Here is a 55,155-nt window from a genome sequence, read left to right as displayed (position 1 = left end):
GCGCAGCGCGATCGAATTGGGTTTGGCCACCACCGCCAGATCGCGATCGGCCTTCGCCAGCGCGTCGACCGGCGTGCGGCTGCCGGCGAAATCGGTGCGGGTGCTGGCGTGGATGCGGCTGCCGTTGGCATGGGCGCCGGCCCCGGCGAGCGTCGTCCACACCTGTCCGCGTGCCGGGGCGTGGAGGACGCCCAGCACCGGCTGGCCATCCTCGACCAGCGCGATCGACACCGCCCAGCCGTCGCGCCCGCGGATATAGTCGCGCGTGCCGTCGATCGGGTCGACGATCCACACCCGGCGGCGCATCAGCCGGTCGGCATCGTCGGCGGTTTCCTCCGACAGCCAGCCGGCATCCGGCAGCAGCGCCGACAGCCGCTCGCGCAGCAGCCGGTCGACGGCGAGGTCGACCTCGCACACCGGATTGCCCGGCGCCTTTTCCCATGTCGCGAAGTCGCCGCGAAACCGGGCGTGCGCCAGCGCCGCCGCTTCGCCTGCGATGGCGACGACGCGCCCGAGAAGCGCGGCGTCAGCCACCCGCGACCGTCATCGCCGCGACTCGCAGCGTCGGCACGTTCACCCCCTGGCGGAATTCGAGGTCGCCCGCCGCCGCGAGGCTGCCGAGCATGTCGCGCAGGTTCGACGCGATGGTGATCCCCGACACCGGACGGGTGATCTCGCCATTCTCGATCAGGAAGCCGGACGCGCCCCGGCTGTAGTCGCCGGTGACGCCGTTCACCCCCTGCCCGATCAGTTCGGTGACGAGCACGCCATAGTCGATGTCGGCAATCAGCGCGTCGCGGCTGCCGCTGCCGCCCGCCAGATGGATGTTGCCGGTGGTGACGCCGGGCGGGCCGCCCAATCCGCGCGAGGCATGGCCGGTCGGCTCCAGCCCCAGTTGCCGCGCCGACGCGCTGTCGAGCAGCCATGTCTCCAGCACGCCGTGATCGACCAGCGCCATCGGCGACACCGCCAGCCCCTCGCCATCGAACGGGCGCGAGCGCAGGCCGTGGGGCAGGTGCGGATCGTCGAGGATCGACAGCGCGGTCGGCAGGATCGCTTTCCCAAGACAGTCGCGCAGGAAGCTGGTGCCGCGCGCAATCGACGGGCCGCCGATCGCGCCGAGGATATGGCCGATCAGGCTGGCGCCGACGCGCGGGTCGAACACCACCGGCACCACGCCGCTGGTCATCGCCACCGGGTTCAGCCGGGCGACGGCGCGCGTTCCCGCACGGGTGCCGACATCGTCGGCGGCTTCGAGCATCCGGCGGTGGCGCGTGGCGTGATGGGCGTGATCGCGCTGCATCCCCTCGCCGCTCCCGGCGACGACGCTGGCGGAGATGCCGTGGCTGGTGACGGCATAGCCGTGGGCGAAGCCGTGACTGGTCGCCAGTGCCACGACCGCACGGCTGACGCTGGCCGATCCGCCTTCGGAATTGGTGACGCCGGGAACGGCGCGCGCGGCATCCTCGACCGCCTGCGCCGCTTCGCGCAACGCTTGCGGCGAGACGTCGCCACCATCGTCGAGGTCGAGCAGCGGCGGCGCGCCGTGCAGCAGCCGTTCGGCAGGCGCAAGGCCGGCCCATGGGTCCTCGGGCGCGGCCCGCGCCATCGCCACCAGCCGCTGCGCCAGCGCATCGAGGCCGGCATCGGACAGGTCGGAGGTCGAGACGCTTGCCGAGCGCCGGCCGACGAAGGCGCGCAGGCCCAGTTCCGATCCCTCTGAGCGCTCGACATCCTCCAGCGCGCCCAAGCGGACCGACACCGCCAGCGCGGTATCGGCGATCAGGATCGCATCGGCGGCGTCGGCGCCGTGCGCGCGGGCGCGGAGGGTGGCGGCATGGGCACGGTCGGCGGCGATGGCGGGAGTCAGCATGGCAGCGACATGGGAAGCGTTCGCGCCGAGGGCAACGCTCACGCCGCCTGTCCGACGACAAGAAGGCCGAGGAACAGCAGCAATCCGGCGTCGCGATTGCTGCGGAAGCGGGCCAGCGTGTTCGCGCCATCGTCGGGCGTGAGCGTCGCGACCTGCCACAACAGGTGCAGCGCGGTGGGCAGCAGCGCGGCTAGCGCGAGGGGCGTCGGGAACACCCGCCACACCGCCGCTGCCCAGCAGACGATCGCGACCCCGTACAGCAACGTCACCCCGCCGCGCACCCGCCCGCCCATCGCGCGGGCCGACGAGCGGACACCGACCATCGCGTCATCCTCGATGTCCTGACAGGCATAGATGGTGTCATAGCCGATCACCCACGCGATCGACCCGGCATAGAGCAGCGCCAGCGTGGCCCAGTCGCCCACCGCCATCTGCGCCCATGCGACCGGTGCCGCCCAGGAGAACACCATGCCGAGCCACGCCTGCGGCCACCACGTGATCCGCTTCATGAACGGATAGGCGGCGACCAGCGCCAGACTGCCGAGCGCGACGATGGCGGCGGTGAGGTTCAGTTGCAGCAGCACGACGAGGCCGATGAGGCTGAGGATCACCAGCCACACCCACGCCGCCTTCACCGACACCGCGCCGCTGGCCAGCGGTCGCCGGGCGGTGCGCGCCACCTGCCGGTCGAGATCGCGGTCGATGATGTCGTTGTAGACACAACCCGCACCACGCATCGCGATCGACCCGAGCAGGAACCACAGCAGCATGTCCCAGCGCTCGGTGGCGCGGCCCGACAGCGCGATCGCCCATGCGCCGGGCCAGAACAGCAGCCACCAGCCGATCGGCCGGTCGAACCGCGCGAGCAACGCGAACGGGCGGGCGGCGGGCGGCAGGACGGCGATTAGTCCGCGATGTTCGGTATCGGCGACATGGGTGGCGGCAGGATCGGTCATCGTCCCCTGCTGCCATGGGTGGCCGGTTTGCTCCCCTCCCTGACAAGAGTTTCGGGTCGGTCATGCCCCCGGCATGACCTGAACAGTGCGGGGCACTGTTCACCCGAAACTGGGTTGGGGGTGGGTCGGTCTGGGGCGGGTGCTGCCGTTCCCTCGCGGGCCTACCCACCCCCGGCCCCTCCCTTGTCAGGGAGGGGAGAAAGAGCGCTACCGCACCGGCAAGGCGATCAGGCCCGGCGCGTCGGCGATGAAGCGGTCGAGCACGCCGTCGGCGATCTTGATCGTCCCATCGAAACGGGTCGCGCCGGGGATGGTGCGGACCGCCGCCGCCTCGGCCGCCAGCCGTCTGGCGTCGGCGAAATAGCGGGTCGCGGCCGGATTGCCCGCATCGGCGGCGGCGAGGCCGGCGGCGGTCAGGTGCAGCGCGCGGCCCCATGTGCCCATCGCGTCGAGCCACGGCGCGGCCTGCGTGGCGAACGCCGGATCGGCGACGCCCGCGCGGATGATGTCGGGCGCATCGGCGATCGCATCGGCGCGTTGCGTCAGTTCGGCGATGACAGCCGCCCGCGCGGGCGCGTCGCCATCCGCGATCGTGTCGCGCACCCGGTCGAGCAGCGCCTTCAGCTTCGGCGCCTGTTCCTGCCATGGCTGGCTGCCGAAGGTGGGCGCGATGTGCTGCGTGTCGAAGAAGGTCAGCAGCGCTTGCGCCGCCCGGGCGTCGCCGCCGGCCAGTTCGCGCGCGGCGGCGGTCCATGTCCGCTCGGCATCATAGCCGGTGTCGTTCCACGCGAAGGCGGCGATGCCGGTCACGGCGACGCGGCTCGGCGCTTCCTGATTCATCGGGTTCGACAGGATGCCGGCCAGTTCGCCCGACAGCCCGGCCTCGCGCTTGACGTACGGCGCCATCAACAGCCGCCCGGTGGTCTGGGCATAATCGTTGACCGGATAATTATCCCACAGCAGCGTCTTGCGGCCGAACGCCTTGGTCGCGGCCTTCGCATCGGGGATCGAGATCGCCGGGGGGACGACGTCGGTGCCGGTCCATTGCACGACGATGCGCGGGTCGAGCGCGGTGCGGAGCGCCGCCTTGTACGGCGTTTCCTTCGCGTCGTAATATTCGGTCGGCACCATGATGAGCGGCGGGGCGGCGGGATCGCGCGCCACCAGATGCGCCTGCACCGCGTTCAGCAACTGCCCCTGCGCCTTGCCCGCCGCCGCCGCGCCCGAGGGGCCGAACGACTTGGTATCGCGCTCGCAGTTCCATTTCTGATATTCGATGTCGTCGAGCGCGACATAGAAGCTGCGGATGCCCTGCCCGCGCAATGCGTCGAACTTGCGCTCCAGTGCCGCCTGATCGGCGGGGTCGGAAAAGCAGATCGTGGGGCCGGGCGAGATCGCGTAGACGAAATCGACATGGTTCGCCCGCGCCCGCCGCGCCAGCGATCCGAGTTCGGCCAGCGTCGCCGCCGGATAGGCCTCACGCCACTTGTCGCGCGCGAAGGGATCGTCCTTCGGGCTGTAGACATAGGTGTTGGCCTTGACCGTCGCGAGGAAGTCGAGGTGGCGTTCGCGGTCCTGCGTGGTCCATGGCTTGCCGTAGAAGCCCTCGATCGTGCCGCGGATCGGCATGGCGGGATAATCGCGGATCGTGAGCGCGGGGAACGACGCCCGCCGCACGAGCTGGCGCAGCGTCTGGAGCCCATGGAACAGGCCGTCGCCATCGGTGCCGGCCAGCGTGACGACGCCGTCGCGCGCGACGGTCAGGACATAGCCTTCGCGGTGGGCGTCGGCGGCGGTGCCGCTGCGGGCCAGCGCGGCGCGGACCGGCGCGGCTTCGGCGGTGCCCAGCACGATATGCGGGCGATCGACGGTGGCCGGCAGGCGCGACGCGGTGGTGATCGTCCCGACCCCGGCATCGCCCAGCATCGCCCGGACGAGCGCGACGATCGCCGGATCGGTGCCCGGCGCGACCAGCACCACCGAGTCGCCCAGCGTCACCGCGCCGCCGCTCAGCGTCGTCGATACCGGCGCGGGGGTGAGCGCGGGCAGCGTCGGGAGTTGCGCGAAGGCCGGGGCGGCGGTGGCCAGCAGGGCGGCCAGCGGCAGGGTCCAGCGTCGCGTCATTCCGATCCTCCGGTATCAGATTGGTATTATTGGTGCTGCGTAAGGCCTTGTCGCCGGCGCTGCAAGTCACGGTGTTGGCGCAACCGGCGGCGATACCCTACAGCGTCGCCCCATGGACCTCGACCAACTGCTCGGCCATTATTTCGGCGATCACGATCCCGATACCGCCCCCGCCGATGTGCAGGCGCGCGCGAAGGAGCGAATCGCGATCGACTTCGGCATCGAACGTGATCCCGCGCGCCGCTTCGCGCTGTGGACGCTGATGGATGCGCTGGACTTCGCGCCGGTGCCGGCGGAGGCGTTCGACAAGCAGCCGGCGTTGCGCGCGGCGGCGGAACGCTATCTCGACGCCGCCTATCGCATCGAGCGTTATGGGGAGCCGGGCTGATGCCATGGGTGCTGCTGACGATCGCCGGGTTGCTGGAGATCGTCTGGGCGTACTGGATGAAGCGGTCGGACGGGTTCAGCAAGCTCTGGCCGACGATCGTGACCTTTGCGGCGATGTTCGCGAGTTTCGGCCTGCTGGCGCTGGCGATGAAGCGATTACCGCTCGGCACCAGCTATATGGTGTGGACCGGGATCGGCGCGCTGGGCGCGTTCGTGGTGGGGATCGTGCTGCTGGGCGAAAGTGTGACGCCGCTGCGGCTGGCGGCGGCGGGGTTGTTGCTTGGCGGGTTGGTGTTGATGAAGGTGGCGTCGTAGAAAAACCTCGTCATTCCCCCGCAGGCGGGAATCCATAGACGCAACGCTTGCGGCTCCATCGCCGACGTCAGTGTGTATGGATTCCCGCCTGCGCGGGAATGACGAAGCTGGAACTGCGCCCTATACCCCCGCCCATGCCCGCCACCCCTGCCTGGCCGCCCGATTCGACGCCGCGGCTGTTCGTCGCGACGCCGCTCGCCCCCGATGTCCGCGTGACGCTCGACGGGCCGCAGGCGCATTATCTGTTGTCGGTGATGCGGGTGAAGGACGGCGATCCCGTCCGCCTGTTCGACGATGCCAGCGGCGAATGGCTGGCGCGGGCCGAAGCGGTGCGCAAGCGCGACCTGACCCTTGCCGTCACCGAACGCCTGCGCGAGCGCGAGGCGGTGCCCGACCTGTGGCTGTGCATCGCCCCGACCAAGAAGGGGCGGATCGACTGGACGATCGAAAAGGCGTGCGAGCTGGGCGTCGATCACATCCTGCCCGTCGTCACCCGGCGGACGGTGGTCGACCGGCTGAACCTCGACCGGTTGCGCGCGCATGCTGTCGAGGCGGCGGAGCAGTGCGGGCGCACCGCGCTGCCCGCACTCGCCGAGCCGGTGAAACTGGCGCACCTGCTGCGCGACTGGCCGGAGGGGCGGACGCTGTTCTTCGCCGACGAGACCGGCGGCGTCCCCGCCACGGCGGCGATGCGCGACCATGCCGGGCCGGGCGCGATCCTGATCGGCCCCGAAGGCGGGTTCGACGCGGAGGAACGCGCCGCGATCCGCGCGCACCCACAGGCGGTCGGCATCGCGCTCGGCCCGCGCATCCTGCGCGCCGAGACGGCGGCGGCGGCGGCGGTCGCGCTGTGGATGGCAGCGGCGGGCGATTGGTAGCCGCGCTATATCGCGATCAACCACAGCCCCCTAGCGCGTCCCGACCGGCGCGCGTATGGGCGCGACCATGAGCACGAAGACCGTTTCGGACACCCACGCAGCGGTCATCGAGGACCGCGCCCAACTGATCGACTATTTCGCGGGCGGCGAGAAGCCGGCGGAACGGTGGCGGATCGGCACCGAACATGAGAAGTTCGTCTATCGCACCGCCGATTATGCCGCACCTTCGTATGACGAACCGGGCGGCATCCGCGACCTGCTGGCCGGGCTCGAACGCTTCGGCTGGCGGCCGGTGGAGGAGAATGGCAACGTCATCGCGCTGACCGGTGCGGACGGATCGGTCAGCCTCGAGCCCGCCGGACAGTTCGAGCTGTCGGGCGCGCCGCTCGAAACGCTGCACCAGACCTGCGCCGAAACCGGGCGGCATCTGCAACAGGTCAAGGCGGTCGGCGACGAGCTGGGCCTGGGCTTCCTCGGGCTTGGCATGTGGCCCGACAAGCGGCGCGACCAACTGCCGATCATGCCCAAGGGCCGCTATGGCATCATGCTCAACCATATGCCGCGCGTCGGCAGCATGGGGCTGGACATGATGCTGCGCACCTGCACGATCCAGGTGAACCTCGATTATGCCAGCGAAGCCGACATGGCGAAGAAGTTCCGCGTCGGCCTCGCGCTGCAACCGCTCGCGACCGCGCTGTTCGCCAATTCGTCGTTTACCGAAGGGCTGCCGAACGGGCAGTTGTCGTATCGCTCGCACATCTGGTCGGACACCGATCCGGCGCGCACCGGCATGTTGCCGTTCGTGTTCGAGGACGGCTTCGGTTACGAACGTTATGCCGATTACGCGCTCGATGTGCCGATGTACTTCGTCTATCGCGACGGCCGCTACATCGACGCCGCCGGGCTGTCGTTCCGCGATTTCCTGAAGGGCGAGCTGTCGGTCCTGCCGGGCGAGAAGCCGACGATCGACGACTGGGCGGATCATCTGTCGACCGCCTTCCCCGAAGTGCGGCTCAAGACCTTCCTCGAAATGCGCGGTGCCGATGGCGGTCCGTGGGGCCGCATCTGCGCGCTGCCGGCGCTGTGGGTCGGGCTGCTGTACGACCAGGGCGCACTGGATGCGGCATGGGATCTGGTGAAGGGCTGGTCGATCGCGGACCGGCAGGCGTTGCGTGACGCCGCGCCGGCGCTGGGGCTCGACTCGCCGCTGCCCGGTGGCGGTCGGTTGCGCGACATCGCGGGTCAGGTGCTCGACATCGCCGGCAGCGGCCTGCGCGCGCGGGGCCGCACCAACGCGGCGGGCGAGGACGAGAGCGGTTTCCTCGAACCGCTCCGCGAGGTCGTGCGATCCGGCAAGGTGCCCGCGCAGATCCTGCTCGACAAGTTCGCCGGCGAATGGGCCGGCGACCTGACGAAGGTGTACGAGGATTATAGTTTCTAGGGCGTCGTTCTCCCCTCCCTGACAAGGGAGGGGTCGGGGGTGGGTAGGTTCGTGGCGGGTGCCGGCGTTCCCTCGCCGGCCGACCCACCCCCGGCCCCTCCCTTGTCAGGGAGGGCCGTGATCCGGGCGAACAGGCGCGGGATCAACCCGTGCCGGTCCATCCAGCCGCTGTACGCCCGGTACGCTGGGTCCTGCCCCAGATGCCATTCCTCGGTCCGCGCGCGCCAGTAGTAGACGCCGCTGACGCAGGCGAGGATCGCGGTGTTGCGAAGCGCCTCGACCCAGTTGTCCGATGTGGTCAGCACGGGGATGGTCGAGATCCACCAGAACAGGTTCTTCGAGAGATAGGCCGGATGGCGGCTGAACCGATACGGCCCGTGGGTCAGGATGCCGCGGTTGGTGAGGTTGGAGAAGCGCAGGCCGAACGCCAGCGTCGCCCACGCATAGATCGCGGTCAGCGCCACCAGCACGGCACCCACGATCCACAACAGCCAGTCGTGCCCGGCGAGCCAGTGGGTCCAGTCGGCGGTGCCGGGGCGATAGTCGAACGGCCCGCCATCGGCCATCAGGATGAACGGCGGATAGCAGATCAGCGCCGCCGCCCATCCCGCCGCATAGGGCGTCGCGCTGCGGATATGGCTGTCGAGCGGGCGCATCGCGAAGATATAGCCCGCCGTCGCGATCGCGACGTCGATCACGAACATGAAGGTGATGAGCCAGTTGGCGAGCGGCACCGGCCCCGACAGGATCGCCGAGCGGTCGGCGCGGATGAACTCGCCGAACCCCGGCGGCACGATGGCGAGCATGAAGGCGAGGAAGAAGGTCTTGACCGCCCAGCCGCGTAAGTGCCCCCAGATGGCGGCGCGGTCGATCGGTTCGTCAAGGTGCATCGCCCAGGCGCCCAATGCCCAGCAACCGTCCTTCGGCTCGACCAGCCGCCGGTCGAGCCAGATCACATAGGGGATCGAGAGGACGAACAGCGGCACCGCCGCTTGCCCGAACACCCACATCGAGAAGGCGAAATTGCCCTGCCAGTAGAAGCGCCCAGTGGCATAGATCGCGGCGATTCCCGCCCAAGTGAGCCACAGCCCGGCCAATTTGGTCAGGCTGATGTCGATCGTCTCGCGCCACGGCCGCACGGTAGCCCAATCGATGCCGGTCGAGGGATGGCGATGCACCTTGTCGACCAGCAGCGACCACGCCACCATCGGCACCGCGCAGGCAGCGACGTTGACCAGCGCCGCGTATGGCCCGTCCATGCCATACGCCCAAGCCACCGCGACCCATGCGAACAGCCCGGCCAGCCCCGCCAGCCCGACGCCGGACGACACCGCCGAGGGAGGCCTGACATCGAGTTCGGCTTGCGCGGGCAACGACTTGTCGTGATACATGGGTACATCCGCTATCACCGGACCGGTAACTATCCGGTGAAGCATATTCGCTCCCGAAGGAAGTCCATGCTGCGTATCGCGTCGCTCGCCGCCCTGCTCGTCTCCACCGCGCTGCCCGCCGTGGCGCAGCAGATCAACCCGCCGGGCAACACCCTGCCGCAGCCGACCCCGATCACCGATACCATCCCCGCCGCGCGTGACATCGACTATCCCGGCACGATCAAGCTGGAGGTCGACGCGACCGACACGGTGCAGAACATCTACCGCGTGAAGGAAACGATTCCGGTCGCGCGCACCGGCCATATGGTGCTGCTGATGCCCAAGTGGCTGCCGGGCAAGCACGGGCCGCGCGGCGAGATCGAGAAATTGGCCGGCCTCGTCGTCCGCACGAACGGGCGCGAACTGCCATGGACGCGCGACGTGGTCGACGTCCATGCCTTCCACATCGACGTGCCGGCGGGTGCCCGCACGCTGGACGTACAGTTCCAGTTCCTGACCGCGACACAGCCCGACCAGGGCCGCATCGCCATCACCCCGGAAATGCTGAGCCTGCAATGGGAATCGGTCAGCCTGTATCCCGCCGGCTATTACACCCGCCGCATCCCCGTGGAGGCGACCGTGCGCTATCCCGCCGGCTGGACGGCGGCGGCGGGGCTGCCCTCGACCGTATCGAACGGCGTCTATCGCTATGAGCGCACCAGCTACGAGACGCTGGTCGATTCGCCGGTGCTGGCGGGCAAATATTTCAAGCGGTTCCAGCTTACCGACCGCGTGGGGCTGAACGTCACCGCCGACAAGCCGTCCGAGCTGGCCGCGACGCCGGAGCAGATCGCGGCGCATACCCGGCTGGTCGAACAGGCGGTGAAGCTGTTCGGCGCGCAGCATTACGACAAGTACGAATTCCTGCTGTCGATCAGCGACAAGCTGGGGTCGATCGGCCTCGAACATCATCGCTCGTCGGAGAATGGCGTCGATCCGGGCTATTTCACCGACTGGGCATCGGGGCCGGGCGAACGCAACCTGCTGCCGCATGAATTCACCCATAGCTGGGACGGCAAGTACCGGCGCGGCGCTGACCTGTTCACCCCCGATTTCCGCACCCCCATGCGCAATTCGCTGCTGTGGGTGTATGAGGGGCAGACGCAGTTCTGGGGCTATGTGTTGCAGGCGCGATCGGGCCTCGTGTCCAAGCAGGATACGCTCGACGCCTATGCCGACATTGCCGCTGCGCTCGACGCGCGCGAGGGGCGTCAGTGGCGGCCGCTGGTCGATACCACCAACGATCCAATCATCTCGGCCCGTCGCCCCAAGGGCTGGGTGAGCTGGCAGCGCTCGGAGGATTATTACAACGAGGGATTGCTGGTGTGGATGGAGGTCGATTCCATGCTGCGCGCCCAGTCGAACGGCACGAAGTCGATGGACGATTTCGCGCGCGCCTTCTTCGGGATGCGCGACGGCGACTGGGGCGTGCTGCCCTATACGCTGGCCGATGTCGTCAGGACGCTGAACGGTATCCAGCCCTATGACTGGGCCGGTTTCCTCGACAAGCGACTGAACGCCCGCACCGATCGCGCGCCGACCGGCGGCTTTGCCGCCAACGGCTATCGCATCGTCTACACCGACACGCCGACGCCGTATCTGAAAGGACGCGAAAAGTCGGGCGGCGGGGCCAGCCTGCCCTATTCGCTGGGGCTGACCGTCAACAAGGACGGCAAGGTCGGCAGCGTGCTGTGGGGGAGTCCGGCGTACAAGGCGGGGTTCGAAACCGGCACCACGCTGATCGCGGTGGCGGGGCAGGCCTATACCCCCGATCGGCTGCGCGAGGCGGTGACGGCGGCGAAGGGCGCGAAGGAGCCGATCCGCCTGACCGTGCGGATGGACGATGCGGTGAAGGAGATCGCGATCCCCTATCACGACGGCCTGCGCTATCCCCGGCTCGAAAAGGTCGGCGAGGGTGAGAACGGCCTCGACCGGTTGCTGACCGCCAAATGACCGACGCCCGGGGCGGGCCGTCCCGCCCCGGCGCGATTCCACGCAAATGTTGCTTCAACGCGCCCGATTTCCGGCTAAAGAGCGCGTCTGATTGCGGAAAAGGCTCCTTTTCCGCGACCAAGCGAACAAGAGGGAGATACTGATATGCGGATCGACATGATCCCGGTGGGCGAAGACGCCCCCAACAGCCTGAACGTCATCATCGAAGTGCCCACCGGCGGCGAACCGGTGAAGTATGAATTCGACAAGGCTTCGGGCGCGCTGTTCGTCGACCGCATCCTCCACACGCCGATGCGCTATCCGGCGAACTACGGCTTCGTGCCGCACACGCTGTCGCCCGATGGCGATCCGCTCGACGCGCTGGTCGTGTCGCGCACGCCGTTCATTCCCGGCTGCGTCGTGCGCGCCCGGCCGATCGCGGTGCTGAACCTTGAGGACGAGGCCGGCGGCGACGAGAAGCTGGTCTGCGTGCCGGTCGACGCGACCTTCCCCTATTACAGCAACGTCGGCGAGAAGACCGATCTGCCCGAAATCGTGTTCGAGCAGATCGAGCATTTCTTCACCCACTACAAGGACCTCGAAAAGAAGAAGTGGGTCCGAATCGGGACGTGGGGCGGCGCCGAGGAAGCGAAGCGCATCACCGTCGAGGCGATCGAGCGCTATGACGAAGCCAAGGCCAAGGGCGAAGAGCCGCACGAATACGACGTGCCCGGCCGCTGAGCCGAACCGGGAGGGCGCGGGACCCAGGTCCGTGCCCTCCCGTACCTACCCCTTCGCCTTGCGTCGCCGGACCGGCGCGCGCCGTCCCGCCTCGATCGCCAGCATGGCCCAGTGCGACAGCGCATCGCCGTCGTCGAGCACGTCGTCGGGCGCGCGGCGATACATCATCGTCGCAGTCGTGCCGTCACGCCGGGCATAGGTGAAGCGCTCGCACCCCGCCGCTTCCCACAATGGATCGGCCTCCGCGTCCGATTTGAACCACAGCACGTCGTCGGCGACGATCGCGAAAACCGTCCCGTCGAGATAGAGCGTCGCCCCGCCCATCATCCGCCGGAAGGTGACGGTGCCGACCGGCACGAGCGTATCCGCGACCCACGCGATCAGCCCTTCGTCCACGCTCATGCCCCCGCCTCGCTCTGCACCACGGGCGCACGCCGGCGCACCGCCACCAGACACCCGGCGACGATCAGCGCCGCGCCGACCACCGTATAGAGCGACACCCGCTCGCCGAACGCCAGCCAGCCCATCAGCGCCGCCCATGCGAACGCGCTGTACTCGACCGGGGCCAGCACCTGCGCCTCCGCCCGGGCATAGGCCCATGCCAGCGCCATCGTCGACACCGTGCCGAGCAGCGCCGCGCCGGCGATCTCCAGCCACTGGTCGGGGCGCGGCCATGCCCCCAGCCACGGGGCAGCGGGCAGCAGCATCACCGCGATGACGAGGCTGGCGAACAGCGCGACCTCGACCGGGTCGGCGGCCTGCGCCTGTCGTCGCAGCAGGATCAGGTTGCCGGCATAGAGGATCGACGCGGCGACGCACGCGAGGCTGCCGAGCACGGCCTGCGTCGAGGCATCGGCCCGCACCTCCCCCGCCGCGATCGCCAGCACGCCGGCGGATGCGATCAGCGACCCGGTGATCGCCGTGCGCCGGATGCTTTCGCCAAGGAACAGCGCGGCGAGGAACAGCGCGACCAGCGGCGCGAGGAACGTCAGCGCCACCCCCTGCGCCATCGGCACGCGCGCAAGGCCCCAGAAGAACAGCACCACCGACGATCCCGCCGCGACTCCGCGCGCGACATGCAGCCAAAGCAGCGCTGGCCCCGGCCAGCGTCCGCCGCGCAGGACGAACGGCACCGCGCACATCGCGCTGCCTACGACCGACCGCCACAGCACCGCGTTGTACGCCCCGCTGTCGATCGACAGCCGCTTCATCAGCGTGTCCATCACCGTATAGACGGCGATGCCGGCGGCGGCGACCGCGAAGGCGCGCAGGCTGGACGGGGCGGCGGACATGGGCGGACCTTTGCGAACGGCGGGCGAAACCGCTGTCGCGTGGCCGCCGATTGGATGCAAGGGTCGGGATGCGGATGGTGTAGGCTCGCCACCGGGCGTCTCGCCCACGAAGGACAGCGTCATGGCCAAGAGCCAGCAGAAGTCGAACAAGGAAGTCCGCAAGCCCAAGGCGGTCAAGGTCAAGACCATCGCCGCCAACGCATCGACCAAGGACAAGCCGGTCGGCATGGTGACGATCAAGAGCTGAACCGGCACCGTACCCGGCCGGCCCCGTCAGCGGGACCGGCCGGGCCGCTTCCGAACGACAAGGCGGTGCGATAGACTGGTGCCATGTCGCTCGATCTAGGCCAACGCATCGCGCCGCCGCGCTTCCTCGCCTTCGCCCTGGTCGCGGGCGCGACCGGGGCGTGGAGCGTCCCCGCGCTCGGCTGGCGCAGCGGGGTTCCGCTGGCGTTCGATGCCGGGGCGGTCGTCTTCCTGCTGTCGTGCGTGCCGCTGCTCGGCGCATCGGCCGATGCGATGCGCGCCGCAGCACTGCGCAACGACGCCAACCGCGCGCTGCTGCTGCTGCTGTCGGGCGGGATCGCGATCGTGGTGCTGGCGGCGATCGCCGCCGAACTGGGCCAGCGCGGCGCTCCCAGACCGCCGGTAATGGCACTGGTCGTCGCCACGCTGCTGCTGGCATGGGGCTTCGCCAACACCGTCTATACGCTGCATTACGCGCATCTGTTCTACACCGCCGCCGGCGATGGCCGGGATACCGGCGGGCTGTCGGTTCCCGGCACCGACGAACCCGACTACTGGGATTTCGTGTATTTCGCCTTCACGCTCGGCATGACGTTCCAGACGTCGGACGTCACGCTGACCAGCCGGTCGATGCGCCGGGTGGCGACCGGCCACTGCCTGATCGCGTTCCTGTTCAACCTTGGTGTGGTGGCGTTCAGCGTGAACGTGCTGGGGGGATCGTAGGGCGTTTTTCTCCCCTCCCTGACGAGGGAGGGGTCGGGGGTGGGTCGGCCCGCGAGGGAAGGTACGCGCGCCACAACCGGCCTACCCACCCCCAGCCCCTCCCTGCCAGGGAGGGGAGCGTAAAGCGTTACTCCGCTGCCTGCGGCATGCCCGCGCCGGCCGCGTCGATTTCCGCCGCCTTCGCTTCGACCAGCTTGACGATATGCTCGATCATGTCGGCGTCCTGCACGTGATGGTCGGTGACGCCCGACAGATAGACCATGTGCCGGCCGTTGCCGCCCCCCGTAATCCCGATGTCGGTCTCGCGCGCCTCGCCGGGGCCGTTGACGACGCAGCCGAGCACCGACAGCGACATCGGCGTGCGGATGTGCTGCAACCGTTCCTCCAGCGCCTGCACGGTGCGGATCACGTCGAACCCCTGCCGCGCGCACGACGGGCACGACACCACGCGCACGCCGCGGTTGCGGATGCCGAGGCTTTTGAGAATCTCGAAGCCGACGCGGATTTCCTCCTCCGGCTCGGCCGACAGCGACACGCGGATCGTGTCGCCGATGCCGAACCACAGCAAAGATCCGATGCCGATCGCCGACTTGACCGTCCCGCCGACGAAGCCGCCCGCCTCGGTGATGCCCAGATGCAGCGGGCAATCGACCATTTCGGCCAGTTGCTGATACGCCGCGACCGCCATGAACAGGTCGGATGCCTTTACCGCGACCTTGAACTCGTGGAAATCATGGTCCTGCAACAGCTTGATATGGTCCATCGCCGATTCGACCAGCGCGTCGGGGCACGGCTCGCCGTATTTCTCCAGCAGATGCTTTTCGAGGCTGCCGCCGTTCACGCCGATGCGGATCGCGCAGCCGTTCGCCTTGGCGGCGCGGACGACTTCGGCGACGCGCTCGTTCGATCCGATGTTGCCCGGATTGATGCGCAGGCACGCCGCCCCCGCATCGGCGGCCTCCAGCGCGCGCTTGTAGTGGAAATGGATGTCGGCGACGATCGGCACCCGCGCGGCGCGGGTGATCTGGCGCAGCGCCTGTGTGCTGGGCACGTCGGGGCAGGAGACGCGGATGATGTCCGCGCCCGCTTCCTCGCAGCGGCGGATCTGGTCGAGCGTCGCCACCGCGTCCGACGTGTCGGTATTGGTCATCGTCTGCACCGTGACCGGCGCGTCGCCGCCGACGGGCACGTTGCCGACCATGATCTGGCGGCTTTGACGGCGGTGTATATCGCGCCACGGACGGATCGACATGAAAATTCTCGCTAAGGCTTGCGTAACCGGAGGCTTGCTATAGCCCCGCATTGTTTCGTGCGAAAGGCGCGCGAGGCGGGGTAGGCCTTCGCGTACGTGAACCTTCGGGCAAGACATTACGGGCTGGACTGGCTGCGCATCGCCGCCTTCGCGCTGCTGGTCCCCTATCACATCGCCATGGCGTTCAGCCCGTGGGACTGGGTGGTCAAGACGCCCTATGCCTTTCACTGGCTGATCGTGCCGATGATGGCGGTGACGCCGTGGCGGCTGGGATTGCTGTTCGCCGTGTCGGGCTATGCCTCGGCGATGCTGTCGCTGCGCTCGGCCGGGCGCGGCGACTTCGCGATCGACCGGTCGAAACGGCTGCTGGTCCCGCTCGCCTTCGCGATGGTCGCGGTCGTGCCGGTGGAAATGTGGGTGCGGGTGCGCGAAGGGGGCTATCCCCGGACGCTCGGCTGGTTCTGGGTCCATGACGCATGGCACGACGGGCGCTTCTGGGGCGTGGCCTTTCCCAGTTGGGAGCATCTGTGGTTCGTCGCCTATCTGTGGGTCTATACCATGGTGCTGGTCGCACTGCTCGCGGGCGCAGGGGGGCGGACCGACCGGCTGCTCGATCGCGCCGCCGGCTGGCTGATGCAGGGCCACCGGCTGCTCTGGGCCCCGCTCGCGCTGCTGGTCGGGCTGCGCCTCGCGCTGTTGTTCACCGTCGCCGAGCGGATGGGGCTGGCGAGCGACTGGGCGGGGCATTCGCAATATTGGCCGTTGTTCGCGGCGGGATTTCTGCTCGGGCGACGCCCGGCGCTGTGGGGGGCGCTGCACCGCCACTGGCGGCCGGCGGCGGGGATCGCGCTGGCCGGCGGGATCGTGACGACGGCGGTCGAGCTGCGCTATCCCGGCACCGCCGTGCCGCCGCATCTGGTGATGGCGATCGACCGGGCGGCGCGATCGGTGATGGCGTGGGGGATGATCGTCACGCTGTTCCATCTGGCCGATGCGCTGGCCAACCGCGACCATCGCTGGCGGCTGCCGCTGTCGCGCGCGGTGTTCCCGGCGTATCTGGTGCATCATCCGGTGATCGTCGCGACCATCTGGTTCCTGTTGCCGTTCGATCTTGGCGCGGGCGCGATGGCGGTGATCGTGTTCGCGGTGACGATCGCCGCCTGTGCCGCCGCCTGTCTGGCCGCGCGTGCCGTGCCGACGCTGGGGCTGCTGCTGGGGATGCCGCCGCGTGGAACCGCGGCGCGGGGTGGCATGGCGCGCGCGATCTGATAGCAGGCGGCGCTCCCTTTTCGCAGTCCACAGGAACGTCGCCATGTCCGCCTCCCCCACTCCTTCCTGGACGCTGATGATCCACGGCGGCGCCGGCGTCCTGACCCGCGAGACGGTGAGCGCGGCGACCGACGCGGCGGCACGGGCCGGGCTGGACGCCGCCTTGCGCGCGGGCGAGGCGGTGCTGGCGGCGGGCGGCGCGGCGCTGGACGCGGTGGAGGCGGCGGTGCGCGTGCTGGAGGATGATCCCACCTTCAATTCGGGGCGCGGCGCGGTGCTGACCTATGACGGCGGGATCGAGCTGGACGCCGCGATCATGGACGGTCACACCCGCGCGGCGGGCGCGGTGGCGGGCGTCACCCGCAGCCGCCACCCCGTCACGCTTGCCCGCGCGGTGATGGACCACAGCCCGCACGTCCTGCTCGCCGGCAAGGGGGCCGACGTGTTCGCGACCGAACAGGGCGTGGAACAGGCCGACCCCGACTGGTTCCTGACGCCCGCGCGCCGCGCGCAACTGGAGGCGATGAAGGCCGATCCCGACAACTGGTTCGATGTCGACATGAAATACGGCACGGTCGGCGCGGTCGCGGTCGACAGCCATGGCCATGTCGCCGCCGCCACCTCGACCGGCGGCGTCACCGCCAAGCGCTGGGGCCGGGTCGGCGATTCGCCGCTGATCGGGGCGGGCACCCATGCCGACGACCGGTCGTGCGCGGTCAGCGCCACCGGCTCGGGCGAATTCTTCATCCGCGTGGGCGTGGGGCATGAGATCGGCGCGCGCATCCGCTTCACCGGTGAGGACCTGCAAACCGCCGCCGATACCGTGCTGGGCGAAGTACAGGCGCTGGGCGGCACCGGCGGGGTGATCGTCACCGGCCCCAAGGGCGATGCGGCGTGGAGCTTCACCACGCCGGGCATGTTCCGCGGCCGCGCCGCCGCCGGCGGCACGCGCCACGTCGCGATCTATGGTGACGAGGCATGAGCGGCCTCGTCGCGCTCCACCATGTCGCGATCATCGCGTCGGACTATGACCGCTCGAAACGCTTTTACCGCGACGTGCTGGGCCTGAGCGTGATCCGCGAAGTCTATCGCGCCGAACGCAAATCGTGGAAATGCGATCTCGCGATCGGATCGGCGCAGATCGAGCTGTTCACCTTCCCCGACAGCCCGGCCCGCCCGTCGCGCCCCGAAGCGCTCGGCCTGCGCCATCTCGCCTTCACCGTCGCCGACATCGACGCGGAGGTCGCGCGACTGGCCGGGCATGGCGTGCCGTGCGAACCGGTCCGCATCGACGAACATACCGGACAGCGCTTCACCTTCTTCACCGACCCCGACGGGTTGCCGCTGGAACTGTACGAAGCCGCAAGCTAACGCCAACCCCATGATTCGCCGCCTGATCCTCGCGCTTGCCGCGCTGTTCGCCGCCTCGCCCGCCCACGCGTATTGGGAGTTCGGGCATGAGAGCGTCGCGACCATCGCAAGGCTGAACGTCCGCCCCGAAACCCGCGCGGCGATCGAGCGCATCCTGCGGCATCAGGCGCTGCTGGAGACGCCGACCTGCCCGGCGCGGACGATCGAACAGGCCAGCGTGTGGGCCGATTGCGTCAAGCCCTTGGGCGAGCGATTCAGCTATGCCTATGCGTGGCACTACCAGAACGTCGACGTGTGCAAGCCGTTCGACCTGAAGTCAGCGTGCAGGGACGGCAATTGCGTATCGGCGCAGATCGAGCGCGACGTGAAGCTGCTGAAGGACCCCAAGGTGCCGATGCGCGAAAAGGTGCAGGCGCTGGCCTTCCTCGTCCATTTCGTCGGCGACCTGCACATGCCGCTCCATGCCGGCGATCGTGGCGACCTCGGCGGGAACCGGGTGAAGGCCGATTACGGCGTCTATGCCCCCGAGCGGTTCAACCTCCATTCGATCTGGGACGGGCCGCTGGCCGAGCGCGCGATCTCGACCCCGCCGTCGATCCTGCGCGTCTATACCCCGGCCGAGCGCGCGGCCGTGCAGGCGGGCAGCGTCGAGGACTGGAGCCGCGATAGCTGGACCGTCAGCCGCGACTATGCCTATGCCCCCGCGCTGGGCGGCGATGCCTGCGCGCCCAAGCCTGCGGGGCGGGTGAAGCTCGACGATGCGACGATCGCCCGGCTGGTGCCGATCGCGCAGGATCAGGTGAAGAAGGGCGGCCTGCGCCTCGCCCGTCTGCTCGACGAGGCGCTGGGATAAGGGTGTTGCGCACCGGCTGACCGCGTGTCAGCTTGGCCTCCGACAAACGGACCGTGACCGACACGGCCGGCGAAGGGGACGGGGATGCGGAAATCGATGACGATGGCGGCGACCATGGTGCTGGCGTGCGCCACGGCGGGCTGCGGCGTGGCACCGGTGGCGGGCGGCCCGGAACTGACGGTGGCCGGCCCCAGCGCGGCGGTGGAGGCCTTCGTCCGCGCACAGGGCGCGCACCGCCCGACCCGGATGACCAGCTTTCCGCAGGCGCTGGGCGACGGCCGGTCGAGCGCGCGGGTGATGATGCCGATCGGCACCCCCGCCGCCGCGATGCAGGCATTGTCGCAGGAAGCGGTCGCCGCCGGCCTGCGGTCGATCGTCGTCGCGCCGGGCTGAGGGTGCGTTTTGCGGTGCCGGCCCGCTTCCGCGCGGTTCCGGCAAAACCCGCATTTACCGAAAATTGTCGGCTGTCGTGCATCATCGGGCGATGGAGTCGCGGGTTCGACACATTTGGGCGATCATGTTGCTGGCGCTGGCAGTATTCGCTGCCACGCCGGCATCGGCGCAGGCCGGGATCATCGGCGATCCGGTGGCGCTGTGCGTCCGCCCGGCACAGCCGGGGGACAGCGTGCGCGCGATCCTCACCGAACCTGCCCGGTTCGACTGCGCGACGCCGCAGCAACACTTCGGACCCGGCGACTATTGGGTCCTGTCGGGACCGGTGCAGCGGCATGACGACGATCACGGCGCGCTGCGCGTCCGTCAGGCCAGCCTGTGGCAACGCGCGCTCACCCTCTATGCGATCCGCGACGACGGCCGGATCGAGGGGATCGCCAGCGACGCATCGGGGGTCAGCGGCCATCTCCGCCTCGGCGCGGTGGTCGAACATCGCTTCGACGACCGGCCCGGCACGATCCGGCGGCTGTTGTGGCGGATCGACGGGGCAGCCAACCTGCGCGGCATCGTGGTCGGCGCGCGGATCAGCGACGATGCCGACAGCATCCGGTCGGACCTGCTGCTCGCCGGCCTCTATGCCGGGTTCGTCGGGCTGTGTACCGCGCTGCTGATCTACAATCTCGCGCTGTGGAAGGCGCTGCGCCATGATTTCCAGATCGCCTATTGCGCGATGCTGCTGTGCCTGAACCTCTATGCGCTGTCGTCGTCGGGGGCGCTGGCGTGGCTGATCCCCGACCTGCCGAACAACAACCGGATCACGCTCAACCATGTCGTGCTGTCATGGGCAACGGCGGCGGCACTGGCGTTCAGCCGGCGCTTCTTCGAACCGCGCGTCTTTACCGGCTGGGTCGGGCGGGCGACCGACGGCGCGGCCACCGCGTTCTTTGCGCTCGGCGCCGCCTTCATGGCGTTCGCGCCCGTCGCGATCCGGCTGCTCGACCAAGTGTATTCGGTGATGTTCATGAGCGTGCCGCTGGTGGTGATGCCGATCCTGTGGCGGGCATGGGCACGGCGCAGCAATTATCTCTGGCTGTTCTCGCTCACCTGGGCATCGCCGATCGGCATGGTGGTGATGCGCGGCCTGTATAACCTGAACCTGATCGAGTGGAATTTCTGGATCGACAATTCCACGCTGCTGGCGATGAGCGCGGAGGCGCTGCTCACCAGCCTCGCCATCGCCTATCGCATCCGCCTGCTCAGCATCGAACGCGACGAGGCGGTGCGACAGGAAGCGATCAGCCGCGAACTGGCCGATACCGATCCGTTGACCGGCCTGCTCAACCGCCGGGCGTTCATGGCGCGGGCGATCGTGGCGGACGGCCCGCGCACGCTGATGCTGTTCGACATCGATCATTTCAAACAGGTCAACGACACCATCGGCCACGACGGCGGCGACGAGGTGCTGCGCATTTTCGCCCGCGTGCTGCGCGATCATCGTCAGGACGGCGTGCTGCTGGCGCGGATGGGCGGCGAGGAATTCGCGATGCTGGGGCCGGCCCGCGCCATGCCCGATCCCGATGCGGTCCTCTCGGTCGTCCGCGCGCAGAACATGCCGTTCGACCTGCGCGTCACCACCAGCATCGGCATGTGCCACGGCCCGCTCGCCAACGAGGGCGACTGGAAGAAGCTCTACCGTCTCGCCGACCAGGCGTTGTTCCATGCCAAGGCGGCCGGGCGCGACCGCACCGAACGCGCCCGCCCGCTCGCACTCGCAGCGTGAAATCTCGCGGTTGCACAAACTGCAACCCGGCTTGCGGTAATCGCAACTACTGCTAACATTCATGTCAATGAGCAGCGCCGTCCCCCCGCCCGCCCGCTATGGTCATCCCGTGCCATGGGATACCCCGATCCCGCCGATGTCGATGGTCGACCTGTTCGAGCAATCGGCCGCCCGACGCGGGCCGGCACCGCTGATCGACTTCCTCGGCCGGCATTACAGCTATGCCGAAACGAAGAACGGCGCGGACCGGGTGGCGTGCGGCCTTGCGCGGATGGGCTATGCGCCGGGCGACCGCATCGGCCTGTTCCTGCCCAACGTGCCGCATTACATCGCCGCCTATTACGGCATATTGAAACTGGGCGCGACGGTGGTGAACTTCTCGCCGCTCTACACCGCGCAGGAACTGGCGGCGCAGGTCGCCGATTCGGGCACGAAGCTGCTGTTCACCCTGTCGGCCTCGGCGCTGTTGCCGACCGCGCTCAGGGTGCTCGACGACAGCGCGCTCGAACGGCTGGTGGTAGGGTCGGTCGCTGGCGCGCTGCCGCCGGCCAAGTCGTTGTTCTACCGCTGGTTCCGCTCGGGCGAGGTGACGGCGCGGCCGCACGATCCGCGCATCACCGCCTTTTCCGCGCTGATCGCCAACGACGGCGGCTGCGCGACGCCGGCGATCGACCCGGAGCGCGACCTCGCCCTGATCCAGTACACCGGCGGCACCACCGGCAGCCCGAAGGGCGCGATGCTCAGCCACGCCAATCTGGCGGCCAATGCGCGGCAGGTGGCATGGCTCGATCCCGATCGCGGGCAGGCGGTCGACCGTATCCTCGGCGTGCTGCCGTTCTTCCACGTCTTCGCCAATACTTGCGTCCTCAACCGCACCGTGCTGTCGGGCGGGGAGATCGTGATGCTGCCCCGCTTCGACGCCGGACAGGTGCTGGCGGCGATCGACCGGACCAAGGCGACCGCGCTGCCCGGCGTGCCGACGATGTACCGCGCGCTGCTCGACCATCCGCGCCTGAAGCAGACCGATTTTTCCTCGCTCGCCCACTGCATCTCGGGCGGGGCACCGCTGCCCCCCGAACTGAAGGCGCGGTTCGAGGCGGCGACCGGCGCGACATTGGTCGAGGGCTATGGCCTGTCGGAAAGCTCAGGCGTGGTGTCGTGCAACCCCTATGCCGGGATGCAGAAACCCGGCACCATCGGCCAGCCGATCGCCGGCACCCGCGTCCGTCTGGTCGACAAGGAGAATGCCAGCCGCCCCGCGCCCGATGGCGAACCGGGCGAGATCGTCGTGGCGGGGCCGCAGATCATGGGCGGCTACTGGAACCGCGCGCAAGCCGACGACACTACCTTTTGCCACGACGCCGACGGCACGCGCTGGCTGCGCACCGGCGATGTCGGCACGATCGACGAGGACGGCTTCATCCGCATCGTCGACCGGTTGAAGGACATGATCGCGGTCGGCGGGTTCAAGGTGTTCCCCAGCGAGATCGAGCGCGTGCTCTATCACCATCCGGCGGTGCGCGAGGCGCTGGTGATCGGCCTGCCCAGTGACTATCGCGGCGAAAGCCCGCACGCCTATGTCACGCTGACCGACGATGCCGGGGTCGACGGCGAAGCGCTGAAAGCATGGCTCAATCCGCAACTGGGCAAGCACGAGCGCGTCGACGAGGTCGTCGTCCGCCTCACCCTGCCCAAGACGATGATCGGCAAGCTGAGCCGCAAGGACCTGATCGCCGAGGTTATGGCCGAGCGGGGCGTCTAGGGCGGATCGACATTTCGTCGGCCGTGACGCCAGCAAAGACCATTTCCGTCACCCCGGACTTGTTCCGGGGTCCACGGCGCAGCGATCGATGCCGCTCGAGGCACTTGCGACAGCGTTCTCGGCCAGGTGGACCCCGGAACCAGTCCGGGGTGACGAAGGAGGGCGGTGTTTTCGACTACGAACTGCACCGGAATAGTTGAATGTCGATCCCGCATAGGCCTGATCCAGTCCCGTTTCACCGCACGTCATCCCAACGAAGGCTGGGATCTGCCGGTGACAGCGCGCGACAGGAACCGCTCGAGGCTCCGGCTGAATCGCAGAAGAAGATCAATCTTCACGCGAAGGCGCGAAGGTAGGAAGAAAGAAGTTTTGGTTCGCGCGGAGGCGCGGAGGCGCGGAGAAAGTGCGCTCGCCGCGCCAGCGGCACTCCACTCCCGGCCGCAGCATGAGACAAGGCTTCGCCGGACAGGCTGACACCTCCTGCTTTACATCCTCTCTGCGCCTCCGCGCCTCTGCGCGAACCAATCCCTTCTTCTACCCTCCGCGCCTCCGCGTGAACCAACCTTCTTCGCCCGTCCGCGCCGTCGCATGAACCAATCTTCTCGAAACCACCCAAATCCGGTACAGGCCGCCGGATGACCACCACCCCCAAGACCTTTCACGTCAAGTCGTTCGGCTGCCAGATGAACGTCTATGACGGCGAGCGCATGGCCGAGTTGATGAGCGCCGAGGGCATGACCGCGACCGACGATCCACACACCGCCGACCTCGTCGTGCTCAACACCTGCCACATCCGCGAACGGGCGACCGAAAAGGTCTATTCGGACATCGGCCGCATCCGCAAACACGGGTCCGATCCGATGATCGCGATCGCCGGCTGCGTGGCGCAGGCCGAAGGCGCGGAGATCGTGCGCCGCGCCAAGGTGGACGTGGTGGTCGGCCCGCAGGCGTATCACAACCTGCCGAAACTGGTCGCGCAGGCGGCGTCGGGCACCGCGCAGCTCGACACCGACATGCCGGTCGAATCCAAGTTCGCCCACCTGCCCGCGCGCCGCCGCGTGGGGCCGAGCGCGTTCCTGACCGTACAGGAGGGTTGCGACAAATTCTGCACCTATTGCGTGGTGCCCTATACCCGCGGTGCCGAGATCAGCCGGCCGTACGCGCGCGTGCTCGACGAGGCGAAGGCGCTGGTCGATGCCGGCGCGCGCGAGATCACGCTGCTCGGGCAGAACGTCAACGCCTGGGCCGATGCCGACGGGCGCGGGCTGGACGCGCTGATCCGCGACCTCGACCGCATCCCTGCGCTGGAGCGCATCCGCTACACCACCAGCCACCCCAACGACATGACGCAGGGCCTGATCGACGCGCACGGCGATGTCGAGAAACTGATGCCGTTCCTCCACCTGCCGGTGCAGGCGGGCAGCGACCGCGTGCTGAAGGCGATGAACCGCAGCCACACCAGCGACAGCTATCTGCGCATCCTCGACCGGGTGCGCGCGGTGCGCCCCGACATCGCGCTGTCGGGCGATTTCATCGTCGGCTTCCCCGGCGAAACCGATGCCGAGTTCGAGGAGACGCTCAAGCTGGTCGACGCGGTCGGCTATGCGCAGGCGTTCAGCTTCAAATACAGTCCGCGCCCCGGCACCCCCGCAGCCGACATGGGCGGCGACGTTCCGCTGGCGGTGATGGACGAACGGCTGCAACGGTTGCAGGCGGCGCTGCTGCGCGACCAGAAGGCGTTCAACGACGCCACGGTCGGCCGCACCTGCCAGGTGCTGGTCGAACGCCAGGGTCGACAGGCCGGGCAGATGCTCGGCAAGTCGCCGTGGCTGCAATCGGTCCACTTCATGACCGACGCGAAGGTCGGCGATATGGTCGAGGTCGAGGTCGTCGGTGCCGGCCCCGTTTCCCTCTCGGGCGTGGAGCGGATGCGGGCGGCGGCGTGAGCGACCTGACGCTGGGCATGCGCGGCGGCATCGGCGACGACCTCGCCTATCTGCGCGCGGCGCATCCGCAGCCGAGCTGGCGCGGCCACGCGAATTTCGGCCAGCTTGCCGACTTCTGGCTCCACGTCCATGCCAGCCTGCGAACCGAAGCGGCGGCGATCGATACCACGATCAAGGCGTTGCTTGGGGGCCGGCTCGATCCGGCGGGGTTCCAGCGGCGCTTCGTCCCCGAACTGAACCGCTTCCTGCAACACCTCGATGCGCATCACCGGATCGAGGATCACGCCTATTTCCCCAAGTTCCGCGCGCTCGATCCGCGCATGGCGGCGGGCTTCGACCTGCTCGACGCCGATCATCACGCGATCCACGCCGCGCTGGTCGCCAACGCCGACGCCGCGCGCACGCTCCTCGCCGCGCTCGGCGGATCGGGGGCGCCCGACCGCGCCGCGGCGGACTATGCCGCGCGGACCGATGCGTTGCTGGGGCTGCTGCACCGCCATCTGGCGGACGAAGAGGATCTCGTCATTCCCGCGATGCTCGAACACGGCGAACGGTCGCTGGCGTAATCCCATAATCGTTACCCCGGACTTGTTCCGGGGTCCACCGTGCGGCAGGCGCTTCCGCTCGATGAACGGGCGCTGCGGGTGCGGTGAGGTGGACCCCGGAACAAGTCCGGGGTGACGATACTGCTATTCGCCGCACAACCCACACCCTCCCGCCGAAAAATCCATATCGCGATATATTATATCAGCAACCAAAACCGTCGCGCCGCATTGCAGGCGGGGAATCCCCTACTCTTTCACGGAAAGCTCCCCGCCATGACGACCCCCGCCCAAGGCTATGCCGCGCAGAGCGCCGACGCGAAGCTCGCGCCCTTCTCGTTCGAACGCCGCGACCCGCAGGCCACCGACGTCGCGATCGACATCCGCTACTGCGGCGTCTGCCACAGCGACCTGCACACCGCGCGCGGCGAATGGCCGGGCACGCTCTATCCGTGCGTGCCGGGGCACGAGATCGTCGGCACCGTGACCGCCGTCGGCAGCGACGTGACGAAGTTCAAGGTCGGCGACACCGTCGGCGTCGGCTGCATGGTCGATAGCTGCGGCGAATGCCCGTCGTGTCATGAAGGCGAGGAGCAATATTGCACCGGCACCGGCTTCGTCGGCACCTACAACGGCCCCGATCCGGTGCTGGGCGGCCACACCTTCGGCGGCTATTCGGACCATATCGTCGTCGATCAGGATTTCGTGCTGAACGTCCGCCACGACGAGAAGGACCTCGCCGCCGTCGCGCCGCTGCTGTGCGCGGGCATCACCACCTATTCGCCGCTCAAGCACTGGGGCGTCGGGCCGGGTCAGAAGGTCGGCATCGTCGGTCTGGGCGGCCTCGGCCACATGGGCGTCAAGATCGCGGCGGCGATGGGCGCCGACGTCTATGTCTTCTCGACCTCGCCGAACAAGCGCGACGACGCGATCCGGCTGGGGGCCAAGGACCTGATCGTGTCGAAGGACGAAGGCGCGATGGGCGAACACGCCGGCAGCTTCGACTTTATCCTCAACACCGTCGCCGCCGCTCATGACCTCGACCAGTTTCTGGGTCTGCTCAAGCGCGACGGCACGATGACGCTGGTCGGCGTGCCGGAGACGCCGCACCCCTCGCCCTCGGTTGGCACGCTGGTTTTCGGCCGCCGCTCGCTCGCCGGATCGCTGATCGGCGGCATCGCCGAAACGCAGGAAATGCTCGACTTCTGCCACCAGCACGGCCTGACGGCGGACATCGAGACGATCGCGATGGACGAGATCGAGACGGGTTACGACCGGATGCAGAAGAGCGACGTGAAATACCGCTTCGTCATCGACATGGCGACGTTGAAGTAACGATCGGGTTCGACGGGGCGAAGAAAGAAGGTTGGTTCACGCGGAGGCGCGAAGGCGCGGAGAAGGTTTGCCAGCGGATAGCGATCGCGTAGCGATCCCCCGATCCTCCGCTGCAACGGGATGGAAGGTTTCGCTGACGCGAGACGTGGCAAATCCCGGAACCACTCCGCGCCTCCGCGCCTCCGCGCGAACCAAAGCTTCCTTCTTCCTCGTACCCGTCGCGCGAACAAACACCGAAAACACCCCTTCCCCCGGCCCGCGCCATCTGCCACCTTCACCGATGATGCCGCCCCGCCCCGCCGCCTCCGTCCCGACCGGCCCCGCGCGCCATCCCGTTCCCGTACCCGAAAGGATCGCATGAGCCGCAAGCCCGTCCCCGCCCAGGCCGGCCAACGTGCCCGCGCCGAAGTCACCTTCGACAAGCCGCAACTCCTCCCCCGCCTGTTCGGCGAGTTCGACGCGAACCTGCTCGCGCTGGAGGAACGACTGGGCGTCTACATCACCGCACGCGGCGACCGCGTGGGCATCGAGGGGTCGGCCGAAGCCGTCGCCCATGCCCGCGAGGTGCTGAACGAACTGCACCGCCGCATCCTGCGCGGCGAGGGCGTAGATCCCGGCCTGATCGACGCGGTGATCGCCATGTCGTCGCAACCAGCACTCGACGGCATCTTCCGCGCGGAAAATGGCGAGGGCGCGCCCTCGATCATGATCCGCACGCGCAAGAAGACGATCGTGCCGCGCACCATCGCGCAGGCCGGCTACATGCGCCAGTTGCTCGACCACGACATCATCTTCGCGTTGGGGCCGGCGGGCACCGGCAAGACCTATATCGCCGTCGCGCAGGCGGTGGCGCAGCTCATCACCGGCAGCGTGCAGCGCCTCATCCTGTCGCGCCCGGCGGTCGAGGCGGGCGAGAAGCTGGGCTTCCTGCCCGGCGACATGAAGGAGAAGGTCGATCCCTATCTCCGCCCGCTCTACGACGCGCTGAACGACTGCCTGCCCGCCGAACAGGTCGAACGCCGCATCCTGTCGGGCGAGATCGAGATCGCGCCGATCGCGTTCATGCGCGGCCGCACGCTGGCCGACGCCTTCGTCATCCTAGACGAAGCGCAGAACACCACGCCGGCGCAGATGAAGATGTTCCTCACCCGCTTCGGCCAGAACAGCCGCATGGTGGTGTGTGGCGATCCCAACCAGACCGATCTGCCCGGCGGCGTGCAGGCATCGGGCCTGGCGGACGCCACCCGCCGGCTGGAGGGGATCGAGGGCATCGCGTTTGCCCGCTTCGGCGCGGGCGACGTGGTGCGCCACCCGATCGTCGGCCGCATCGTCGAGGCATACGAGGGCAAGGACGCTTGATACAGGGGATATCCCGCACTAGCTTGCGGGATATCCCGTTCGGAGGTTGCGATGGCGTCGCTTTACATCAAGGACCCGGCTACTGCCGAACATGCTGCTCGCTTGGCCGAGCAGCTTGGTATCAGTAAAACAGACGTGGTTCGCCGTGGGCTGGCGGCGCTGGAAACCCAATTGTCTCCGGAAGAACGACGCCGCACCTTTCGCGATCGGATGGCTAAATGGCGTGCAGCGAATCCCTTGCCGCCACCCACGGGACTGAAAGCGGATAAAGCGTTTTACGACTGGCTGAGCGGCGAGGAGGACGTTTGACCCTCTTTGTAGATGCGTCGGCGCTGGTATCCATACTGACGGACGAACCGGATGCCGCATCGCTGATCGACCGGATGGCGGATGACGGACATCTGTTGTCCTCGGCAATCGCGGTATGGGAAACGACCATGGCGGTCGCGCGCAGTCGAAAATGCCAACCACCGGAGGCGTTGGCGCTCGTCGAGCTGTTCTGTCGCGACATGGATATTGCGCTGACCCCGATCGGCCCGTCCGAATCCTTGATCGCCGTCGAGGCGTTCACGCGCTACGGCAAGGGTCGCCACGACGCGAAACTCAACATGGGCGATTGCTTCGCCTATGCCTGCGCCCGTACCAATCATGCCCGCCTGCTCTACAAGGGCGACGATTTCGCAAGGACCGACCTTTCATGATCGACATCGCCGTTCAGGCCGAGGCGGACTGGCCGCAGGACACCGACTGGGAGGCGCTCGCCACCCGTGCCGCGACCGCGCTGATCGGCCGCACGCCGCAGGGCGGCTGGCTGACCGACGCGGCGCTGATCGAGGTCGCGGTCCGCCTGACCAGCGATGACGAGGTGCAGACGCTCAACCGGCAATATCGCCAGAAGGACAAGCCGACCAACGTCCTGTCCTTCCCGATGATCCAGAGCGACCTGCTCGACACGGTGACGCAGAACAGCGACGATGGCGAGGTGCTGCTGGGCGACATCGTCCTCGCCCACGGCGTGTGCGCCGCCGAAGCGGCCGAACGCGGCATTTCGGTCGCCGATCATGCCACGCACCTCATTGTCCATGGCTGCCTGCATTTGCTAGGTCACGATCACCAGAATGATGCCGAGGCGGAAGCCATGGAGGCGATCGAGCGTTCGACGCTCGCCGAACTCGGCCTGCACGATCCCTATCCCGTTACAGAGGACTGACACGACCATCATGGCCGACGTTTCGACCAGCACCACGCCCGGCGACAGTAGCAGCGGCGAAGGGGGCATATGGCGCGGCCTGCGCTCGCTGATCTTCGGGACCGAGGCCAGCGAGACGCTGCGCGAACGGATCGAGGAAGTCATCGCCGCGCACGAGGAGGAACATGACGCGCAGGTGAAGGGCGACCTGTCGCCGATCGAGCGCAAGATGCTGCGCAACATCCTGCATTTCGGCGAGCGCGACGCCGGCGACATGGGCGTGCCGCGCGCCGACATCGTCGCGCTGGAGGAGAACACCCCCTTCGCCGATGTGGTCAAGATCTTCGCCGAGGCGGGGCACAGCCGCCTGCCGGTGTACCGCGAAAAGCTCGATACCGTCGTCGGCATGGTCCATGTGAAGGACGTCTTCGCGATTCTCGCCAAGGGCGAGGAACATCCCCCGACCGCGATCAGCCTGTTGCGCCAGCCGCTGTACGTGCCGCAGTCGATGGGCACGCTCGACCTGCTCGCGCAGATGCAGGCCAGCCGCACCCATCTGGCGATCGTGCTCGACGAATATTCGGGCACCGACGGCCTCATCACCATCGAGGATCTGGTCGAGGAAATCGTCGGCGCGATCGAGGACGAACATGACGAGGCCCCGACAGACCTGTTCGTGCCCTTGGACGGCGGCGCATGGGAGGCAGATGCCCGCGCCGAGCTGGAGGACGCCGCCGAACTGATCGACCCGCGTCTCGGCGAAGTCGACGAGGATGTCGAGACGCTGGGCGGTCTCGCCTTCGTGCTGGCGGGCGAGGTGCCCAAGGAAGGCACCTGCCTCGACCACCCCTCGGGCTGGAAGATCGAGATCGTCGCCGCCGACACCCGCCGCGTGCTGCGCCTGCGGCTCCATCCGCCGGTGTCGACCGAGGACGAATAGGGCGACCTCCTCCCCTCCCTGACAAGGGAGGGGCCGGGGGTGGGTCGGTTCGGGGCGAGTGCTGCCGTTCCGTCGTGGACCTACCTGCTCCACCTCGCAACAAGCGTCGCCCCGGCGGAGGCCGGGGCCTCAAGCGGCGCTTGTCGCGCATTAGCCCCGGGAGATCCCAGCCTTCGCTGGGATGACGCTCGCTTCAAGGCAGGTGAATCAACCTGAGCCTCCCCCCACGAAAATTCACCCCCACCCCCCGGACACCGCTTCCCCCCGCCCCCGCGCCCGCCTATTCAGGCGTCATGCGCAAACACGTCATCCGCCTGACCATCATCGTCGTCGTGCTGCTCGCGCTGCTGGCGTTCTATCTGACCCGGCCCGACCGGGCGCGCTTCAGCGAACAGGCGGTGACCGGCCGGACCCCGCAACTCTCGCAGGCGCGGCCGCAGCGTATCCCGACGGTCCGCGTCGCCGAACCGATCGGCTGGGCCGATGGCCAGACGCCGACCGCAGCCGCCGGCTTGCAGGTACAGCCATTCGCCAAGGGACTCGACCATCCACGCTGGCTCTATGCCCTCGCCAACGGCGACGTGCTGGTGGCGGAGAGCAACAGCCCGCCGCGCGAGGGCGGCGGCATCACCGGCTGGTTCATGAAGCGGTTCATGGACCGCGCCGGGGCGGGCACCCCCTCGGCCAATCGCATCACCCTGTTGCGCGACGTGAACGGCGACGGCGTGGCGGAGAGCCGCAGCGCGCTGCTGACCGGGCTGAACTCGCCGTTCGGCATGGCGGTGGTCGGCGACTGGCTCTATGTCGCCAACACCGACGCGCTGGTGCGCTATCCCTTCCGCGTCGGCCAGACGACAATCACCGCCGCGGCGGAGAAGATCGTCGCGCTGCCCGGCGGCGGCAACCACTGGGCGCGCAACGTCGTCGCCGCGCCCGATGGCACGTCGCTCTACGTCAGCGTCGGATCGGCGTCGAACATCGCCGAAAACGGGCTGGACGTCGAAAAGAACCGCGCCGCGATCTGGCAGGTCGATCCCGCGAAGAAGAGCTTCCGCATCTATGCCACGGGCCTGCGCAACGCGAACGGCATGGCGTTCGAACCGCGCAGCAAGGAATTGTGGGCGGTGGTCAACGAACGCGACATGATCGGGTCGGACATGCCGCCCGATTATCTGACGAAGGTGGAATTCGGCGGCAACTATGGCTGGCCGTGGCATTATTGGGGCGGCTACATCGACGATCGCGTCCAGCCGCAGCGGCCCGATCTGCGCGAATATGTCGTCCGCCCCGATTATGCGCTGGGCGCGCATGTCGCGCCCTTGGGCCTAGCCTTCACCGATGCGATGCGGCTGGGCGACCGCTTCGGCAATGGCGCGGTGGTCGGCCTGCACGGATCGTGGAACCGGGTGCCGCCGTCGGGCTACAAGGTCGTCTATGTGCCGTTCGGCACCAACGGCTTTCCGCTGCCGAACAGCCGCCCGGTCGATCTGCTCACCGGCTTCCTGACCGCCGACGGCAAGCAGGTCCACGGCCGTCCGGTGGGCGTGATCGCCGACCGCACCGGCGCGATGCTGGTGGCCGACGACGTCGGCAACGTGATCTGGCGCGTCAGCCAGCCTCTGGCGGCGCGCTGAGGCCCTCCCTCCGTCATTCCGGCGAAGGCCGGAATCCATGGATGGGTGACGGCAGCGATAGAGTCGCCAGCACCCGACACAATGGATTCCGGCCTTCGCCGGAATGACGAACGTTACTTGAGAAGTGCCGGCCCATCGCGCCCCAGTTTCTCCCGAATCTTCGCGGCGAACAGTGCCAGCATCGGCGGCAGGTCGAGCACCGCATGAACATGCGTGTCGTGCAGCTCGCAGCGCGCCTGCACGCTCTGCCCCATCGCGCTGACGGTGAAGTGGAGCGTATCCCCCTCCCACCTTTTGTCGTGCATCGTGCCGCCGGGGATCATGCCCGCCAGCTTGTCGATGCCGCCATCGATTCGCGTCCGCACCCCTGCGCGGCCCAGCTTGTGGGGAATGTCGACTTCGACCGGCTGTGTCATGAACGCTCCTGTACGGTGATATTCCCCAGTTAGTGCGCCACGCTGCGCGAAAACAGGTTCATCACGATCACCCCGGCGATGATGAGCGCCATGCCGGTGAGCGCCGCCCCGTCCAGCCGCTGCCCCTGCCACCCCCACGCGATCCCCGCGACCAGCACGATGCCGACGCCCGACCAGATCGCATAGGCGATCCCGGTCGGCATCGTGCGCAGCGCCAGCGACAGGCAATAAAAGGCGACAACATAGCCGACGACGGTCACGATCGAGGGCACGAGGCGGGTGAATCCCTGCGTCGAGCGCATCATCGAGGTAGCGATCACTTCGGCGACGATCGCGACGGCGAGCCAGGCATAGGCGGTCATGGCTTCGCGATACCGCTACCCGGCGAAAGGCAGAAGCCTTCTTCGTCACCCCGGACCTGTTCCGGGGTCCACCGTGCGGCAAACGCCCCGGTCCGAAGGCGGACCGCTCCGCCAGCGGAGCCGTGGCCCCCGGAACAAGTCCGGGGTGACTAAGGGACAACGGCAACTCCCCCTTGCACCCGGCAGCCCCACGGCGGATATGCCGCGCGTGTCCGCGCTCCTCGCTCTCCTCGCCGGCCTGACCTCGGCCCTTGGCTTCGCGCCGCTCGAATGGTGGCCGGTGACGCTGGCCGCGTTCGCGCTGTGGCTGTGGCTGGTCCACAACGCGCCGAGCCTCAGGACCGCGCTGTGGCACTCGTGGCTGTTCGGCGTCGGCCATTTCACCATCGGCAACAACTGGATCCAGCACGCCTTCGACTTTCAGGACCGGATGCCGCCCGCGCTCGGCTATGTCGCGGTCGTCGGCCTCGCGCTCTACCTCGCGATCTATCCGATGCTGGCGGGCGGCCTCGCATGGCGGCTGGGGCGGCGGGGCGAGCGCCCCAATCTCGGCTTCGTCCTGATCGCCGGCGCGGGCTGGATCGCCACCGAATACCTCCGCGCGGTGGTAATGACGGGCTATCCATGGAACCCGGTCGGCGCGATCTGGGTCCCGACCCCGGTGCGCCATCTTGCCGCCTTCACCGGCACCTACGCGCTGTCGGGGCTGACCGTCGCCGCCAGCGCCGCGATCCTGCTGCCCCGGTCGCGCGTACGCTACGCCGTGCTGGTCGGGCTTGCCGTGCTGATGGCCGGGTTCGCATGGATGGAACGCCCCGCCACCCCGGCGGTATCGTCCGACGCACCGCGCGTGCGCGTGGTCCAGCCCAATGCGGGCAAGGAGGAGCAGAATCAGCCGGGGTATGACGATCGGGTATTCGATACGCTGGTCGCACTGTCGGGACGGCCGGGACCGGTTCCCCGACTGGTGATCTGGCCGGAAGGTGCGGTCAACCCGCCGTTGGAGGATGGCTATCCCCCCGAATGGTATCCGCAGTCCCCGTTCCTGCTGCGCACGCGCATTGCCGAGACGCTGGGGTCGCGCGACGTGGCGTTGGTCGGCGGAACCGCCCTGTTCTTCGATCGCCAGCGCCGGATCGAAGGGGCCGGCAATTCGGTGTTCGCCATTACCGCCGATGCCCGCATCATCGGCCGGTACGACAAGGCGCATCTGGTGCCGGGCGGGGAATATCTGCCGCTGCGTTCGATCCTACAGCCGCTCGGCCTGTCGCGGCTGGTGATGGGGGATGTCGATTTCCGCCCCGGCCCCGGCCCAGCGACGATCGCGGTTCCCGGTTTCGGCGATGCGGGGATGCAGATCTGCTACGAGATCATCTTTTCCGGGCAGGTCGTCGACCCGACGCACCGGCCACGCTTCATCGTCAATCCGTCCGTCGATTCATGGTACGGCAGTTGGGGGCCACCGCAACATCTGGCACAGGCGCGGCTGCGCGCCGTCGAGGAAGGATTGCCGGTGTTGCGCTCCACGACCACCGGGATTTCGGCGGTGATCGACGCATCGGGCGCGCTGGTTGCAACCATCCCCATGCGCCGCGCCGACGCGATCGAGGTCCCGATCCCCGCCCCGCACCCCCCGACCCCGTTCGCGCGGCTGGGCAACTGGCTGGCGCTGGCGATGATAGTTTTGCTTAGCGGCCTCGCGATTGCCATCCGCCGCGCCGCGCGCTAGGGCCATGGACATAAGGAAAGCTTTATATGCGGCATGGCAACGGCCGCGCGCTTTCGCTCTAACCAGAGGAAGTCCATGCGTTCCAATTATCTCTTCACCTCGGAATCGGTATCCGAAGGCCATCCCGACAAGGTCGCCGACCAGATTTCCGATTCGATCGTCGATCTGTTCCTGTCGAAAGACCCCGAAGCGCGCATCGCCTGCGAAACGCTGACCACCACCCAGCTCGTCGTGCTGGCCGGGGAAATTCGCTGCAAGGGCGTGTTCGAGAACGGCCAGTGGGCCGACGGCGCGCAGGCCGAGATCGAGGCCGCCGTTCGTGAAACCGTGAAGAAGATCGGCTACGAACAGTCGGGCTTCCACTGGGAAACCTTCCGCTTCGAAAACAACCTGCATGCGCAGTCGGCGCATATCGCGCAGGGCGTCGACGCATCGGGCAACAAGGACGAAGGCGCCGGCGATCAGGGCATCATGTTCGGCTTCGCCTGCGACGAGACGCCCGACCTGATGCCGGCCACGCTCGACTACAGCCACAAGATCCTCGCGAAGATGGCGGCCGACCGTCACGCGCGCACCGCGCCGTTCCTCGAACCCGACGCCAAGAGCCAGGTCACGCTGCGCTTCGAAAACGGCAAGCCGGTCGCCGCGACCGCGATCGTCGTGTCGACCCAGCATGCGCCGGGCTATGACGAGGGCGACAAGGAAGCCGAACTCCACGCCTATGTGAAGTCGGTCATCGCCGACGTGTTGCCCGCCGACCTGCTGTCGGACGCGACCGAATATCACATCAACCCGACCGGCAGCTTCGAGATCGGCGGCCCCGATGGCGACGCCGGCCTCACCGGTCGCAAGATCATCGTCGACACCTACGGCGGTGCCGCCCCGCACGGCGGCGGCGCGTTCAGCGGCAAGGACCCGACCAAGGTCGATCGCTCGGCGGCGTACATCACCCGCTATCTGGCGAAGAACATCGTCGCCGCCGGCCTCGCCAAGCGCTGCACGATTCAGCTCGCCTATGCGATCGGCGTGTCGAAGCCGCTGTCGCTCTATGTCGACACCCACGGCACCGGCACCGCCGACGACGCCGCGATCGAAACCGCGATCGCCAAGATCGAGAAGCTGGGCGGCCTGACCCCGCGCGGCATCCGCATGGCACTCGGCCTCAACAAGCCGATCTATCGCGCCACCGCCGCTTATGGCCATTTCGGCCGCAAGCCCGAAGGCGACCTGTTCCCGTGGGAAAAGACCGACCTGGTCGACGAACTGAAGGCGGCGCTCGCGGCGTAAACCGTCTCGACAGCGTGCGTTTTTTGCGGGAGGTTCGCCGGCGACGGCGGACCTCCTTTGCATTGGGGGCCGCGTCGAAGGGGGGACCTGATGCGACGCTTCCTGCTTCTGCTCGCGGCCTGTGCCGCGCTGCCCGCCGCTGCCCAGACGACACCTACAACCGTACCCGCTCCCGTACCGACTGCTGCCGAGCAGGCCGAACTCGACCGCATCGTCGCGCGCGGACGATTGATGGCGGCCTATGACCGCGCGGCATGGCTCGGCACCGACGATGTGATGCCCCACCTTGGCCAGCGGCGCGATCAGGCCGGCGGCTGGATCGTCGATGGTCCGGCAAGCGAACCGACCGTCGTCTTCCACGACCGCTCGAACCCACCGCGCGCGCTCTATTCGGCGCGGCTGGTCGGCGGCAAACTGGTCGATGCCACGATGCTGTCGGGCGACGCCGCCATCCTGTCGCCCGAACGACTCCGCCTGATCGCGGCGCGCAACGCCGCCGCCAAGGCGATCGGCGCGGCCGGCATCGGCCCGTGCGGGTCGTCGTTCAACACGGTCGTCGTCCCGCCGCTGACCGCGACCGGCCCGACCTCGGTCTATTTCCTGTCGCCGCAGATGAAGGCGGGCGAGATGCCCATCGGTGGCCATTACCGCGTCGAGGTCGCCGTCGATGGCACGCCCGGCACCCCCTACGCCTTTTCCAAAGGCTGCATGACGCTGCCACCCCCGCCGCCCGGCGTCCGTGAGGCACTGGCCATCGCCTCGACGCTCACCGCGCCGCTGCCCAACGAAACCCACAGCTTCGCGGTCGAAGCATACCGACGGCCGCTGGTCGTCGTGATCCCCGGCCCGGCGCGCGCGTTCCTGCTCCGCCCGGGGCAACCGGTCCGCCCGTTCGACATGCCCGCCACGCCACGTCGCTAGTGGTTGGTCCATCCGCCTTGAACCAGATCTCGCAGAACCGATCGGCCCTCGGCGATGACCGCGTATTTTCGTCATTCCCGCGCAGGCGGGAATCCATGACCTCTGACGTTTCGGCCGGAATCATGACGCTGGCGCATATCGGCTCCCGCCTTCGCGGGAGTACGAACGCGCTATCCTCTTCGTCACCCCGGACCTGTTCCGGGGTCCACTCGGCCGCACACGCTGCCACTCAAGACTCGAACCACACCGATTGCCGCACCGTAGACCCCGGAACACGTCCGGGGTGAAGGTACGGAAATAAATGTCGATCAAACATGGTACACCGAATCACGCAAAACGTGCCGACAGCGCCCGGCCAGACGGCGCACCAAAGGGGGGAATGCCAATGCGGATGAAGAAGGGCCTGCTCACGGCCGCACTGGGCGCGATGATCGCCGCGACAATGCCGGCGACCGCGCAGCAGATGGGCAAGACCGTCATCCGCACCTCGGCGACCAAGCCCTATCGCTTCCGCCACAGCCGCCTCGCCGTTCCCACCGTCCTCGACGGCATTCCCCGCACCAGCGTCGAGGCACTCGGCGCGGATGAACTCGACGTCTATGCCCGCTACGAACGGGGCAACGACATGATTACCGTCTATGTCTATCGGCAGGTCAGCGGCGCGGTGCCGGTGTGGTTCGACCGGGCCCGCCATTCGATCGAAACGCGCACCGACCTGTTCGGCACCGTCACTCCGGCGATGGCCCCCGCCGCCTTCACGCCGCCGGGACAGACCACGCCCAGCGGCCTGATCGGCGCATGGAGCATCACCAAGCCGCCCTATCGCGGCACGGCGCTGGCGCTGCTGCCGCTCGGCGAATGGCTGGTGAAGGTGCGCTACAGCTCGTCCACCCTCGACGGCGCGGGTGTCGCCGCGCGGATGCCCGCCGTGCTGGCGGCGCTCGACTGGCCGAAGAATGTCGCGACCGGCCCGGCCGCGCAGCCGATCGCCGATTGCGCCACGCCGCTCACCTTCCCCACCACCGCGCAGCCGGTCCGCGACGAACAGGCGCTGACGTCGGCGGCGATCACCGGCGGGCTGTTCGCCTCGCTGCTGGCCAAGGCGACGCCCGAACCCGCCGCCACGTCGGTGCTGTGGTGCCGCGATCCGGCCCCGGCGCGCGTCGGCGGCGTCTACCGCGCCAATGCCGCGACCGACGCCTATCTGCTGGCGTTCACCGATTCGGGACGCGGAGCCAGCGTCGCACCCGACGCGATGGGCGTGCTGCTCGACGACAAGGCCCCGCCACGCTGGTCGGTATCGCTCGACGATCTGGGGGCGACGACCAGCTACCCGCCGATGACCGCGCTCCCTCGCCCCGATCAGGTGATCGCCGCGCTCGAAGGCCCTGCCCTGTCGCGCACCTCGACCTGGGGCAAGAAGCGGCAGGTCGACGTCAATTCTGCCATGGTGGGGTCGGGCAAGTAGCGGCGCTGTCCTACAGTGCGGCGGCCGGGTAGCGTACCGGCCGCTCCTTGACCACGCGAAGATGACTCCACGATCACCGATCGCCACTGTTGCGATACGTTCGCAACAAACGCGCCATTAGTGTAAACTTTGTAAACTTTGGGCGAAATTGGACCACCGGAACTAGGACCGATCGACATTCAGCCGGACGGTGCCTCAGGCGCCTCCCCTCCCTGACAAGAGTTTCGGGTCGGTCATGCCCCCGGCATGACCTGAACAGTGCGGGGCACTGTTCACCCAAAACTGGGCTGGGGGTGGGTTGGCCCGAGAGGAAACATAAGCGCTCCACAACCGGCCTACCCACCCCCAACCCCTCCCTTCCAGGGAGGGGAGCAGATTGGGAAGCCATTTCGTTGAATGTCGATCCGCCCTTGGGGGCGGGTCGATGCCCGCCGCGTCGCCGGACGGTGCTACCCGCCCCGCTGGCCGCGCGCGCCCTGTTCGGCTTCAAGCAGCGTCACCACGGCGCGCGCCACCAGTTCCTCCGCCGCCCAGCCAATCACCGCGCCGACCACGACATCGATCGGAAAATGCTTGCCGCGCGGAATCTGGATCGCGGCGATCGCCCCCGCCCCGGCATAGGCGGGACCGGCAGCCTGCGGATATTCGCGCGCCACCGCCCGCGCGACCGCGACCGCGCCGGCGGTATGGCCCGAGGGAAAGGAATTATGCGGCCCCTCGTCGCGCTCGCCCGGCGTCGGTCGATGCGCCTCCCGGCTGGCGAACAGATACGGCCGTGCCCGGTCGATATTGTGCTTCATCACGGCCTTCACCGCCGTCGCCAGCCCATGCGCCGCCAGCATCCGCGCGCCGGTCCGCGTCAGCCGGCCATTGCCTGACAACAGGCCGGTGGCGATGACGCCCAAGTTGATCGCGACGGTCGGCGGCTGGTCGGCGACCTCGCTCAGCCAGCCGGCGACCTTCACCACCGGATGGTCGGACAGTTCGCGCGCCACCGCCTGTCCCGCCTCGGTATCGGCATCGACCAGCGCTTTCGCCTGGTCCTTCGCCTGCTGCTTCCTGCCCACGACCATGTTCCTCTCGGGCAATCGAACCCCTCACAACGGCCATGGGTCCGTGGCAAAGTGTTGCCGTTTGGCCGGACCCCGCCTACGTGCCCGCCCCATGAACGATCCCACCACCATCCGCCGCCTCTATGGCCGTCGTCAGGGGCACAAGCTGCGCACCGGCCAGGCCGCGCTGGTCGAGGAGCTGCTGCCCCGCGTTTCCGTCCCCGATACCGGGCCGCTGGACGCCGCCACTCTGTTCGGCGACGACCGCCCGCTCGAAATCGAGATTGGCTTCGGCGCGGGCGAGCATCTCGCCGGACAGGCGGCGATGCGCCCGGCCCACGGCTTCGTCGGCTGCGAACCATTCCTGAACGGCGTGGTCGGCGCGCTGAACCACATCCGCGACGACGGTCTGGCCAACGTCCGGCTGCACATGGGCGACGCGCTGGAGGTGATCGAACGCTTCGCCGACGCCTCGCTCGACCGGGTCTATCTGCTCCACCCCGATCCATGGCCCAAGGCGCGCCATGCCAAACGGCGGATGATGAACCATGGGCCGATGGACCTGATCGCGCGCAAGCTGCGCGCTGGCGGCGAGTTCCGCCTCGGCACCGACGATCCGACCTATTGCCGCTGGGCGATGATGGTGATGGACCAGCGCCCGGACTTCGCATGGCAGGCAAAGACCGCCGCCGATTTCCTCACCCGCCCCGCCGACTGGCCGGAAACCCGCTACGAACGCAAGGCCCGCCGGCAGGGGCACGAGGTCTGGTATTTCAGGTATATCCGCACCTGACATACCGCTCGGCCGGCAGTTCCGTTGGCACGGACACCTGCGGCACCGGTCGCGCGGCGGCGGCGGCGATCCATGCGTCGCCGCCATCGCGCCGGCGGGTCGATCCGTCGCCGCGCGTCGCCACCCGGCCATAAATCGGCCCCTCGCTGTCGCCCGGTGCGCCGCCGAACATCGCGGCGATATTGCCATAGGTCGACGGATCGCGCCCATCGAGGCTCAGCCGATCGTTGAGGTAGCACGCCGTCGCCCATGCGGTTGCGGGGTCGGGGGTCATCGCGATGATCCGCTTGGCCCAGTACATCCGCAGATTGTTGTGCATCCAGCCGAAGCGCAGGAACTGCCGCTGGCAGGCGTTCCACGTCTCGTCGCGCGTCTCTCCGCGTAGCATCGCCGCAAGGGTTTCGATCTCCGGCCGAGGATCGCCTTCATGCTCGGCCAGCGTCGCCCGCGCCCAGCCGGCGACCCGGTCGTAGCACTCGGGCGCCGCAAGGCCACGCGCCTGATAGTGGAACCACTCGCGCCATCCGAGCAGTTCGTCGGCGAACTTGGTCTTGTGCTTCGCCCCCGCCGCCGCCGCATGGACCGCGCGCATCACCTCGCGCGGACCCAGCACGCCGAAGCGGAGATAGGGCGACAGGCCGCTGGCCCCCTCGCGCCGGGTCGCGTCGTTGCGGGTCACGGCATAGCCCGGCAGTACCTTGCCGATCAGCCGCTGCAGCCGGTCCCCGGCCGCCGCCCGACCTGCGGGAAACGCAGCGCTGGCGGGCAGGCTGTGGTCGATGTCCAGCCCGGCGATCAGCATGTCGAGATCGTCGTCCAGCGCATCGGGCACGAACGGCAACGCTCCGGCATAGGCCGCCACCTCGGCCGGCTCGTCCACCGCCTCCAGCCATGCCGCCCGTTCGGGTTCGTGACGCCGCAGAAAGCCCGAACGGCCGCCGATGCCGTCGCCCAGCACCGCCGGCGGCACCAGACAGGCGGCGTTGACCGCATAGGCCGGGATCGCGACCCGCCCTGCCACCCGCTCGCCCTGCCAGCGCGCGACGAAGGTCGGCTGATCCTCCATCACCAGCGCGGCGGCATCGGCGGCAAGCCGATAGACGAGCCCCTTCTCGCGGTGCCCCGTGCGATCGACATGGCAGACGCAGGCGATGCCCCGCGCCGCGCATCCGGCGGCAAGATCGCGGCTCGCCCCCAGAATGAAATGGTGCAGCCGGTCCGACGCATAGGGATAGTCCTCGCGCACCCCGTGATAGACCAGTACCGGCAGCCCCAGCGCATTGCCCAGCCGGACGGCGGCATCGATCACCGGATTGTCGGTGGCGCGCAACGCCTGTTGCAGCCAGCACAGGACATAGCGCGCGTCGCCGGCGATCGGTCGGTCGTTGGCCACACGGACACGCGGTGCCTCACGCCAGTCGGCAAGCCCGGGCAGTAACGGCACGCTCACCATCCCATGCTGCCGGGAATGCCCTTGAACGGTCCAGCGAGGTCATCGGTGATCCAGCCGCCATAAAAGCCACCGGGCTGCGGCCGGACTCGCTCGCCATCGATCGTACAGGCGTCGAACGGCGCAGCATAGAAGGCGACATGATCGCGCAGCATGGCAAAGGCCGGCGTCGGGTTCGGATAGCTCCAGCCGACGTCGTTGAACCGCTGCCCGCCGACCTCGACATGCCAGTAGCGCGCCTCCCCCTTCCATTCGCAGAACGACCGCCGCGTCGAGGGGCGCAGCACGCCAGCCGCAATTGCGTCGGGCGGGATATACCAGCTCGGCGGATGGCTCGTCTCCAGCGTACGGACCGCCGCGACGGTATCGGCGACGACGATACCGGCATGGACGATGCGGACATGCCGGTCGCTGGCTTGCGCGATCGCGGGACGGGGATAGTCCCACGCGCTTTCCTGTCCCGGCGCGGGCGCATCAGGACGCGGCCTCATGCGCGTGCCTCCCGCGCCCCAAGCCAGCGTTGCAGGCGCGGGCGGACAATCAGGAACCGGCGATAGCCATATTCCAGCGCGGCCAGAACCGGCCGATAGCGCGCCAGCAACCCCAGCGGTCGCAGCAGCGGGATCGCGCGCCACATCGCCGCGAACGCCGCCGCGCCCGACAGCATCCGCCCGTCCTCGCGCGCATGAAACCGGGCGAGCAGCGCGGCGCGGTCGACCGGACAGTCCGCCGGGCCGGTCGCATCGACGAACTCGATCCGGCCGCGCCGGTCGAGCCGCCGCATCAGCGCGATCTCGCGCCGGCACAGCGGGCAATTGCCGTCGTGCCACACGGTGACGCGGCTCATCGCCCCTCCCCCCGATTGTCGCCCCAAATCCGCGTCGCCAATAGCGTCGCGAAGCCCAGCCACGCGACGAACGGCACGCCGGTCGCCGCCGCCGGCCGGTCGACCCGCGCTGCGGCGGCGACATAGGCGGCACCGGAGGCGATCATCGCCCCCGACGTCGCCGCACTTGCCCCCAGCCGCTTCTCGCGAAAGAACAACTGCGTCCAGCCGCCGACCATCGCGGTGTTCAGCAGCCAAAGGGCGACGGCGGTGTTGCGCGCCGTGCCCGACGGCTCACGCAGCAACCGGTAGCCGCCGACGGCAAGGCCGGTTTCCAGCACCGGCCACACTGCCCCGAACACCGCGTCGGGCGGGGTGAAACCAGGCTTGTCGAGCCGGCGATACCAGCGGCGGATGCGGGGGTGCGACGGATCGGGGGCATTGCGCCGCCCGATGGCCGCACTCGCCCCCAGCACGAGGCCGACCGCCCCCAGCGCCAGCAGCGGCGACAGCCCGCCCTTCGACAGAGCGGCAGCGCCTTGAATAATGGTCGCGTCGGGATGTCGGAACATGGCGGCGATCTCCTTTGCGTCGCACAACGATCGAAACGACATTCGGGCGCGTCGACAGGCTGTCCCACCAGCGCCTTTCGGGTAAGAGGCCGGCTGTCAGAGTAGGAAAGCGGATGAACGACACGTCGAAACCATGGGATGCCGATCTCGTCCGCACCTGGCTCGACCGGCGGATCGATGCTGCCCGGCTCGATCAGGCGGCGGCGGATCGGCGCGGCTATACGGCACAGGACGACTATGACAAGGCGGCGGGCGAGGAATGGGCCTGTCGGGCGCTGCGGACCGGCGACCATGCCGATGACCGGACGGCGTTCGCCGCGCAGGTGAAGGCGCTGCTTGCGCAGGAGGAATATCGCACCACTGGCATCTACGACGATCGCCGGTTCGACCGGAACGTGCGCGCGACCCTGCGCAAGATCGCGAAGATGACCAAGGCGAACGATGGGTTCGCGAACACGTTGCGCTATCAGGGCTGACGCGGACCGACCGCGGTACGGCACGACTTCAGGTGGATAATTTCAAGGCATGGCCCGCAAACACCCCAAACATGGTCCCTATCCGGCGGAAGCGGAGAACGAGGACGAGGCGCCGCCCCCGGTCGCATGCTGGCTGTGCGGCCGGCCGACCGGCAAGACCATCGTCTGGCACCATCCCGTGCCCAAGAGCCGGGGCGGGCGCGATGTCGTGCCGATGCACCCGATCTGTCAGCAGACGCTGATGGCCAATTTCACCAATTCGGAATTGCAGCGTCACGGCACCGATGTCGCCATGCTGCTGGCGCATCCCGACGTGCGCAAGTTCGTCGACTGGGTCGCCAACAAGGATCCCGACTTCACCGCGACCACGGCGAAGAAGCGGAAATAGCAGCCAGGGCGCGCGGGCTACAGCCCGGCAACCGGCGGCGCGAGCGTGCCGAGCCACGCGACCAGCGCGAGGATGGCGATACCGCAGCCGGTTTCCACCGCGACGCTCGCCCGCAACCCGCGCCACGCCGATGCCGGATCACCGGTCGGCAGGGCGAGCGCCGGGGTCAGCCGGAACCGGTTAAGGGCGGCGAGGCACAACATCGCGGCGAACAGCATCAGCTTGACGAGCAGCAACCGGCCATAAAGCGTACCGGTCAGTCCGCCAAAGCCGCCGACGAGCAGCCAGGCGTTGACGATCCCGCTCGCGACGATCGCCACGACCAGCACCGTGCCCAGCCCCGCGAACCCCGACGCCAGCCGGTGGGTGCGGGCGATGCGCGACGGGTCGGGCAGGCGGACGAGCAGCGCGCAGAGCAGCGCCAGCACGCCGATCCACAATGCGGCGGCGAACAGGTGGACAATATCGGCGACGAGATGCACCCGGCCGATCACCCCCTCATCCATCGCGCCATGCCCGCCCCACGCCAGCGTCGCGAGCGCCACCGCGCCGGCGAGCGCAGCAAGGCGCGGACGGGCGGCGAGCGCCACCGCCACGCACAGCGCGACGATCCGCACGACCCATGACCGGCCGACCGCCGTCGCCGTCACCACCATCTCCAGCGTCGTGCGGTCGACGTCGCCGATTGCGGTGCCCGCCATGCCCGCCGCCAGCACGACCAGTCCGGCGGCCGACAGCAGCATGCCGACGATCGCCAGCATCGCGACGATCCACGGCAGCCGCGCGACAGGATGGCGCCACCCGGCATAGCCCGCGATCCCGACCAGCAGCAGCAGGTCGACGAACAGTGCGAAGCGCAGCGCGATGCCGGGCAGGTCCATCACTTGACCTTGAAGGCGTAGCTGCCGTTGACACGGTGGGTATCGCCCGACACGACATGCCAGTCGAGCCGGTAGCTGCCGCGCGGCAGCGGCCGGGCCAGCGTCGCCACCAGCGTCTTGCCATCGGCGGCGACGCTGGTCTGCAGCGGCATCCGCATCGGCGATTTCATCTTCATGCCGGGCATGTCGGTCATCTCGATCGTGATGCCGGAAAAGGCGGCGACGAGCGGTTCGGAAAATCCAAGCTGCACCACCTTGGTCGCGGGCACCGTCGCCTCGGCGGCAGGGGTGGCGGCAAGCAGCTTCGGATGGGCCAACGCCGGTGCGGCAGCGAGCAGGGCGGGCACGACAAGAGCGATCAGATGGCGCATTGCGATCCTTCGTCAGACAGGAAGCAGGACCGGACTGTCCGGCCCCATGCCAAGCGATACGCAGCGGGCGACACCGTCCCTCGCCCGGACGAAATGATTTTCGGGCTTGAGGGAAAGCGGCGGGGCGTGCGTATTGGATAGGCCCGTTACCGATGTAGAGATGCCCGATGCCGACCGACCTCGACCGATCGCTGGCCCTGCTGGGCGACACCGACGAACCGCCCGCGCTGGCGCGGCTGGAGGGGGTGCTGTTGTCGCGGGTCGCGGCCGATCGCGCGGCGCGGGGGACGGGATTATCGATGGCGTGCGGCGCGGCGGTCGGCGCGGTCCTTCTTGGACTGGGCGCGGCGGGGCCGACGGGCAGCCCGGCAGCGGCGGCACCGCTGGGCATCGACATGGCGCTGGCCCCCTCCACCTTGCTGGCCGGGCGATGAGCCGCACGCGCTGGACGCTGCTGGTCGCGCTGGTCGCCTTCGTCGCGGCGCTCGCCGGGGTGGTTGCCGGGCGGATGCTGACCACGCCGCCGCATCACGACGGTGGCGAACTGCACGCGCTGCTGCACGACGGACTGACGCTGACCCCGGCGCAGCGTGGCGCGATCGACACGCTGGAGGCACGCTTCGCCATACGGCGCGCGGCGCTGGAGGCACGAATGCGCGCCGACAACGCACGCCTCGCCACGGCGATGGCCGCCGAACATGCGGCGGGACCGCGCGTGACGGCGGCGGTCGATGCCTGCCACCACACGATGGGCACGCTGCAAAAGGAAACGCTGGCGCATGTCTTCGCGATGCGCGCGCTGCTGCGCCCCGATCAGGCCCCGGTGTTCGACCGCGCCGTGGCGCGGGCGCTGACCGCCGGCCAGCGGTGAGCGATGCGCTGGCGGCGGTGTCGGACGCCGATCTGGCGGTACTGGCGCGCAGCGGGCACGAGATGGCGTTCGCCGCGCTGTTCGCCCGGCACCGCGCGCGGGTCTATCGACTGATCCTGAACAACGTCGCCGACGCGGACGAGGCGCTCGATCTGGTGCAGGAGACGTTCCTGTCGGCGCATCGCGCGCTCGGCCGCTACGATCCGGCCCGGCCGATGGCCGGGTGGCTGGCGACGATCGCGCTCAACAAGTGCCGTGACTGGAGCCGGCGGCGGACGGTGCGCCGCTGGCTGTGGCGCGCGCGCCCGATCGAGGAGGTCGCCGACACGCTCGGCGACGGCGCGCCGGGGCAGGACATCGCCATTGCGGACCGCGACCGGTTGACCCGGCTGCGCGCGGCGATCGCCGATCTGCCCGCCACGCTGCGCGAACCGCTGGTGCTGTGTGCGATCGAGGGGGCGAGCCATGGCGAGGCGGCGGCGATCCTCGGCGTCAGTGCCAAGGCGGTCGAAACCCGGCTGCGTCGCGCGCGGCTGCGATTGGGCGAGATGCTGCCCGAATGACGGGCCGGGATGAGGGATGCGTCCGGCGGCTGCGTATCACAGGGACGGACGGCGCGGATCGCGTTGGCAAAAGGATATGGGCATGACGACGATCGACCGGCGCACGCTGCTGCGCGGCGCCACGATGGCGGGCGGCGCGCTGGCGCTGGAACGCTGGACCCCGGCATGGGCGCAAGGGGCCGGCCTGCTCCCGACCGTATCGGGCGAATCGATCGAACTGCGCATCGCGCGGCTGACCCGCACGGTCGACGGGGTGACGACGCGCGGGGTCGGCATCAACGGCACGTCGCCCGCCCCGCTCGTCCGCCTGCGCGAAGGGCAGCGTGCGCGCATCCGCGTGGTCAACACGCTCGATGTCGACAGCTCGATCCATTGGCACGGGTTGCTCGTGCCGTTCCAGCACGACGGCGTGCCCGGCATCTCGTTTCCCGGCATCGCGCCGGGCGGTCATTTCGACTATGACTTTCCGGTGCGCCAGAACGGCAGCTATTGGTATCACAGCCATTCGGGCGGGCAGGAACAGGAAGGGCTGTACGGCCCGATCGTCATCGACCCCGCCGACCGCGATCCCGTCGCCTACGACCGCGAGCATGTGATCGTGCTGTCCGACCATAGCCGGTCGGATGCCGCCACGATCTTTCGCCGGATGAAGCTGCAACCGGGCTATTACAACTTCCAGCGGCAGACGCTGGGCGGGCTGTTGGGCGGCGCCGACCAGCGCGCCAAGGACCGCCGCGCCTGGGGCGCGATGCGGATGGACCCGGCCGACATCGCCGACGCGACCGGAGCGACCTACACCTATCTGGTGAACGGGCGCGGCCCACGCGACAACTGGACCGGGCTGTTCGTGGCAGGGGAGCGGGTGCGGCTGCGGATCGTCAACGCATCGGCGATGACGACCTTCAACGTGCGTATTCCGGGGTTGCCGCTGACGATCGTCCAGGCCGACGGGCTGAACGTAGAGCCGGTCGAGGTCGACGAATTCCAGATCGGTGTCGCCGAAACCTATGACGCGGTCGTCACGCCCGCCGAGGCCCGCGCCTATACGCTGGTCGCCGAAAGCGTCGACCGGTCGGGCATGGCGCGCGCGACGCTGGCGCCGCGTATCGGCATGACCGCGCCGGTGCCGCCGCTGCGCCCGCGCCCGCTGGCCGACATGACCGACATGGGAATGGGCGGCATGGCGATGGACGAAGCCCCCACTGGCCCACCCGACCCGAGCGCCGAGCAAAACGCATCGCGGCGGCTGGCGACGCCGGGCGCGGCGATCGCGACGGCTGCTGCGACCGCGCCGGCTGCCACGGGCAAGGCCGGAATGGACCATGCGGCGATGGGGCATGCCGCCGCCGACCCGTCGGACCCGATGGCCGGGATGGATCATGGTGCGATGAAGATGCGCGACTTCGACGTGGCGCCACAGGTCGCGAAGACGCCGGGCGTGCAGACGCTGTCGCCGATGCCGGTCGACCGGACCGGCTATCCGGGACAGGGGCTTGGCGATGTCGGCCATCGCGTGCTGACCTATCGCCTGCTCCGCGCGCTGGAACCGAACCCCGACGTGCGCGCCCCGGGACGCGAACTGGAAATCCACCTGACCGGCAATATGGAGCGGTTCATGTGGGGGTTCGACGGCAAGCGCATGGTCGACACCCACGAACCCTTCGCCTTTACGCTGGGCGAGCGGGTACGGGTAAAGCTGGTCAACGACACGATGATGGGCCACCCGATCCACCTGCACGGTCATTTCTTCGACCTCGTGACCGGTCAGGGCGATCATGCCCCGCGCAAACATACCGTGCTGGTGCAGCCCGGTGGCATCGTCAGCTTCGATCTAACCGCCGATGCGCCCGGCGACTGGGCGTTCCATTGCCATATGCTCTATCACATGCTGGCGGGGATGATGCGGGTCGTCACCGTCCGTCCGGCGGGAGCGGCGGCATGAACGGCACGATCGCCGCGCTGCTGGCCAGCGTCTTCGCCCTGCCCGCCGCCGCGCAGGACCACAGCGGCCACACCATGCCCGGCATGACCATGCCCGCCGCCCCGCCGGCCAAGGCGAAGGTGCGTGCGAAACCCGCCGCGCAGGCCAGTCCGGCCGAACCCGCCGCAGCGGGCACCGACCCCCATGCGGGTCATGTCATGCCGCCCACGCAGGCGGCCGATCCGCATGCCGGTCACGATATGTCCGACATGCCAGCCGCCGATCCCCACGCCGGCCACGATATGTCCGCACCATCGCCGGTCGCGACCGGCACCGATCTACCGCCCGGCGATGCCCCCGCCCCGCCGGTGCCGATGCCGCACGCCGCCGATGCGCTCTGGGGGACGGCCGCGATGGCGCGCGCACGCGACCGGATGATGGTGGACGAGGGCGGCGGACAACGGTTCACACAATTGCTGGTAGACCTCGCCGAAGTTCGCTCCGGTGGCGGCTATCGCTGGGAGGGCGAAGGCTGGTGGGGCGGCGATCTCCACCGACTGGTCGTCAAGTCCGAAGGCGAGGGCGACGACCGGGTTGAATCGGCCGAGGTGCAGGCGCTCTATTCGCGGGCGATCGGTCCGTATTTCAACCTGCAGGCCGGCATCCGGCACGACATCCGCCCGACCCCGACCCGCACCTTCGGGGTGGTGGGGATCGAGGGACTCGCGCCCTACTGGTTCGAGATCGACGCCGCCGCCTTTCTCTCGACGCGCGGCGAGTTGCTGGCCCGAGTCGAAGGCTATTACGACCAGCGGCTGACCCAGCGGCTGATCCTCCAGCCGCGCGTCGAACTGAACCTGTCGGCGCAGGACATCCGCGCGACCGGCACCGGCACGGGGCTGACCGGGGCCGAGCTGGGTCTACGCCTGCGTTACGAAATCGCGCGCGAATTCGCCCCCTATGTCGGCGTCCAATGGGAACGCCGCTTCGGCGACACCCGTCGTTTCGCCCGCGAAGCCGGAGGCGACAGCGGGGGGGTGGCGGTCGTCGCCGGGGTCCGCGCATGGTTCTGACCCTTATAGCGGGGCAGCATCGTGCGGCACATCCTGCCGCACCGGACGGCGATAGCGCATAGCGACGGTGTCCGGTCCGCCAGTTTGGCAATTCCCCCGCTAGTCGTCCGCTATGCTCTGGGCGAACGACAAGGGGGACGACATTGCGACGCCATGCTGCCCCGACGACCGCGCCGTTCATCGCACCGGGCGGCACGGACGCCGGGATCGGCCGGAGCGCGGGATATTGATTTGCCGCCCGGCCCCACGCGCTATAAAGCTGCGTATCGTGACGCTCGCGCTGCTCCGCTCCTGGCTGTTTGCCGCCGTGCCGGCGTTGCTGGCGCTGTGCGCGATCGTGTCGGTCGCGACCTGGCATGCGGCCGACCTCCACGACGACCGCCCGGTCGCCACCATGGCGCTGAAGCGCGGCACGCCGCCCGCCGATGACGCCGCGACGATGGTCCATGTCGCCGCCCATGCGATCGGGCACGGCATGGCGGTGCCCCGCGCCACCCTTGCCCTGCCGCTGGTCGCCGAACCGCGCCAGCCGTGGCTGCGTGTGATCGCGACGCTGCCGCCCGGCCTCACCCCCCTTTCGCCGATTCGTCCCCCGCGCGCCTGAACGTCCGCGCGTGTTCCTCGAACACGCCTCCGACGCTCACTCTGTCGTGCAGGATGTTCCATGTCCGTTTCCCCTTGCTGGCGGCGCGTGCTCGCGCTGGCCGCAGTGCTTGCGGCGGCACCGCCCGCCGCCGCGCAACTCGCCCCGCCCTTCCCCCGGCTGCTCGCCGAGCGCGGCACCGCGCCGCGCATCGCCGCGCTCGACGCGCGTACCCAGGCCGCACAGGGGCTTGCCGAACAGGCGCGGGCCCGTCCCAACCCGACGATCAGCGGCTATGTCGAGAATATCGGCGGCTCCGACCCCTATGGCGGCTTCGCCCGTGCCGAAACGACGATCCAGCTCAACCATGTCGTCGAACTGGGTGGCAAGCGCGCCGCGCGGATCGCGGCGGGGATCGCCGGGGTCGATGCCGCCCGCGCCCGCGCCCATGCCGGGCGTGTCGCCTATGCCCATGATCTTGCCCGCGCCTATGCGATGGCGGAGATCGCCGGACGGCGGATCGATCTTGCCGAGGAAGAAGTGGCGGAGGCGACGACCGACCTGAAGGTCGCCCGCGCGATGGTGGCGGCGGGCAAGGAAGCGCGGCTGCGCGAACTGCGCGCCGACAGCGAAGTGGCAGCGCTTACCGCCGACCTTGCCGTCACCCGCGCCGCCTATCAGACCGCGCTTGCCCAACTGGCGGTGTTGGCGGGCACCGAAACGCCCTATACCGGGCTGTCCGCCTCGCTGCTCGACACGCTGCCGCCGGTCGTACCGGTCGGGCCGCCGGCATCACCGGAAATGCGCGTCGCGCTGGCCGAACGCGATGCCGCCACCGCGCGCATCGCCGCCGAACGCAAACGCGCATTGCCGGACGTCAGCGCGCAGATCGGCATCCGCCGTCTCGAAGCGGACCGGGCGACGGCGCTGGTCGCCGGCATCTCGCTGCCGCTCACCCTGTTCGATCGCAACCGTGGCAACATCGCCGCCGCCGAAGCCGAACGCACTGCCGCCGAAATCGAACTGAACGCCCAGCGACAGGCGGCGCGCACCATGGCCGTCGCCGCCGCCACACAGGTCGCCGCCGCCGACCAGCGCGCCGCCGCCGCCGTGCGATCGGTCGCGACCGCCACCGAAACCTATCGGCTGACCCGGATCGCCTATGAATCGGGCAAGGCACCCTTGAGCGAAGTCCTGATCGCCCGTCACGACCTGGGCGTCGTGCGCGGCACCGCGCTCGACGCCGCCGCCGCGCGGATCGACGCGCGCGCAGCACTGGCCCGGCTGCACGGCCAGGCCCTTACCGGAGCAATCGTCGAATGACCTCGCAACGCCTTTACGCCGGTGCCGCGATCGGCATCGTCCTCGCCGCCGCCGCAGGCTTCGGTGCCGCGCGCCTGACCTCGCCGGTGCCCACCGCCGCCCCCGCGCCACCGGCGGAGGCCGAGCATGACGAGGCCCCGACCGATACCGTCGCGATCGACGCCGCCGGCATCGCCGCATCGCAGATCACGGTCGTCGCCGCCGCCGCCGGGTCGATCGACGCGATCCTCTCCGCCGCCGCGACCGTCGCCTCGCCACCCGATGCGCAGGCCGTGCTGGCCGCCGGCGCCGATGGCACCGTCACCCGCATCTTCAAGCGCGTCGGCGATCCCGTCGCGCGTGGCGAGACGATCGCGCTGATCGAAAGCCGTGACGCGTCCTCGGTCGTCGCCGATCGTGCCGGCGCCGCCGCGCGCGTGACGCTGGCCGAGCGGCAACTGGCCCGCGAGCGCAGCCTGTTGTCGCAAGGGGTGTCGCCTCGCGCCGACCTTGAAACGGCGCAGGCCGCGCTCGCCGTCGCGCGGGCCGATGCCGCGCGCGCGGGGGCGGCCGCCGGGGCGTTGCGCGTCGCGCGCGACGGTCGTTCGGTCGCGCTGGTCAGCCCGATCGCCGGGCGGATTACCGCCGCCCCCGCGACACTCGGCCAATATGTCGCCGCCGCGACCGAATTGTTCCGCGTCGCCGATGCCACCCGCCTGACCGTCACCGCCGCGCTGCCGCCGGCCGATGCCGCGCGCGTCCACCCCGGCGACCGGGTGGAACTGACCATCGATCCGGGTCGGATCGTGCCCGGCACGGTCCGATCGGCGACCGGCGTGGTCGATCCCGAAACCCGCGCCGCGACCGTCGTGGTCGATCCGGGGGCCGGGGCCTCCACCCTGTCGCCCGGCCAGTTGGTACAGGCGCGCATTTTCACCCGTGGCGGCACCGTTGCCGGCGGTGTCACCGTTCCCGCCGAAGCGGTGCAGACGCTGGGCGAGCGTACCGTCGTGTTCGTCGCCACCCCCACCGGCTTTCGCGCGCAGGACGTGATCGTCGGCACCCGCAGCGGCGAGCGAGTCCAGATATTGCGCGGTCTGGCGGCGGGCACGCGCATCGCCGCCGCCAATGCCTTTCTGCTGAAGGCCGAACTCGGCAAGAGCGAAGGGGACCATCATTGATCGCGCGCATCCTGACCGCATCGGTGCGCGGACGCTGGGCGGTCGCGTTCCTGACGCTGATCGTCATCGCGATCGGCGCGTGGCAGATCGCCCGCCTGCCGATCGACGCCGTGCCCGACGTGACGAACCGGCAGGTGCAGATCAGCACCTTCGTCCCCGCGCTCGGCCCCACCGACGTCGAGAAACAGATCACCTTTCCGGTCGAAACCGCGCTGGCCGGCATCCCCGGACTGGAGATGACCCGATCGGTCACGCGCAACGGTTTCAGTCAGGTCACGGCGGTCTTCGCCGATTCGACCGACATCTATTTCGCCCGTGCCCAAGTGACCGAACGGCTGGCGCAGGCGCAGGGCAGCCTGCCCGCCGGGGTCCAGCCACGGCTCAGCCCGCTGGCAACGGGTTTGGGCGAGATCTTCATGTATTCGGTCGCCTTCGCCCATCCCGACGGGCGCGGTGCGCGCGCGGCCCCGGGCAGGCCTGGCTGGCAGGGCGATGGCAGCTATGTGACCCCCGAGGGTGAGCGGCTGACGACCCCGCTCGCCAAGGCCGCCTATCTGCGCACCGTACAGGACTGGATCATCCGTCCGCAGATGCGCGGCGTTCCCGGGGTGGCGGGGGTCGATTCCAACGGCGGCTATGTGAAGCAATATGTCGTCGAGCCCAAGCTCGGCGCGCTGACCGCCTATGGCCTGTCGCTCACCGACCTTGCCGATGCGCTGGAACGGGCCAATGTCTCGACCGGCTCCAACTATGTCCGTCGCGCCGGGGAAAGCTTTCTCGTGCGCGCCGATGCCCGGCTGAAATCGATCGGCGACATCGAAGCGGCGATCGTCGCGAGCCGTGGCGGTACGCCGGTGCGGGTCGCCGACGTCGCGCAGGTGGTGATCGGTGGCGGGGTCCGCACCGGCTCCGGCAGCCTGATGGGGGCCGAGGCGGTCATCTCGACCGTGCTGATGCTGACCGGCGAGAACAGCCGCATCGTCGCCGACGCGCTCGCCGACCGGCTGGTCGAGGTGAACCGCACCTTGCCCGCCGACATCGTCGCCACGCCGGTCTACAACCGCGCGTCGCTGGTCCGCGCGACCATCGCCACGGTCGAGAAGAATCTGGTCGAGGGCGCGCTGCTCGTCATCGTCGTGCTGTTCGCGCTGCTCGGCAACGTCCGCGCCGCGCTCATCACCGCCGCCGTCATTCCGATCGCGATGCTGATGACCGCCACGGGCATGAACGCGCTCGGCGTCTCGGGCAATCTGATGAGTCTCGGCGCGCTCGATTTTGGGCTGATCGTCGATGGCGCGGTGATCGTGGTGGAAAACGCGCTGCGCCGCCTCGCCGAACGGCAGGAGCATCTGGGCAGGCTGTTGACGAAGGAGGAACGGCTGGAGGAAACCGGCGAGGCCGCGCGCGAGATGATCCGCCCGACCGTGTTCGGGCAGGCGATCATCTTCCTCGTGTTCCTGCCGCTGCTGACGTTTCAGGGAGTGGAGGGCAAGACGTTCGCGCCGATGGCGGTCACGCTGATGCTGGCGCTCGCCTCGGCGCTGGTGCTGTCGCTCACCTTCGTGCCGGCGATGATCGCGATCCTCGTGACCGGGCGGGTGAGCGAGACCGAGGTGAAGCCGATCCGCTGGTTCAAGGCGCGCTATGCGCCGTGGCTGGCCAGGGCGGTGGCGCGGCCCCTGCCCTTCGTCGCTGCCGGGGCCGGCGTGTTCGTCGCGGCGATCGTCGGGTTCGGGGCGCTGGGCGAGGAGTTCATGCCGCAGCTCGACGAGCGCGACATCACCGTCACCAACTTCCGCATTCCCTCCACCTCGATCGACCAGTCGACCGCGATGCAGCTCCGCATCGAGGATGCGATCAAGACGCTGCCCGAGGTCGCGCTGGTCTTTTCCAAGAACGGCAACGCCGATCTCGGCACCGATCCGATGCCGCCCAACGCATCGGACACCTATGTCATCCCCAAACCCCGCGACGAATGGCCCGCCGGGGTGACGAGCAAGGCCGACATCCTCGCGCGGATCGAGGCGAAGATGAAGCCGCTGATCGGCAGTCGCTCGGAAATCCAGCAACCGATCCAGATGCGCTTCAACGAACTGATCGCCGGGGTGCGATCCGACGTGGCGGTCAAGCTGTACGGCGACGATCTGGAGGCGATGCAGGCCACCGCCCAGCGCATCGCCGCGTCGCTGCGCACCATCGCCGGTGCCGCCGACGTGCAGGCCGAACAGACCGATGGCGCGCCGACCTTCGACGTGGTGGTCGATCGGCAGGCGGCGGCACGCTATGGCCTGCCAGTCGACGCGGTGGCGAACACCGTCGCCGCCGCGCTGTCGGGTCGCGAGGCGGGCGTCGTCTACGAAGGCGATCGCAGCTTCGACATCGTCGTCCGTCTGCCCGACGTGGCGCGCGACGATGTGACGGCGCTTGGATCGGTGCCGGTGATGCTGCCGCCCGACGCGACCGGCCATACCGATTCGGTGCCGTTGGCGCAGGTCGCCCGCTTCCGCTACACCGAAGGTCTGAACCAGATCAGCCGCGAGAACGGCAAGCGCATGGTCGTGGTGCAGGCCAACGTGCGCGGACGCGACCTCGGCGGGTTCGTCGGCGAGGCGCAGGCAAAGGTGGCGGCGCTCGCGCTGCCGCCGGGCATGTATATCGACTGGGGCGGCACCTTCGAAAACCTGCGGTCGGCGCGCAACCGGTTGC

The 55,155-nt window shown here is 68.9% G+C and carries 57 protein-coding genes (2 of these 57 running past the window's edge); 40 read left to right on the top strand and 17 right to left on the bottom strand.

Going from position 1 to position 55,155, the window contains the following annotated elements; genetic code table 11:
* The 4 genes from ASG37_RS02100 to ASG37_RS02085 all read right to left on the bottom strand — a co-directional run.
* Positions 1–534 carry the 5' portion of a 3'(2'),5'-bisphosphate nucleotidase CysQ gene (locus tag ASG37_RS02100; protein WP_055755609.1) on the bottom strand. 252 nt of this gene lie to the left of the window's left edge, so only the first 534 of its 786 coding nucleotides appear in the window; it begins with the start codon at positions 532–534; its stop codon lies off the left edge, out of view.
* Complete coding sequence (locus ASG37_RS02095; RefSeq protein ID WP_055755608.1) at positions 527–1,873, bottom strand: TldD/PmbA family protein; 1,347 nt, start codon at positions 1,871–1,873, stop codon at positions 527–529. Before ASG37_RS02095 ends, ASG37_RS02100 begins: the two co-directional genes overlap by 8 nt.
* A 38-nt stretch (positions 1,874–1,911) precedes the next feature.
* The gene (gene ubiA / locus ASG37_RS02090) at positions 1,912–2,829 is read right to left on the bottom strand and encodes a 4-hydroxybenzoate octaprenyltransferase (protein ID WP_055755607.1); all 918 of its coding nucleotides are present in this window, start codon (positions 2,827–2,829) and stop codon (positions 1,912–1,914) included.
* A 207-nt stretch (positions 2,830–3,036) separates the two neighbouring features.
* Positions 3,037–4,953, bottom strand: coding sequence for a beta-N-acetylglucosaminidase domain-containing protein (locus tag ASG37_RS02085; protein ID WP_055755606.1), 1,917 nt, complete (start codon positions 4,951–4,953; stop codon positions 3,037–3,039).
* Between the two features lie 112 nt (positions 4,954–5,065).
* Here ASG37_RS02085 and ASG37_RS02080 point away from each other — a divergent pair, with 112 nt between their 5' ends.
* From ASG37_RS02080 to ASG37_RS02065, 4 genes are all read left to right on the top strand, one after another.
* Positions 5,066–5,341, top strand: a complete 276-nt coding sequence (locus ASG37_RS02080) for a hypothetical protein (protein ID WP_055755605.1) — start codon at positions 5,066–5,068, stop codon at positions 5,339–5,341.
* Positions 5,341–5,655 (top strand): DMT family transporter, encoded by a 315-nt coding sequence (locus ASG37_RS02075; protein ID WP_055755604.1) that lies wholly within the window; start codon positions 5,341–5,343, stop codon positions 5,653–5,655. Before ASG37_RS02080 ends, ASG37_RS02075 begins: the two co-directional genes overlap by 1 nt.
* 134 nt (positions 5,656–5,789) lie before the next feature.
* Entirely contained in the window at positions 5,790–6,533 is a 744-nt protein-coding gene (locus ASG37_RS02070) for a 16S rRNA (uracil(1498)-N(3))-methyltransferase (protein ID WP_055755603.1), read from the top strand.
* 67 nt (positions 6,534–6,600) lie between these two features.
* Complete coding sequence (locus ASG37_RS02065) at positions 6,601–7,974, top strand: glutamate--cysteine ligase (RefSeq protein WP_055757207.1); 1,374 nt, start codon at positions 6,601–6,603, stop codon at positions 7,972–7,974.
* Here ASG37_RS02065 and ASG37_RS02060 read toward each other — a convergent pair.
* Positions 7,971–9,365, bottom strand: coding sequence for a methyltransferase family protein (locus ASG37_RS02060; protein ID WP_200909690.1), 1,395 nt, complete (start codon positions 9,363–9,365; stop codon positions 7,971–7,973). The genes ASG37_RS02065 and ASG37_RS02060 overlap by 4 nt on opposite strands.
* A gap of 66 nt (positions 9,366–9,431) precedes the next feature.
* On the opposite strand from ASG37_RS02060, the gene ASG37_RS02055 reads away from it, so the two are divergent.
* Both ASG37_RS02055 and ppa read left to right on the top strand, forming a co-directional pair.
* On the top strand, positions 9,432–11,357 hold the full coding sequence (locus ASG37_RS02055) for a M61 family metallopeptidase (RefSeq protein WP_055755602.1): 1,926 nt from the start codon (positions 9,432–9,434) through the stop codon (positions 11,355–11,357).
* Positions 11,358–11,501: 144 nt separating this feature from the next.
* Positions 11,502–12,077: an inorganic diphosphatase gene (gene ppa, locus ASG37_RS02050; RefSeq protein ID WP_055755601.1), complete on the top strand. Its 576-nt coding sequence runs from the start codon at positions 11,502–11,504 to the stop codon at positions 12,075–12,077.
* Positions 12,078–12,122: 45 nt separating this feature from the next.
* On the opposite strand, the gene ASG37_RS02045 is transcribed toward ppa, so the two are convergent.
* Positions 12,123–12,479: a TfoX/Sxy family protein gene (locus ASG37_RS02045; protein WP_055755600.1), complete on the bottom strand. Its 357-nt coding sequence runs from the start codon at positions 12,477–12,479 to the stop codon at positions 12,123–12,125.
* On the bottom strand, positions 12,476–13,369 hold the full coding sequence (locus ASG37_RS02040; RefSeq protein ID WP_055755599.1) for a DMT family transporter: 894 nt from the start codon (positions 13,367–13,369) through the stop codon (positions 12,476–12,478). The genes ASG37_RS02045 and ASG37_RS02040 overlap by 4 nt, the downstream gene beginning before the upstream one ends.
* A 121-nt stretch (positions 13,370–13,490) precedes the next feature.
* Between ASG37_RS02040 and ASG37_RS18120 the strand changes: the two genes are divergently transcribed.
* Together ASG37_RS18120 and ASG37_RS02035 are read left to right on the top strand one after the other, a co-directional pair.
* Positions 13,491–13,616, top strand: coding sequence for a hypothetical protein (locus ASG37_RS18120; RefSeq protein WP_268795730.1), 126 nt, complete (start codon positions 13,491–13,493; stop codon positions 13,614–13,616).
* 83 nt (positions 13,617–13,699) lie between these two features.
* A complete protein-coding gene (locus ASG37_RS02035; RefSeq protein ID WP_082447938.1) occupies positions 13,700–14,338 on the top strand; it encodes a DUF1345 domain-containing protein in 639 nt (212 codons plus the stop codon).
* Between the two features lie 127 nt (positions 14,339–14,465).
* Here the strand turns inward: ASG37_RS02035 and ispG are convergent, their stop codons facing one another.
* Entirely contained in the window at positions 14,466–15,590 is a 1,125-nt protein-coding gene (gene ispG / locus ASG37_RS02030; protein ID WP_055755598.1) for a flavodoxin-dependent (E)-4-hydroxy-3-methylbut-2-enyl-diphosphate synthase, read from the bottom strand.
* A 96-nt stretch (positions 15,591–15,686) separates the two neighbouring features.
* Between ispG and ASG37_RS02025 the strand changes: the two genes are divergently transcribed.
* The 16 genes from ASG37_RS02025 to ASG37_RS01955 all read left to right on the top strand — a co-directional run bounded on the left by ASG37_RS02025 (position 15,687) and on the right by ASG37_RS01955 (position 31,963).
* A complete protein-coding gene (locus ASG37_RS02025) occupies positions 15,687–16,859 on the top strand; it encodes an acyltransferase family protein (protein ID WP_055755597.1) in 1,173 nt (390 codons plus the stop codon).
* Between the two features lie 76 nt (positions 16,860–16,935).
* Entirely contained in the window at positions 16,936–17,841 is a 906-nt protein-coding gene (locus tag ASG37_RS02020) for an isoaspartyl peptidase/L-asparaginase family protein (protein ID WP_321163600.1), read from the top strand.
* Entirely contained in the window at positions 17,838–18,230 is a 393-nt protein-coding gene (locus ASG37_RS02015; RefSeq protein ID WP_055755595.1) for a VOC family protein, read from the top strand. Before ASG37_RS02020 ends, ASG37_RS02015 begins: the two co-directional genes overlap by 4 nt.
* Before the next feature lie 10 nt (positions 18,231–18,240).
* Positions 18,241–19,083, top strand: a complete 843-nt coding sequence (locus tag ASG37_RS02010) for a S1/P1 nuclease (RefSeq protein WP_055755594.1) — start codon at positions 18,241–18,243, stop codon at positions 19,081–19,083.
* Positions 19,084–19,167: 84 nt separating this feature from the next.
* A complete protein-coding gene (locus tag ASG37_RS02005) occupies positions 19,168–19,476 on the top strand; it encodes a hypothetical protein (protein WP_156349018.1) in 309 nt (102 codons plus the stop codon).
* Between the two features lie 124 nt (positions 19,477–19,600).
* The gene (locus tag ASG37_RS02000) at positions 19,601–21,256 is read left to right on the top strand and encodes a sensor domain-containing diguanylate cyclase (protein ID WP_055755592.1); all 1,656 of its coding nucleotides are present in this window, start codon (positions 19,601–19,603) and stop codon (positions 21,254–21,256) included.
* 67 nt (positions 21,257–21,323) lie between these two features.
* Positions 21,324–23,018, top strand: a complete 1,695-nt coding sequence (locus ASG37_RS01995) for a long-chain-fatty-acid--CoA ligase (RefSeq protein WP_055755591.1) — start codon at positions 21,324–21,326, stop codon at positions 23,016–23,018.
* A gap of 635 nt (positions 23,019–23,653) precedes the next feature.
* A complete protein-coding gene (gene miaB / locus ASG37_RS01990; RefSeq protein WP_082447936.1) occupies positions 23,654–24,964 on the top strand; it encodes a tRNA (N6-isopentenyl adenosine(37)-C2)-methylthiotransferase MiaB in 1,311 nt (436 codons plus the stop codon).
* Positions 24,961–25,530: a hemerythrin domain-containing protein gene (locus tag ASG37_RS01985; protein ID WP_235525101.1), complete on the top strand. Its 570-nt coding sequence runs from the start codon at positions 24,961–24,963 to the stop codon at positions 25,528–25,530. Before miaB ends, ASG37_RS01985 begins: the two co-directional genes overlap by 4 nt.
* A gap of 252 nt (positions 25,531–25,782) precedes the next feature.
* On the top strand, positions 25,783–26,841 hold the full coding sequence (locus ASG37_RS01980) for an NAD(P)-dependent alcohol dehydrogenase (RefSeq protein WP_055755590.1): 1,059 nt from the start codon (positions 25,783–25,785) through the stop codon (positions 26,839–26,841).
* A 357-nt stretch (positions 26,842–27,198) separates the two neighbouring features.
* Positions 27,199–28,200, top strand: a complete 1,002-nt coding sequence (locus tag ASG37_RS01975) for a PhoH family protein (RefSeq protein WP_055755589.1) — start codon at positions 27,199–27,201, stop codon at positions 28,198–28,200.
* 51 nt (positions 28,201–28,251) lie between these two features.
* Positions 28,252–28,509 (top strand): type II toxin-antitoxin system VapB family antitoxin, encoded by a 258-nt coding sequence (locus ASG37_RS17230; protein ID WP_082447935.1) that lies wholly within the window; start codon positions 28,252–28,254, stop codon positions 28,507–28,509.
* On the top strand, positions 28,506–28,901 hold the full coding sequence (locus tag ASG37_RS01970; protein ID WP_055755588.1) for a type II toxin-antitoxin system VapC family toxin: 396 nt from the start codon (positions 28,506–28,508) through the stop codon (positions 28,899–28,901). The genes ASG37_RS17230 and ASG37_RS01970 overlap by 4 nt, the downstream gene beginning before the upstream one ends.
* Entirely contained in the window at positions 28,898–29,410 is a 513-nt protein-coding gene (gene ybeY, locus ASG37_RS01965; RefSeq protein ID WP_055755587.1) for an rRNA maturation RNase YbeY, read from the top strand. The genes ASG37_RS01970 and ybeY overlap by 4 nt, the downstream gene beginning before the upstream one ends.
* A 10-nt stretch (positions 29,411–29,420) precedes the next feature.
* Positions 29,421–30,329 carry a hemolysin family protein gene (locus ASG37_RS01960; RefSeq protein WP_055755586.1) on the top strand — a complete coding sequence of 303 codons (909 nt, stop codon included), beginning with the start codon at positions 29,421–29,423 and terminating at the stop codon, positions 30,327–30,329.
* 293 nt (positions 30,330–30,622) lie between these two features.
* Entirely contained in the window at positions 30,623–31,963 is a 1,341-nt protein-coding gene (locus ASG37_RS01955; protein WP_055755585.1) for a PQQ-dependent sugar dehydrogenase, read from the top strand.
* 113 nt (positions 31,964–32,076) lie between these two features.
* Here the strand turns inward: ASG37_RS01955 and ASG37_RS01950 are convergent, their stop codons facing one another.
* Positions 32,077–32,379, bottom strand: coding sequence for a polyhydroxyalkanoic acid system family protein (locus tag ASG37_RS01950; RefSeq protein WP_055755584.1), 303 nt, complete (start codon positions 32,377–32,379; stop codon positions 32,077–32,079).
* Positions 32,380–32,408: 29 nt separating this feature from the next.
* The gene (locus ASG37_RS01945) at positions 32,409–32,741 is read right to left on the bottom strand and encodes an SMR family transporter (protein ID WP_055755583.1); all 333 of its coding nucleotides are present in this window, start codon (positions 32,739–32,741) and stop codon (positions 32,409–32,411) included.
* A 199-nt stretch (positions 32,742–32,940) separates the two neighbouring features.
* On the opposite strand from ASG37_RS01945, the gene lnt reads away from it, so the two are divergent.
* The 4 genes from lnt to ASG37_RS01925 all read left to right on the top strand — a co-directional run bounded on the left by lnt (position 32,941) and on the right by ASG37_RS01925 (position 38,146).
* Positions 32,941–34,470 (top strand): apolipoprotein N-acyltransferase, encoded by a 1,530-nt coding sequence (gene lnt, locus ASG37_RS01940; RefSeq protein ID WP_055755582.1) that lies wholly within the window; start codon positions 32,941–32,943, stop codon positions 34,468–34,470.
* Positions 34,471–34,545: 75 nt separating this feature from the next.
* The gene (gene metK / locus ASG37_RS01935) at positions 34,546–35,757 is read left to right on the top strand and encodes a methionine adenosyltransferase (RefSeq protein WP_055755581.1); all 1,212 of its coding nucleotides are present in this window, start codon (positions 34,546–34,548) and stop codon (positions 35,755–35,757) included.
* Positions 35,758–35,847: 90 nt separating this feature from the next.
* Positions 35,848–36,678, top strand: a complete 831-nt coding sequence (locus tag ASG37_RS01930) for a hypothetical protein (protein WP_156349017.1) — start codon at positions 35,848–35,850, stop codon at positions 36,676–36,678.
* Positions 36,679–37,063: 385 nt separating this feature from the next.
* Positions 37,064–38,146 carry a hypothetical protein gene (locus ASG37_RS01925; RefSeq protein ID WP_055755579.1) on the top strand — a complete coding sequence of 361 codons (1,083 nt, stop codon included), beginning with the start codon at positions 37,064–37,066 and terminating at the stop codon, positions 38,144–38,146.
* Between the two features lie 449 nt (positions 38,147–38,595).
* Here ASG37_RS01925 and ASG37_RS01920 read toward each other — a convergent pair whose 3' ends face one another.
* Positions 38,596–39,219 (bottom strand): phosphatase PAP2 family protein, encoded by a 624-nt coding sequence (locus ASG37_RS01920; protein WP_055755578.1) that lies wholly within the window; start codon positions 39,217–39,219, stop codon positions 38,596–38,598.
* Positions 39,220–39,310: 91 nt separating this feature from the next.
* Here ASG37_RS01920 and trmB point away from each other — a divergent pair, with 91 nt between their 5' ends.
* Positions 39,311–39,991 carry a tRNA (guanosine(46)-N7)-methyltransferase TrmB gene (trmB, locus tag ASG37_RS01915; protein ID WP_055755577.1) on the top strand — a complete coding sequence of 227 codons (681 nt, stop codon included), beginning with the start codon at positions 39,311–39,313 and terminating at the stop codon, positions 39,989–39,991.
* Here trmB and ASG37_RS01910 read toward each other — a convergent pair.
* The 4 genes from ASG37_RS01910 to ASG37_RS01895 are packed head-to-tail and all read right to left on the bottom strand — an operon-like array spanning position 39,972 to position 42,839.
* Positions 39,972–41,435, bottom strand: coding sequence for a deoxyribodipyrimidine photo-lyase (locus ASG37_RS01910; protein WP_235525100.1), 1,464 nt, complete (start codon positions 41,433–41,435; stop codon positions 39,972–39,974). The two genes, trmB and ASG37_RS01910, sit on opposite strands and share 20 nt — an antisense overlap.
* A 2-nt stretch (positions 41,436–41,437) precedes the next feature.
* Positions 41,438–41,932: a DUF427 domain-containing protein gene (locus ASG37_RS01905; protein ID WP_055755575.1), complete on the bottom strand. Its 495-nt coding sequence runs from the start codon at positions 41,930–41,932 to the stop codon at positions 41,438–41,440.
* On the bottom strand, positions 41,929–42,288 hold the full coding sequence (locus ASG37_RS01900) for a thiol-disulfide oxidoreductase DCC family protein (RefSeq protein ID WP_055755574.1): 360 nt from the start codon (positions 42,286–42,288) through the stop codon (positions 41,929–41,931). Before ASG37_RS01900 ends, ASG37_RS01905 begins: the two co-directional genes overlap by 4 nt.
* Positions 42,285–42,839, bottom strand: coding sequence for a TspO/MBR family protein (locus tag ASG37_RS01895; protein ID WP_082447933.1), 555 nt, complete (start codon positions 42,837–42,839; stop codon positions 42,285–42,287). The genes ASG37_RS01900 and ASG37_RS01895 overlap by 4 nt, the downstream gene beginning before the upstream one ends.
* Positions 42,840–42,952: 113 nt before the next feature.
* Here ASG37_RS01895 and ASG37_RS01890 point away from each other — a divergent pair, with 113 nt between their 5' ends.
* A complete protein-coding gene (locus ASG37_RS01890; RefSeq protein WP_055755573.1) occupies positions 42,953–43,315 on the top strand; it encodes a hypothetical protein in 363 nt (120 codons plus the stop codon).
* A gap of 49 nt (positions 43,316–43,364) precedes the next feature.
* Positions 43,365–43,703 carry a hypothetical protein gene (locus tag ASG37_RS01885; protein ID WP_055755572.1) on the top strand — a complete coding sequence of 113 codons (339 nt, stop codon included), beginning with the start codon at positions 43,365–43,367 and terminating at the stop codon, positions 43,701–43,703.
* A 17-nt stretch (positions 43,704–43,720) separates the two neighbouring features.
* Here the strand turns inward: ASG37_RS01885 and copD are convergent, their stop codons facing one another.
* Positions 43,721–44,584 carry a copper homeostasis membrane protein CopD gene (copD, locus tag ASG37_RS01880; protein WP_055755571.1) on the bottom strand — a complete coding sequence of 288 codons (864 nt, stop codon included), beginning with the start codon at positions 44,582–44,584 and terminating at the stop codon, positions 43,721–43,723.
* A complete protein-coding gene (gene copC, locus ASG37_RS01875) occupies positions 44,584–44,955 on the bottom strand; it encodes a copper homeostasis periplasmic binding protein CopC (protein WP_055755570.1) in 372 nt (123 codons plus the stop codon). The genes copD and copC overlap by 1 nt, the downstream gene beginning before the upstream one ends.
* Before the next feature lie 167 nt (positions 44,956–45,122).
* Between copC and ASG37_RS01870 the strand changes: the two genes are divergently transcribed.
* The 9 genes from ASG37_RS01870 to ASG37_RS01830 all read left to right on the top strand — a co-directional run.
* On the top strand, positions 45,123–45,389 hold the full coding sequence (locus ASG37_RS01870; protein WP_055755569.1) for a hypothetical protein: 267 nt from the start codon (positions 45,123–45,125) through the stop codon (positions 45,387–45,389).
* A complete protein-coding gene (locus ASG37_RS01865; protein ID WP_055755568.1) occupies positions 45,386–45,826 on the top strand; it encodes a periplasmic heavy metal sensor in 441 nt (146 codons plus the stop codon). The genes ASG37_RS01870 and ASG37_RS01865 overlap by 4 nt, the downstream gene beginning before the upstream one ends.
* Entirely contained in the window at positions 45,823–46,389 is a 567-nt protein-coding gene (locus tag ASG37_RS01860; RefSeq protein WP_055755567.1) for an RNA polymerase sigma factor, read from the top strand. The genes ASG37_RS01865 and ASG37_RS01860 overlap by 4 nt, the downstream gene beginning before the upstream one ends.
* Positions 46,390–46,471: 82 nt before the next feature.
* Positions 46,472–48,331: a copper resistance system multicopper oxidase gene (locus ASG37_RS01855; RefSeq protein ID WP_055757199.1), complete on the top strand. Its 1,860-nt coding sequence runs from the start codon at positions 46,472–46,474 to the stop codon at positions 48,329–48,331.
* Positions 48,328–49,383, top strand: coding sequence for a copper resistance protein B (locus ASG37_RS01850; RefSeq protein ID WP_055755566.1), 1,056 nt, complete (start codon positions 48,328–48,330; stop codon positions 49,381–49,383). The genes ASG37_RS01855 and ASG37_RS01850 overlap by 4 nt, the downstream gene beginning before the upstream one ends.
* A 268-nt stretch (positions 49,384–49,651) precedes the next feature.
* Positions 49,652–49,987 carry a hypothetical protein gene (locus ASG37_RS01845; RefSeq protein WP_055755565.1) on the top strand — a complete coding sequence of 112 codons (336 nt, stop codon included), beginning with the start codon at positions 49,652–49,654 and terminating at the stop codon, positions 49,985–49,987.
* 60 nt (positions 49,988–50,047) lie between these two features.
* Positions 50,048–51,289, top strand: coding sequence for a TolC family protein (locus ASG37_RS01840; RefSeq protein ID WP_055755564.1), 1,242 nt, complete (start codon positions 50,048–50,050; stop codon positions 51,287–51,289).
* Entirely contained in the window at positions 51,286–52,449 is a 1,164-nt protein-coding gene (locus ASG37_RS01835; RefSeq protein ID WP_055755563.1) for an efflux RND transporter periplasmic adaptor subunit, read from the top strand. The genes ASG37_RS01840 and ASG37_RS01835 overlap by 4 nt, the downstream gene beginning before the upstream one ends.
* Positions 52,446–55,155 carry the 5' portion of an efflux RND transporter permease subunit gene (locus ASG37_RS01830; RefSeq protein ID WP_055755562.1) on the top strand. It continues 497 nt past the right edge of the window, so only the first 2,710 of its 3,207 coding nucleotides appear in the window; the start codon lies at positions 52,446–52,448; its stop codon lies beyond the right edge, outside the window. The genes ASG37_RS01835 and ASG37_RS01830 overlap by 4 nt, the downstream gene beginning before the upstream one ends.

Origin of the sequence: Sphingomonas sp. Leaf407, from assembly GCF_001425385.1 — a bacterium.
Classification (GTDB): Bacteria; Pseudomonadota; Alphaproteobacteria; order Sphingomonadales; family Sphingomonadaceae; genus Sphingomonas.
The sequence above is the reverse complement of the archived record's forward strand: the minus strand, read 5'-3'. Positions and strand labels throughout refer to the sequence as shown.

What these genes read in the sequence shown, in the direction of transcription:
- ASG37_RS02095 (WP_055755608.1), bottom strand. Translation starts at nt 1,873, where the DNA reads ATGCTGACTCCCGCCATCGCCGCCGACCGTGCCCATGCCGCCACCCTC.
- ubiA (WP_055755607.1), bottom strand. Translation starts at nt 2,829, where the DNA reads ATGACCGATCCTGCCGCCACCCATGTCGCCGATACCGAACATCGCGGA.
- ASG37_RS02085 (WP_055755606.1), bottom strand. Translation starts at nt 4,953, where the DNA reads ATGACGCGACGCTGGACCCTGCCGCTGGCCGCCCTGCTGGCCACCGCC.
- ASG37_RS02080 (WP_055755605.1), top strand. Translation starts at nt 5,066, where the DNA reads ATGGACCTCGACCAACTGCTCGGCCATTATTTCGGCGATCACGATCCC.
- ASG37_RS02075 (WP_055755604.1), top strand. Translation starts at nt 5,341, where the DNA reads ATGCCATGGGTGCTGCTGACGATCGCCGGGTTGCTGGAGATCGTCTGG.
- ASG37_RS02070 (WP_055755603.1), top strand. Translation starts at nt 5,790, where the DNA reads ATGCCCGCCACCCCTGCCTGGCCGCCCGATTCGACGCCGCGGCTGTTC.
- ASG37_RS02065 (WP_055757207.1), top strand. Translation starts at nt 6,601, where the DNA reads ATGAGCACGAAGACCGTTTCGGACACCCACGCAGCGGTCATCGAGGAC.
- ASG37_RS02060 (WP_200909690.1), bottom strand. Translation starts at nt 9,365, where the DNA reads ATGTATCACGACAAGTCGTTGCCCGCGCAAGCCGAACTCGATGTCAGG.
- ASG37_RS02055 (WP_055755602.1), top strand. Translation starts at nt 9,432, where the DNA reads ATGCTGCGTATCGCGTCGCTCGCCGCCCTGCTCGTCTCCACCGCGCTG.
- ppa (WP_055755601.1), top strand. Translation starts at nt 11,502, where the DNA reads ATGCGGATCGACATGATCCCGGTGGGCGAAGACGCCCCCAACAGCCTG.
- ASG37_RS02045 (WP_055755600.1), bottom strand. Translation starts at nt 12,479, where the DNA reads ATGAGCGTGGACGAAGGGCTGATCGCGTGGGTCGCGGATACGCTCGTG.
- ASG37_RS02040 (WP_055755599.1), bottom strand. Translation starts at nt 13,369, where the DNA reads ATGTCCGCCGCCCCGTCCAGCCTGCGCGCCTTCGCGGTCGCCGCCGCC.
- ASG37_RS18120 (WP_268795730.1), top strand. Translation starts at nt 13,491, where the DNA reads ATGGCCAAGAGCCAGCAGAAGTCGAACAAGGAAGTCCGCAAGCCCAAG.
- ASG37_RS02035 (WP_082447938.1), top strand. Translation starts at nt 13,700, where the DNA reads ATGTCGCTCGATCTAGGCCAACGCATCGCGCCGCCGCGCTTCCTCGCC.
- ispG (WP_055755598.1), bottom strand. Translation starts at nt 15,590, where the DNA reads ATGTCGATCCGTCCGTGGCGCGATATACACCGCCGTCAAAGCCGCCAG.
- ASG37_RS02020 (WP_321163600.1), top strand. Translation starts at nt 16,936, where the DNA reads ATGATCCACGGCGGCGCCGGCGTCCTGACCCGCGAGACGGTGAGCGCG.
- ASG37_RS02015 (WP_055755595.1), top strand. Translation starts at nt 17,838, where the DNA reads ATGAGCGGCCTCGTCGCGCTCCACCATGTCGCGATCATCGCGTCGGAC.
- ASG37_RS02010 (WP_055755594.1), top strand. Translation starts at nt 18,241, where the DNA reads ATGATTCGCCGCCTGATCCTCGCGCTTGCCGCGCTGTTCGCCGCCTCG.
- ASG37_RS02005 (WP_156349018.1), top strand. Translation starts at nt 19,168, where the DNA reads ATGCGGAAATCGATGACGATGGCGGCGACCATGGTGCTGGCGTGCGCC.
- ASG37_RS02000 (WP_055755592.1), top strand. Translation starts at nt 19,601, where the DNA reads ATGTTGCTGGCGCTGGCAGTATTCGCTGCCACGCCGGCATCGGCGCAG.
- ASG37_RS01995 (WP_055755591.1), top strand. Translation starts at nt 21,324, where the DNA reads ATGAGCAGCGCCGTCCCCCCGCCCGCCCGCTATGGTCATCCCGTGCCA.
- miaB (WP_082447936.1), top strand. Translation starts at nt 23,654, where the DNA reads ATGACCACCACCCCCAAGACCTTTCACGTCAAGTCGTTCGGCTGCCAG.
- ASG37_RS01980 (WP_055755590.1), top strand. Translation starts at nt 25,783, where the DNA reads ATGACGACCCCCGCCCAAGGCTATGCCGCGCAGAGCGCCGACGCGAAG.
- ASG37_RS01975 (WP_055755589.1), top strand. Translation starts at nt 27,199, where the DNA reads ATGAGCCGCAAGCCCGTCCCCGCCCAGGCCGGCCAACGTGCCCGCGCC.
- ASG37_RS17230 (WP_082447935.1), top strand. Translation starts at nt 28,252, where the DNA reads ATGGCGTCGCTTTACATCAAGGACCCGGCTACTGCCGAACATGCTGCT.
- ybeY (WP_055755587.1), top strand. Translation starts at nt 28,898, where the DNA reads ATGATCGACATCGCCGTTCAGGCCGAGGCGGACTGGCCGCAGGACACC.
- ASG37_RS01960 (WP_055755586.1), top strand. Translation starts at nt 29,421, where the DNA reads ATGGCCGACGTTTCGACCAGCACCACGCCCGGCGACAGTAGCAGCGGC.
- ASG37_RS01955 (WP_055755585.1), top strand. Translation starts at nt 30,623, where the DNA reads ATGCGCAAACACGTCATCCGCCTGACCATCATCGTCGTCGTGCTGCTC.
- ASG37_RS01950 (WP_055755584.1), bottom strand. Translation starts at nt 32,379, where the DNA reads ATGACACAGCCGGTCGAAGTCGACATTCCCCACAAGCTGGGCCGCGCA.
- ASG37_RS01945 (WP_055755583.1), bottom strand. Translation starts at nt 32,741, where the DNA reads ATGACCGCCTATGCCTGGCTCGCCGTCGCGATCGTCGCCGAAGTGATC.
- lnt (WP_055755582.1), top strand. Translation starts at nt 32,941, where the DNA reads ATGCCGCGCGTGTCCGCGCTCCTCGCTCTCCTCGCCGGCCTGACCTCG.
- metK (WP_055755581.1), top strand. Translation starts at nt 34,546, where the DNA reads ATGCGTTCCAATTATCTCTTCACCTCGGAATCGGTATCCGAAGGCCAT.
- ASG37_RS01930 (WP_156349017.1), top strand. Translation starts at nt 35,848, where the DNA reads ATGCGACGCTTCCTGCTTCTGCTCGCGGCCTGTGCCGCGCTGCCCGCC.
- ASG37_RS01925 (WP_055755579.1), top strand. Translation starts at nt 37,064, where the DNA reads ATGCGGATGAAGAAGGGCCTGCTCACGGCCGCACTGGGCGCGATGATC.
- ASG37_RS01920 (WP_055755578.1), bottom strand. Translation starts at nt 39,219, where the DNA reads ATGGTCGTGGGCAGGAAGCAGCAGGCGAAGGACCAGGCGAAAGCGCTG.
- trmB (WP_055755577.1), top strand. Translation starts at nt 39,311, where the DNA reads ATGAACGATCCCACCACCATCCGCCGCCTCTATGGCCGTCGTCAGGGG.
- ASG37_RS01905 (WP_055755575.1), bottom strand. Translation starts at nt 41,932, where the DNA reads ATGAGGCCGCGTCCTGATGCGCCCGCGCCGGGACAGGAAAGCGCGTGG.
- ASG37_RS01900 (WP_055755574.1), bottom strand. Translation starts at nt 42,288, where the DNA reads ATGAGCCGCGTCACCGTGTGGCACGACGGCAATTGCCCGCTGTGCCGG.
- ASG37_RS01895 (WP_082447933.1), bottom strand. Translation starts at nt 42,839, where the DNA reads ATGTTCCGACATCCCGACGCGACCATTATTCAAGGCGCTGCCGCTCTG.
- ASG37_RS01890 (WP_055755573.1), top strand. Translation starts at nt 42,953, where the DNA reads ATGAACGACACGTCGAAACCATGGGATGCCGATCTCGTCCGCACCTGG.
- ASG37_RS01885 (WP_055755572.1), top strand. Translation starts at nt 43,365, where the DNA reads ATGGCCCGCAAACACCCCAAACATGGTCCCTATCCGGCGGAAGCGGAG.
- copD (WP_055755571.1), bottom strand. Translation starts at nt 44,584, where the DNA reads ATGGACCTGCCCGGCATCGCGCTGCGCTTCGCACTGTTCGTCGACCTG.
- copC (WP_055755570.1), bottom strand. Translation starts at nt 44,955, where the DNA reads ATGCGCCATCTGATCGCTCTTGTCGTGCCCGCCCTGCTCGCTGCCGCA.
- ASG37_RS01870 (WP_055755569.1), top strand. Translation starts at nt 45,123, where the DNA reads ATGCCGACCGACCTCGACCGATCGCTGGCCCTGCTGGGCGACACCGAC.
- ASG37_RS01865 (WP_055755568.1), top strand. Translation starts at nt 45,386, where the DNA reads ATGAGCCGCACGCGCTGGACGCTGCTGGTCGCGCTGGTCGCCTTCGTC.
- ASG37_RS01855 (WP_055757199.1), top strand. Translation starts at nt 46,472, where the DNA reads ATGACGACGATCGACCGGCGCACGCTGCTGCGCGGCGCCACGATGGCG.
- ASG37_RS01850 (WP_055755566.1), top strand. Translation starts at nt 48,328, where the DNA reads ATGAACGGCACGATCGCCGCGCTGCTGGCCAGCGTCTTCGCCCTGCCC.
- ASG37_RS01840 (WP_055755564.1), top strand. Translation starts at nt 50,048, where the DNA reads ATGTCCGTTTCCCCTTGCTGGCGGCGCGTGCTCGCGCTGGCCGCAGTG.
- ASG37_RS01835 (WP_055755563.1), top strand. Translation starts at nt 51,286, where the DNA reads ATGACCTCGCAACGCCTTTACGCCGGTGCCGCGATCGGCATCGTCCTC.